Genomic DNA, 56,932 nt, shown 5'->3' with positions numbered 1-56,932 from the left:
CCGACCGCCGCGACGTTGACAGCTTTTTCCGCATTATCGACCCGAACGATCGAGCCCGTCTCATCGATTCCATCCGAACCATTACGGCCCCGGCCCATCAAGACGAAAGTGAGGCCTGACGTGCCCGACTCGACCGCACCAGACCAGGCAGAAGCATCCGTTGCCCTGACGCCCACCTTCTTGGTGACCGACAAGCCCGGCCCGGCCGTGCTCGTGCTCGAAGACGGCCGCCGATTCGTCGGCCGCAGCTACGGGAGCGAGGGGCAGACGCTCGGCGAGATCGTCTTCGCCACCGGTATGACCGGCTATCAGGAAACCCTGACCGACCCGTCCTATGCCGGCCAGATCGTGCTGATGACCGCCCCGCACGTGGGCAATACCGGGATGAACGACGAAGATATGGAATCCAGGCAGATCTGGGTGGCCGGCTTCATCGTGCGCGAACCCGCTCGGATCGCCTCAAATTTTCGTGCCACCCGCACCCTCGACGATGACCTCGAAGCAAACGGCGTCGTCGGCATCAGCGGCGTCGACACCCGTGCGATCACCCGCCACATCCGCTCGGCGGGCGCCATGAAGAGTGGAATCTTCTCGGGCGACCTGTTCGGCCTGTCCGACAGCGAACAGCTCGAACGCGTGCTCGGTGGCGCTGCTATGCGCGGCCGCAACCTGTCGCTCGAGGTCTCGACCGTTGAACCCTTCTCCATTCCCGCACAGGGAGAACGCATCGGCTCCGTCGCGGTGCTCGACCTCGGTGTGAAGACCAGCACCCTCACCTACCTCGCCGAACGGGGCTTCGAGGTGCTCGTCCTTCCTCAGTCGGTCACCGCCGAACATGTTCTGTCGCTGAAACCCTCCGCCCTGTTCTTCTCGAACGGACCCGGCGATCCGGCCGCTTCCGACGCCCACGTGGATCTGCTGCAGGAAGTACTCCGTGCGGGCATTCCCTACTTCGGTATCTGCTTCGGCAACCAGCTGCTCGGCCGTGCCCTCGGTTTTCGCACCTACAAGCTGCCGTTCGGGCATCGTGGTATCAACCAGCCGGTTCTCGACAAGACCACCGGGCGGGTCGAGATCACCTCGCAAAACCACGGCTTCGCCGTTGATATGCCGATTGAGGGCGTGCATGACTCTCGCACCGGATTCGGTCGGGTCGAGGTGAGCCACTACAGCCTCAACGACCAAGTGGTCGAGGGCATCCGCTGCCTCGATATCAACGCTTTCTCGGTGCAGTACCACCCGGAGGCCGCCTCCGGCCCACACGACGCCAACCACCTTTTCGATCGATTCAGAGACGTTGTTCTGGCTGCGCAGTCAGCCGTTGCAGGAGAAACCAAATAATGCCCAAGCGCGACGATATCAACAGTGTTCTTGTCATCGGCAGCGGCCCGATCGTTATCGGCCAGGCCTGCGAGTTTGACTACTCCGGCACCCAGGCCTGCCGTGTGCTGCGCGAAGAGGGCGTGCGCGTCATCCTCGTCAATTCCAACCCGGCCACCATCATGACCGACCCCGACTTTGCCGACGCGACCTACATCGAACCGATCACGGCCGAAATTCTTGAGACGATCATCGCCAAGGAACGACCGGATGCGATTCTGCCCACCCTGGGCGGGCAGACTGCGCTCAATGCGGCGATCCAGCTGCACGAACGCGGAATCCTCGAAAAGTACGACGTTGAGCTGATCGGGGCGAGCTTCGACGCCATCAACAAGGGCGAAGATCGCATGATCTTCAAGCAGCTTGTGCTCGACGCCGGCGCCGACGTAGCCCGCTCCTTCATCGCCAAGACGGTCGAGGAGGCCGTCGGTTACGCCGAAGACCTCGGCTACCCGCTCGTCGTACGCCCCTCCTTCACCATGGGGGGCCTCGGCTCTGGCTTCGCCTACACCGAGGTGGAACTGCGCCGCATCGTCACCGACGGCCTGCACCACAGCCCGACCACCGAGGTTCTGCTCGAAGAATCCATCCTCGGCTGGAAGGAATACGAGCTCGAAATGATGCGCGACACGGCCGACAACACGGTCGTCGTCTGCTCCATCGAAAACGTCGACCCGGTCGGTGTGCACACCGGCGACTCGATCACCGTCGCCCCCGCGCTGACCCTGACCGACCGCGAGTTCCAGCACCTGCGCGACATCTCAATCGACATCATCCGCGCCGTCGGCGTCGACACCGGCGGCTGCAATATTCAGTTCGCCATCAACCCGGCCGACGGCCGGGTCATCGTCATCGAGATGAACCCGCGCGTCTCGCGCTCGTCCGCCCTGGCCAGCAAGGCGACCGGCTTTCCGATCGCCAAGATCGCCGCGAAGCTGAGCCTCGGCTACCGTCTCGACGAGATTCCCAACGACATCACCGGCGTCACCCCGGCGAGCTTTGAACCGACCCTCGACTACGTCGTGGTCAAGGTGCCGCGCTTCGCGTTTGAGAAGTTCCCGGCTGCCGACCAGCGACTGACCACGACCATGAAGTCGGTCGGTGAGGCGATGGCTATCGGCCGCAGCTTCGCATCCGCTTTGCAGAAGGCCCTTCGCTCGTTGGAGAAGCGCGGATCGAGCTTTCACTGGGGCGAAGAAACCCGTTCTGTTGACGAACTGCTCGCCGCCGCCGAGATTCCCACCGACGGCCGCATCGTCACCGTGCAGCAGGCCCTGCGCCGCGGCGCGACGATCGACCAGGTCTTCACCGCGACCAAGATCGACCCGTGGTTCATCGACCAGATCGTGCTGATCAACGAGATCGCCGAGCAGGTCCGGGCTGCCGACCGCCTCGACCGTGACGTGATGATTCTCGCCAAAGACCACGGCTTCTCCGACGCTCAGATCGGGCAGTTGCGCGGTTTCGGCGAAGCGGATGTCCGCACCGTGCGTCACATTCTCGGCGTGCGTCCGGTCTTCAAGACCGTTGACACCTGCGCGGGGGAGTTCCCGGCCCTCACGCCGTACCACTACTCCAGCTACGACGACGAGACCGAGGTTGTCGCCAGCGACCGCCGCAAGGTCGTCATTCTCGGCTCCGGGCCGAACCGCATCGGCCAGGGCGTCGAATTCGACTACTCCTGCGTACACGCCTCCTTCGCGCTGTCCGAGGCCGGCTACGAGACCATCATGATCAACTGCAACCCGGAGACGGTCTCCACCGATTACGACACGAGCGACCGGCTCTACTTCGAACCGCTCACGCTCGAAGACGTGCTCGAGGTCATCCACGCCGAAAGCCAGAGCGGCGAACTCGTCGGTGTGGTCGTGCAGCTCGGCGGCCAGACCGCCCTGAGCCTGGCCCGCGGCCTTGAAGCGGCCGGTATCCCCATTCTCGGCACCACCCCCGACGCGATCGACCTCGCCGAGGAACGCGGACTGTTCTCGAAGATTCTCGACGACGCCGGCCTGCTCGCGCCGCGCAACGGCACCGCGATCGACTTCGGCGGCGCCGTCGTGGTGGCCGAAGAAATCGGCTACCCGGTACTGGTACGTCCGAGCTACGTCCTCGGCGGCCGCGGCATGGAGATCGTCTACGATTCCCCCTCACTCGCGGACTACTTCACCCGCATGGCCGGGCAGGGAATCATCGGCGCCGGGCATCCGCTTCTGGTCGACCGCTTTCTGGACGACGCCATCGAAATCGACGTCGACGCCATCTATGACGGCCACGAGCTGTACATCGGCGGCGTCATGGAGCACATCGAAGAGGCCGGCATCCACTCCGGGGACTCGAGCTGCACCCTGCCGCCGGTCACCCTCGGTCGCGCCGAAATCGACCGGGTACGCGAAGCCACCCTCGGCATCGCCCGCGGTATCGGCGTGAAGGGCCTGCTCAACGTGCAGTTCGCCATCGGCGCTGGCGTGCTCTACGTCCTCGAAGCCAACCCGCGCGCCTCCCGCACAGTGCCGTTCGTGGCCAAGGCCCTCGGCATCACGCTCGCCAAGGCCGCAGCGCTCATTATGGTCGGCTCGACCATCGCCGAACTCAAGGCCGCGGGCAAGCTACCGCTCATCGACGGCTCCCGGGTGCCGATCGAATCGCCGGTTGCCGTGAAGGAAGCCGTGCTGCCGTTCAACCGGTTCCGCACCCCGGAGGGCCTCGTCGTCGACTCTATCCTCGGCCCGGAGATGCGTTCCACCGGCGAGGTCATGGGCATCGACCGCGACTTCCCGCGGGCCTTCGCCAAGAGCCAGCTCGCGGCGTACGGGGGAATCCCGCTCTCCGGCACCGTCTTCGTGTCGGTCTCCGACCGGGACAAGCGCTCGATCATTCTGCCGATGCTGCGCCTGCAGCAGCTCGGCTACTCCATTACCGCAACCATCGGCACCGCCGAGGTGCTGCAGCGAAACGGGATCCGCGCGCGCGTGGTGACCAAGTTCAGCGAGAAGGCGGGGGAGGACGACGTCTCAATCGTCGAACTCATTCGCCGCGAAGAGATCCAGATCGTCATCAACACCCCCGGTGGCAGCACCGCCCGGGCCGACGGGTACGAGATTCGCGCCGCCGCCGTGGCCGGAGACCTTCCCCTGTTCACCACAATCGCCGAGCTCAGCGCTGCGGTCGCTTCGATCGATTCGATTCGCGACGGGTTCGAGGTGACCTCGCTTCAGGAATACGCCACGGCCCGCACGGCCTTACTGTGAACGGCGGCACTGCTGTGAACGGCGGCCCTGCGACCGTGCTGTCCTTCGGCGAACGCCTCGAGCGGGTGTTCGCCGAGAGCGGCCAGCTGTGCGTCGGCATCGACCCGCACTCCTGGCTGCTTGACGATTGGAACCTGCCCGACACGGCTGCTGGAGCGGAGTCCTTCGGTCGCACGGTCGTCGCCGCTGCCGCCGGCCGAGTCGGCATTGTCAAACCGCAGGTCGCTTTTTACGAACGATTCGGCTCGGCCGGCTTCGTCGCCCTCGAACGCGTGCTGGCCGATGCCCGGCAGGCCTGCCTGCTCGTGATCGGCGACGCCAAGCGCGGCGACCTCGGCACGAGCGCCCTGGCCTACGCGCAAGCCTGGCTGTCGTCCGGATCTCCGCTCGAAGTGGATGCCCTCACCCTCGCCGCGTACATGGGCGTCGGTTCGCTCGACTCGCCACTCACCCTCGCGGCTGAGAACGGCAAGGGAGTCTTCCTGCTCGCCGCGACCTCCAACCCGGAAGCTGCCGACATTCAGCGGGCCATCGTCGCCGACGGGCCCTATGCCGGTTCAAGCGTCGCCCGCGCCATTCTGGACGACGTTGCGGATCGCAACGCACGGGCAGCATCCGCTCGCCTGACGACCGGTCTGGGGTCGGTCGGCGTAGTGCTGGGCGCCACCCTCGACCTGTCATCATTCGGCATTGATCTGCAGGCCGCACCGACCGAATTTCGCACACCGGTGCTCGCGCCCGGCTTCGGACACCAGGGTGGGCATATTATGGATCTGACCTCTATATATGGTGGATACGCCGGAGGGGTTATCGTGAGTGAATCGCGCAGTGTGCTCTCGGCCGGACCCCACCGGATCGAAGAAGCCATTGAGCGCCGAGTAGCCGAAGTAGGTGCCGTCCGTGGCTGAAAACCGTCCCACCCCGCCCGAGGTTGATCGGGTCGCCGCGTCGCGCGCCGCCGTCGCTGCCCGTCGCGCCCGTGCCAAGGTCAAGGCCGAAGTCGCCGCCGGTCAACGCACCGCGCTCGAAGTTCTCGCCACGGCCATCGCCGACCCGATCGGGGTCGAGGGCCGTTTGAGAGTGACCGAGCTGCTCGTGAGTATCCCGGCGATCGGCGTCACCAAGATGCAGCGCATCATCCACCGCCTCGAAATCTCACCGTCCAAGCGCCTCGGCGGCCTCGGCCGGCACCAGCGCGATCGCCTCCGGGATTTTTTGTCCGAACGACCGACCCTGCGCAAGAACATCGCCGACTCCAAACTCATCGTTCTCGCCGGACCCACCGCGGTCGGCAAGGGAACCGTCGCCGGGTACATTCGGGAGAACTATCCCGACGTGCTGCTCTCCGTCTCGGCGACGACCCGCGCGCCGCGCCCGGGTGAGACCGAGGGCCTCAGCTACTACTTTGTCTCCGACGAGGAATTCGACCGCATGGTGGAGGCCGGCGAACTGCTCGAGTGGGCCAAGGTACACAATGCCTACCGCTACGGAACCCCGCGCGGCCCGGTCGACGCGGCTATCGCCGCTGGCAACAGCGTGCTGCTCGAAATCGACCTGCAGGGTGCTCGCGCCGTGCGCCGAGCCATGCCCGAAGCCCGCCTGGTGTTTTTGCTGCCGCCGAGCTGGGATGAACTGGTGCGTCGGCTGATCGGCCGCGGCACCGAAGATTCGGCCGAGCAAGCCCGTCGGCTGGAGACCGCAAAGCTCGAATTGGCCGCCCAGGGAGAGTTCGATTATCGCGTGATCAACCACGATGTCGCCGAGGCCGCTCGCGAGGTCGTAGACTTGATGGAGATCCGCGCTGCAACGAGCCTGTCGTAGCGCCCGTTTCTGCTGAATTCATACGTGTATTACGACACGTATCCGCAAGCTCGCACAGGCCCCAGGCCGTGCTCTATTAGGAGTTGACACCAATGGCGAACAAGCCCACTGGCATCATTGACCCGCCCATCGACGACCTGCTCTCCAAGGTCGACTCGAAGTATGCCCTCGTGATTTTTGCGTCCAAGCGTGCGCGTCAGATCAACGACTACTACGCTGACCTGCACGAAGGCAGCCTGTTCGACAATGTCGGACCGCTCGTCGACTCGACCGTCGAAGACAAGCCGCTTTCCGTGGCCCTGCGCGAGATCAACGACGACAAGCTCGTTTCCCGCCCGATCGTCGAGGCCTAGCACACAGTTTTTTAAAGCGCGCAGGATGAAGACACCTCGCACGATCGTCGTCGGTATCACCGGCGGCATCGCAGCGTACAAGGCCGTTAACATTGTGCGCGCTTTTGTGTTGAACGGCGACTCCGTGCACGTCGTCGCCACCGCGGCCGCCCTGCGGTTTGTCGGTAAGCCGACGCTCGAGGCGATCTCCCGCAATCCGGTGCACACCGACCTCTATGAGGGGGTCGCCGAGGTACGCCACGTGGCCATCGGCCAGGGCGCCGACCTCATCGTGGTCGCCCCAGCCACGGCCAACAGCATCGCCAAGCTCGCCGCCGGCCTCGCCGACGACCTGCTCGGCAATACCATCCTGGCCAGCACCGCGCCGCTCGTGATCGCACCAGCGATGCACACCGAAATGTGGAACAATCCGGCGACCATGGCGAACGTGGCCGTGCTGCGCTCGCGCGGCATCACCATCGTGGGTCCTGGTGTCGGCCGTCTGACCGGAACCGACTCCGGCGCCGGCCGGATGGAGGAACCGGAGACCATCGTTGCGGTGGCCCTGGCCATTCTTGATCGGGAGCCGCCTGCGGGGGAGGCCGCGGCATCCGCTCGGCAGGATCTCGCTGGACGACACGTGCTGATCAGCGCCGGCGGTACCCGGGAACCGCTCGACCCGGTGCGGTACCTCGGCAACCGGTCCAGTGGCAAGCAGGGCGTTGCGCTCGCCCAGGCTGCGCTCGCCCGTGGGGCTCGGGTTACTCTGGTCGCGGCCAACCTCGAGGTGCCGTTTCCGACTGGCGTGTCGTGCGTGCTGGTGGGCAGCGCCCAGGAGATGCTGAAGGCCATGACGTCGGCCGCTGCATCGGCCGACGTGATCATCATGGCTGCCGCCGTCGCCGACTACCGGCCGAAGAGCGTACAGCGCGGCAAGATCAAGAAAGACGAGGTCGGCGACACCCTCACGCTCGAGCTGGTCAAAAACCCGGACATTCTGGCCGGACTGTCCGCTTCCCGCAGGCCGGGTCAGCAGATCATCGGCTTCGCTGCCGAAACCGAAGCGGATGCCGACCGGCTGATCGCGCTCGGCCGCGAGAAAATGGCCCGCAAGGGCTGCGACTTTCTAGTGGTGAACCGGGTCGGCCTGGACGCCGGTTTCGGCACGGAACGTAACACCGTCACGGTGCTCGATCACGGCGGAGTTATAGTGAAGGAGGCCTCCGGAAGCAAAATGTCGGTGGCCAATTGCATACTTGACCTGATCGGTTAGCCGCGGCTTCGACAGACCGGCATCACATTCAACTTCTACGTTCTTTATACGTAGTTCATCAACATCTACAGAGACGGGCCAGATGAGCGATCTTCGCCTCTTCACCTCGGAATCAGTCACCGAGGGTCACCCCGACAAGATCTGCGACCAGATCTCCGACAGCATTCTCGATGCCCTGCTCACCGACGACCCGCACAGCCGGGTCGCCGTCGAGACCCTCGTCACCACGGGCCTCGTGCACGTGGCCGGTGAGGTCACCACCGAGGCGTACGTCGAGATCCCGTTGATCGTGCGCAAGTGCATCACCGACATTGGCTATGACTCGTCGGACGTCTGGTTCGACGGCCGCTCCTGCGGTGTCGAAATCTCCATCGGCGGCCAGTCGCCCGATATCGCCCAGGGCGTTGACAATGCCTTCGAGACGCGCGAGCAGTCCAGCCTCGACGACTTCGATCGGCAAGGCGCGGGCGACCAGGGCATCATGTTCGGTTACGCCACGCGCGAGACGCCCGAACTCATGCCGATCCCGATCTGGATCGCCCACCGGCTGGCCGAACGCCTGGCCCTCGTGCGCAAAAACGGCGAGCTCGACTACCTGCGCCCCGACGGAAAGACCCAGGTCACCATCGGCTACGACGGCATCATTCCGCGTACGGTCGAGACCGTCGTGGTCTCGACCCAGCACGCGCCGTCCGTGACCACGGAGCGGTTGCGCGCCGAGGTTGAAGAGCTCGTGATTCGCCCGGTACTCGCGGGCATCGACCTTGACTCGTCATCGCTGTCGACCCTGATCAACCCCACCGGCCGCTTCGAAATCGGCGGCCCGCAGGGCGACGCCGGCCTCACCGGTCGCAAGATCATTATCGACACCTACGGCGGATCGAGCCGACACGGTGGCGGAGCGTTCAGCGGCAAGGACCCGTCCAAGGTCGACCGCTCAGCCGCCTATGCCATGCGCTGGGTCGCCAAGAACGCCGTTGCGGCCGGCCTGGCCGAGCGCCTCGAGGTGCAGGTCGCCTACGCGATCGGCAAGGCCTCCCCGGTCGGACTCTACGTCGAAACCTTCGGCACCGGCGTGCTGCCCGACAAGGAGATCACCGCGGCGATTCGTGCGGTGTTCGACCTGCGCCCGGCCGCCATCATCCACTCCCTTGACCTGCTGCGTCCCATATACGCGCAGACGGCCACATACGGCCACTTCGGCAGGGAGCTTCCCGACTTCACCTGGGAGCGCCTCGACAAGGTCGACGACCTGCGCAGCGCCGCCGGCCTCTGAACTCTGGCCTCATCATGACGCACACCGGCCTGGTCGCACGGGTGCTGATCGATTCCCCGCTGCCGCAGCTTGACCACCTGTTCGACTACGGCGTACCCGCCGAACTGGTCGGGCAGGTGGCTGTCGGGGTGCGGGTCAAGGTGCCGTTTCGCTCCGGTGGGCGGGTCGTCGACGCCTATGTGATCGAGCTGTTTGATCCCCGCGCTGAGTCCGCTTCGCCAACGGATGCCGCCTACCGCGGCGCGCTCAGCCCGCTTGACTCGGTCGTTTCCACGGCGGTCGTACTCACTCCGGCCGTCTGGAAGCTGGCGCGCCGACTAGCGGATCGGGCGGCGGGGAACGCGAGTGACATCATCCGTCTCGCCGTGCCGCCGCGCCAGGTGCGCGTTGAAAAGGCCTGGCTGGCGGCGCGGGCTGCTGCTGCCGTTGTTGTACCCGTAGCACGGGAGCCTGGTTTCTCGGCCGCTCCGGAGCCTGCCGTCCCGGACGCACCGGTTATGCCAGCCGCGCCTTCCGAGACCGCCGTCCCGATACGGCCACCCGCTTCGGCACCGAACCATCCGCTGGTCGAGTCTGTCGAGACTGCCATTCCGACACCATCGCCCGTCTCGATTACCCTGGCGACTCCCGCGTTCGTCGGCTACCCGACCGGCCGCCTCGACAGCGTCATTATGGAGCACCACCGGGTTGCCGTCGCCGCGATCCCCGAACTCACGCAGCTCGACGACGGCACGACAATCGGCCGCTGGGCGCAGACCCTCGCCGAACTCGCCGTCGCCACCCTCGGTGCCGGGCAGAGCGCCATCCTCTGTGTTCCCGACTTTCGCGACCAGGACCAGGTGCAGGCCGCCGTGGCTCAGCTCGCGCCGACCCTGCCGCTGAGCCGGGTCGACGCCCGCCAGCCGAACCCCGACCGCTACCGCGCCTTCCTCGCCTGCCTGCAACCGGAACCGCGCATCATCCTCGGCAACCGCTCGGCCGTCTACGCCCCGGCGCAGGACCTGGGCCTCATTGCCGTCTGGGACGACGGCGACCCGCTCTACACCGAGCCGCTCAGCCCCTACGTGAACACCCGCGACGCGGCCCTGGTGCGTCAACAGAACACCGAATGCGCCCTGGTCTTTTTCGGCCATTCGCGCAGCGTCGAAACCCAGCGGCTGGTCGAGCTGGGCTACCTCGCCGACGTGAATCCGGCCGTCGGCCGGCACCCGCGCATTATCCCCACCGACTTTCAATCCGAGCCCGACCAGCAGACCCGCGCAGCCCGCATCCCCTCGGCGGCGTGGCAAGCCGCCCGCGAGGCGCTGGGCCACGGCCCCGTGCTCGTGCAGGTCGCGAGCCCCGGCTATGCGCCCATGCTCGCCTGCCAAAGCTGCAAGAAGTCCTCCCGGTGCACGCATTGCCAGGGCCCGCTCGGGCTTAAATCGGCCTCGGCCGTGCCGTCCTGCCGCTGGTGCGGCGCACTCGCGGCCGGTTGGACCTGCGCGCACTGCGAGGGCACCAAACTGCGTGTGGTGACGCTCGGCACCGGACGCACCGCCGAAGAGCTCGGCCGAGCTTTCCCGGGGGCCCGGGTGATCGTCGCCGACGGCGACCACACCATTCAGACACTCGGGGCCGAGCCGGCCCTGGTCATCGCGACTCGCGGCGCCGAACCGGTTCCAACCGGAGGCTATCGCGCCATTCTCATTCTCGATGGCGAACGCATGCTCGCCCGGGAATCCCTGCGCGTCGGCGAGGACTGCCTGCGCTGGTGGGCCAACGCCGCCGCCCTCGCCGCCCCTGGCGCTCCCGTAATCCTCGCCGGAGTCGGCGGGGCGCTCGCCCGCGCGCTCAACGCCTGGCACCCGGATATCTTCGCTGCGAGTGAGCTCGCCGACCGCCGCCAGCTGCGGTTTCCGCCGGCAGTGCGCGTCGCCTCCGTCACCGGAACCGCCGCCGATGTCGACGCCGCCCTCGCCGATCTCAGTGCGGTGGCCGGCCTCGATGTGCTCGGCCCAGTCGACACCGAGGCGCCACTGGTTCGTGCGGTAGTTCGATTCGGCTATGCCCGCGGCGATGAGGTGGCCCATGCGCTCAAGGCCGCGGTCGTGCGTAACGCCGCCAAGCGCCGCAAGCCGAAGTCCGGTTCGTTCCAACCGGCACCTACACTTAAAGTTCGATTCGATGACCCGGAGCTGCTCTAAATGAAAATCGTCTTTGCCGGCACGCCCGAGGTCGCCGTACCCAGCCTCACGGCCCTGGCCGGTACCGATCACGAGATTGTGACCGTCATCACCCGAGCGGATGCCCCGCTCGGCCGCAAGCGCACCCTCACCCCGTCGCCGGTCGCGCTGGCTGCCGCGGAGCGGGGGTACCCGGTGCTCAAGACCAACCGGCTCGACGCCGAGGCGACCGAGACTATCCGTGCCCTGCAGCCCGACCTCGGCGTTATCGTCGCCTACGGCGGAATCGTGCACGAACCACTGCTCTCGGTGCCGCGCCTCGGCTGGATCAACCTGCACTTCTCCCTCCTACCGCGGTGGCGCGGGGCATCTCCGGTTCAGCGCGCCGTGATCGCCGGCGACGAGCTGACCGGTGCTGCCGTGTTCCAGCTGGTGCCCGAGCTCGATGCGGGCGATGTGTTCGGAAGCTTTTCCCGGCCCCTCGGCGTACATTCCACATCGGGAATACTTCTCGACGAGCTCAGCCACAGTGGCGCCGAACTGCTGCTGCGGGTCGTGGGCGAGCTCGCGGCCGGTTCTGCCGTGGCCGTGCCGCAGACCGGCGAAGTCACCCTCGCCCCGAAACTGACCAGGGACGATGCACGCATCGATTTCGACCAGCCGGTGGCATCCGTTTATAGCCGTATTCGCGGCGTGACCCCCGAACCCGGCGCGTTCACCACGGTGAACGGTGTCGTTCTCAAACTTCTCGAGGTCGCTCCGAGCGTCGACGAGCCGAACCTGCCTGCCGGAACTATTCTGCAGCGTGAAAAAACAGTGCTCGTGGGCACGCAGACCGAACCGCTGGTTTTGCTGCGCGTGCAACCGGCCGGAAAGACAGCAATGACAGCGAATGACTGGTGGCGCGGAGTGGCAGCAGAATCGGTGATCGCATTATGAGCGACGATCGCACGGGAAGAAGAGGCAATGCCGGCACGGCCCGTTCTGGCGCAGCGGGTGCCGGCGCACCGCGTTCTGGCACGGCCCGTTCTGGGGCAGCGCGTTCTGGCGGGTCGGCTGGCGACAGCGCCGCCGACTCTGCGTACTCTGGCGGTGTGCCGCGTGCCCGCCAGGCCCCGGCCGATTTCGTGCAGCCGGCCCGCCGCATCGCCTACGAGGTGATCGCCGCCGTCCGCGAGTCCGACGCCTACGCGAACCTGTTGCTGCCGACCCGTATTCAGCGTGCCGCTCTCAATACAGCGGATGCCGCCCTCGCGACCGAGCTCACCTACGGCACCCTGCGCATGCAGGGCTTCTACGACCGCGTGATCGCCCTCGCCGCGAACCGTCCCGTCAGCGCGATCGATCCCGCAATTCTCGACGTGCTGCGCCTCGGCGCCCACCAGCTTCTCGCCACGCGGATCGCCACCCACGCCGCGGTCAACGAGTCGGTCTCGCTCGCCAAGCAGGTCGGCTCACGCTCCGCGACGGGATTCACCAATGGGGTGCTGCGCACCATCTCCCGCTCGAGCGCTGAGGAATGGCGCGATCTGGTGCTGGAGGGCTCGGTCAACGCCGATGACCGGCTCGCCGCCGAATTCTCCCACCCGGCCTGGATCGTGCGCGCTTTTCGCAAGGCTCTGCAGGCTGAGGGCCATGAAAGCGAGCTCTCGGACCTGCTTGCCGCCGACAATATGGCGGCCAAGGTCAATATGGTGGCGCTGCCCGGTCTCGCGACCGACGCAGATCGCGAACGCCTCGGCCTCGCCGACGAGTTCTCGCCGGTCGGTTTCGTGCTGGATTCCGGCGACCCGTACCATCTGGTGACCGCGACGGAAGGTCGCGTTCGGGTGCAGGACGAGGGCTCGCAGATCGCCGCCCTGGCGCTCAGCCGGGCGCGGCCCATCATTCCGGGGGAGCGCTGGCTCGACCTCTGCGCCGGCCCCGGCGGCAAGGCCGCCCTGCTCGCCTCCGAAGCACGCGCCGGGGGAGCTGTGCTCGTAGCGAACGAGCTCGTACCGGCCCGGGCAACCCTCGTGCGCACCGCCCTGACGGCTCTGCCCGAAACGGTTCCGGTGTGGGAAGTGGATGGCACCACCATCGGCCAGACACACCCGGACACCTTCGACCGCATTCTGCTCGACGCGCCGTGCACGGGCCTCGGCGCTCTGCGCCGCCGGCCAGAGGCGCGCTGGCGCAAGCAGCCCAAGGACGTTGCCGACCTCGCCGGTTTGCAGTCCGGACTCATCGACGCAGCCCTGCTCGCGCTCAAACCCGGCGGCATCCTGGCCTATGTGACGTGCTCGCCGCACACCGCCGAGACCCGCGCGATCGTCGCCCTAGCGGTGCGCAAGGCCGGCGGAACCGTGACGGCGCTCGACACGGCTGCCGTCGTGCAGTCGTTCAGCGCCGCCAACCTCGATCTGCCCGCCGATACCGGCAGCGTTCAGCTGTGGCCGCACCGCCACGGCACCGACGCCATGTTCATCACGCTGCTGCAGCGCGCCCTCTAGTCTCGCGTCGGTGCTGTCGGTGCTGTCGGCGCGCACCGATACAATTTACCTATGGCTGGACTGATTCGACAAAGTGACATCGAAGAGGTCAAGGCCCGTACCAATATCGCGGACATCATCGGTGACTATGTCACCCTGAAGTCCGCCGGTGTCGGCTCAATGAAGGGCCTCTGCCCCTTCCATGACGAACGCAGCCCCAGCTTTCACGTGCGTCCGCAGGTTGGCTTCTACCACTGCTTCGGCTGCGGCGAGAGCGGCGACGTCTATTCCTTTCTGCAGAAGATGGACCACGTCAGCTTCAGTGAGGCCGTTGAGCGGCTTGCCGGTCGGGTCGGCCTCGACCTGCACTACGAAGACGGTTCCGGAGCGGCCCCGGACCACGGCAATCGTGCCCGCCTGCTCGCGGCCAACCAGGCGGCATCCGATTTCTTCATCGACCAGCTCGGCAGCGCGGGCGCTGAGGTCGGCCGGGCGTTTCTGGGGCAGCGCGGTTTTGACGCTGCCGCTGCGACCCGGTTCGGCGTCGGGTTTGCGCCAAAGAGCTGGGACGAACTGACCAACCACCTCCGCGCGAAAGGCTTCACCACCGAGGAACTCACCTTGTCCGGTCTGGTCTCGAGCGGCGATCGCGGCATCTACGACCGTTTTCGTGGGCGCCTGGTTTGGCCGATTCGCGACATCACCGGGCAGACCATTGGCTTCGGAGCGCGCAAGCTGCTCGACGACGACAAGGGCCCGAAATACCTCAACACCCCCGAGTCCCCGGTCTACCACAAGGCTCAGGTGCTCTACGGTCTCGACCTCGCCAAGCGCGACATTTCGCGCAGTCACCAGGTCGTCGTGGTCGAAGGCTACACCGACGTGATGGCGTGCCATCTGGCCGGCATCACCACTGCCGTCGCTACCTGCGGCACCTCGTTCGGCGTCGACCACATTAAGGTGTTACGCCGCGTGCTCGGCGATGACTCCGGTGTCGGCGAAGTCGTCTTCACCTTCGACCCCGACGCTGCCGGTCAGAAGGCCGCCATGCGCGCCTTCAGCGAGGAGCAGCGGTTCTCCGCTCAGACCTACGTCGCGGTCGGCCCGGAGGGTCTCGACCCCTGCGACCTGCGCCTGCAGCGCGGCGATGATGCGGTCAGGAGAATGGTCGACGCGAAGAAGCCGATGTTCGAGTTCATGATTCGGCAGATCCTCTCCCAGTACAACCTCGACACGGTCGAGGGTCGCACGGCCGCCCTGCGTGCCGCAGCCCCCGTCGTCGGCGATATTCGCGACCCGGTGCTGCGCCCCGGCTACACCCGCGAACTCTCACGCATGCTCGGCGTCGATATGGGCGAGGTTGCCAGGGCCGTCACCAACGCCCAGTCCGGAGCGCGCTCTTCGGCGAGCGGCGGGCCGAACGCTCCCCGGCATGCCGGCGCGGTCGAAGTGCTGCCGGAGCGCCCATTCTCGCTGGTCGAATTGCCCGGCGACCCGGTCACCCGACTCGAGCGCGACGGCCTCATGGCCATGCTGCAGCGCCCAACGCTGATCGGCCGGGACATCCTCGACAGCGCGGTGCAGACATCCTTTGCGAATAGCTCTCTCGCGGTGGTGCGCGACGCGATCGCCTCGAACTTGCCGCACTTCGAGGCGCCCGACTGGCTCGATCGCGTCGTCGCGGAGGTTCCGGACACCCTGAAGAACCTTGTTCAGGAGCTCGCCATGGCCAATCTGCCCGAGCGCACCGAGAAAGACGTCACCCGCTACGTGCGCGAGATCACCATCGTGCTCATTGACAAAGACCTGCTGCGCCTCAAGGCCGAATTGCTCGGCCGACTGCAACGAGCGGATGCCAGCGAGACCGAGATGTACCGCACGCTCCAGCGCGAACTCGTGCGCGTCGAGGCCGAGCGACGCGCCCTCCGCGACGAGTGACCCACGCGCAACTTCTGAGTCAGCGCATGTGCAACGACTTTGTTGCAGATACGTAAAGAAGCTGCGGCTGATCGTGGCTATTCGCGCATTCTGTGCTAATTCTTGGCTAACAGCAATGAACAGCTGCGCCCATTCTCGGGTTCTCCTGGTCATGAGACTTCTACAGGAAGAGGACGACGGATATGACATCCGCATTCACTAACGGCAAGCGCGCTCTCGCTGCCACAGCAGGCTTCGCGGTCGCGGCGCTGGTACTGGCTGGCTGCTCAGCGGGCGGCAGCACGACTACCGACAACGCAGGCGGTCCGATCACAATCGGCACCACAGACAAGGTCACCACGCTCGACCCGGCCGGCTCGTATGACTCCGGTTCCTTCTCGGTGCAGACCCAGGTCTTCCCGTTCCTGATGAACAGTGCCTACGGCACAGCGGATGTCGAGCCCGACATCGCCGTCAGCGCCGAGTTCACCTCACCGACGGAATACACCGTCACCCTCAAGCCCGACCTCGAATGGGCCAACGGCAACGCGCTCACCGCGTCCGACGTCAAGTTCAGCTTCGATCGTCAGCTGGCCATCGCCGACGAAAAGGGCCCGTCCACCCTCCTGGGCAACCTCGAGAGCACTGAGGCCGTAGACGACACCACGGTCGTCTTCACCCTGAAGGCCGGAAACGACCAAATCTTCCCGCAGATCCTGTCCAGCCCCGCCGGCGTCATCGTGGATGAGGACTCCTTCTCCGCGACGGAGGTGACTTCCGACGACGACATTGTCGCAGCCGAGGCCTTTGCCGGCCAGTATGTGCTGACGAGCTACGACTTCAACAACCTGCTCTCGTATACGGCCTACGAGGGCTACCAGGGCCTGCTCGGCGCCGCCAAGACCGACGTCATCAACGTCAAGTACTACACCGACGCGTCCAACCTCAAGCTCGACATTCAGGAAGGCAACATCGACGTCGCATGGCGCAGCCTGTCGGCGACCGACATTGACGACCTCCGCGGCAACGACGCTGTCAGCGTCGTTGACGGGCCCGGCGGCGAGATCCGCTACATCACCTTCAACTTCAATACGCAGCCCTTCGGCACGACGACCGCTGACGCCGACCCGGCCAAGGCACTAGCAGTTCGCGCGGCCGTTGCCGATATCGTTGACCGCGAAGAACTCGCCGACCAGGTCTACAAGGGCTCCTACACCCCGCTGTATTCCTACGTTCCCGCTGGCATGACCGGTGCCACCGAGTCGCTCAAGGGTCTCTACGGCGACGGTGCGGGCGGACCGGACATTGAGAAGGCCGCGGCAGACCTCGCCGCAGCCGGCGTGACCACCCCGGTCGCACTCAACCTGCAGTACAACGCGGACCACTACGGCCCCGGCTCGAGCGACGAGTATGCACTGATCAAGGACCAGCTGGATGCTTCCGGCCTGTTCACGGTCAGCCTGCAGTCCACCGAGTGGGTTCAGTACTCCAAAGACCGAGTAGCTGACGTCTACCCCGCTTACCAGCTTGGCTGGTTCCCGGACTACTCCGACGCTGACAATTACCTGACGCCGTTCTTCGCCCAGAACAACTTTCTCCAGAACCACTACGACGACGCCGAGGTCGATGCCATGATCAAGGAACAGGCCGTCACGAATGACCCCGAGGCGCGCACCGCGCTCATCGAGGAAATCCAGGACAAGGTCGCGGCTGCACTCTCCACCGTTCCGCTGCTCCAGGGAGCACAGGTCGCTATCACTGGGCCGAGCATCACCGGGACCGAAGACACGCTCGACGCGTCGTTCAAGTTCCGTTATGGCGCGCTTGCCAAAGGTTAGAACGTAGTAAGACTAGAGTTTTCTCTAGTTTGATCACCGGGGGTATCCAGTGCTGATAGCGCTGGATACCCCCGATTCTTGTGCAATTGTGAGGTAGTAATGACCACTGTGGCAATGAAGCCGCCCATGCCGGCGGCCGGGCGTTCCAAGAAGAACACCAGCCCGGGCGGTGGCATAGGCCGTTACCTCCTCGTACGATTCCTCCTCATCTTCCCCACCATTTTTATTCTGGTGTCGATGGTGTTCTGGCTGATGCGCACGACGGGAGACCCGATCACCGCCGCGCTCGGCGGAAAGCTCGGTCCCGACCAGCTCGCCGTCCTCATTAAAGAGGCCGGCTATGACCGACCCATCCTCATCCAATATTTCGAGTACCTCGGTCAGGTCTTCACCGGCAACTTCGGCACGACGATCAGCACCAACCGTCCGGTGTCCGAGGTACTGCTCACCTACGGATCCGCGACGGCCGAGCTCGTGTTCTACGCGCTCATCGTGGCGTTCATCGTCGGTATTCCCCTCGGCATGGTTGCAGCGTACTGGCGGGACAAGGCACCCGATGCCTTCCTGCGCGTGGCCGCCATTCTCTTCTATGCCACCCCGGTGTTTTTCGCCGGACTCCTGTTGAAACTTGTCTTCGCTGTCTGGCTCAAGGTCCTGCCGGTCGCCGGTCGTGCCACCGTCAGCTCGGAACTGGAGATGGGGTTCCTGCCCGACAAGACCGGGATCTACTTCATCGACGCGTTGAAAACGGGCAATCCCGCCGTCTTCGGCGATGTGCTGCTGCACGCTGTGCTTCCCGCGGTGGCACTCGGACTGCTCACCGCGGGCGTCTTTCTCCGCCTGGTGCGCACCAACGTCATCGGTACCCTGGGCACCGACTATGTGGATGCTGCCCGCTCGCGTGGTGTCAATGAGTTTCGGCTGGTCAGCAAGCACGCTTACCGCCCCGCGCTCATCCCGATCATCACCGTCATCGGCTTGCAGGTGGCCCTGCTGCTCGGCGGCGCTGTACTGACCGAGACCACCTTTGAGTGGAAGGGGCTGGGCTTCATGCTCATTGAATTCATCAAGGCACGTGACTTCGTGGCCGTGCAGGGCATTGTGGCGCTCCTCGCTGTGATCGTGGCCCTGTCCAACTTCATCGTGGACATCATTGCCGCGCTCATTGACCCGAGAGTGCGGTACTAGCCATGACTATTGACACCACTCACGCCCCCAAGGCTCCGCTGTGGACTCGGCTGCCCGTCGTGCATCAACTCCGCCAAAGCGTCGGCCTGCAACGGGGAATGCTCGTGGTCGGCCTCGTCCTCACCGGCATCTTCATTCTCACCGCGATCTTCGCACCGCTGCTCGCACCGTACGGCTACAGCCAGCTGCGCGATGACAGTGGCCCCTTCGGCGCCCAGCAGGAGCCCGGCGGCGACCACCTGCTTGGCACCACCGTCGGCGGCTACGACGTGCTGTCGCGGGTCATCTGGGGCTCGCAGACCGCGATCACCGTCATGGTCATTGCCGTCGTGCTGTCGATCTTCGCCGGTGTGGCCCTGGGCCTCGTCTCCGGTTACTTCGGCGGCTGGCTCGACCGCGTACTCGTCGTCGTCTGCGACGCCGTCTACGCCTTCCCGGCGCTGCTGCTCGCCATTGTCATGGGGATCGTCATCTCCGGCGGTCGCTCCGGCCTGTGGGGTGGAATCTTCGCTGCCGCGATCTCCATCACCGTGGTCTTCATCCCGCAGTACTTCCGGGTGATTCGTGCGGAGACTGTGCGCATCAAGGCCGAGGCCTACGTGGAATCGGCCCGGGTGCTCGGCGCGAGCAACGGCCGCATTATGTTCCGTCACGTTCTGCGCAACGCCACCCGCACCCTGCCGCTGATCTTCACGCTCAACGCTTCGGAAGCCCTGCTGACCCTGGCCGGCCTCGGGTTCATCGGCTTCGGCATCGAACCCTCCTCCGCCGCCGAGTGGGGCTACGACCTGAACAAGTCACTCTCCGACGTCACCAGTGGCATCTGGTGGACCAGCCTATTCCCCGGACTGGCCATCGTTCTCGTCGTGCTCGGCATCACCCTGGTCGGCGAGAGCCTCAACGACCTCGCCGACCCGCGCCTGCGCAGTCGCCGTGCCCCCGGAAAGACGGCCGGCATCGTCGCAGCGACCAGCGTCATTCCCGGTGGAACCCTGGCTGCCGGTCCTGGCGGTATCGACGGGCTCGAAGCCGGCCTGCCGGCGCACGACCAACACGTGAACGACGACCCATTCGAGGCCAAATAATGAGCGCGCAGTCCCTTCCCGACGTCGTACGCATCGACAACCTCAATGTGACCTTCGCCACCGACGGTGGCGCGGTCAAGGCCGTCGACGGCGTGAGCCTGCGCGTCGCTCCCGGAGAAGTGCTCGCCATCGTGGGGGAGAGCGGCAGCGGCAAAACCGTCACCGCGAAGACCATCCTCGGCCTGCTGCCCGAGACGGCTACCGCCCACGGTGCCGTCATCCTGATCAGCAAGGACGGTTCCAACTCCAACGACGTGCTCTCCGTCAGCAAGCAGAAACTGCGTCAACTGCGGGGAACGGATGTTTCCATGGTCTTTCAGGAGCCGTCAACGGCCCTGAACCCCGTGTTCACCGTCGGTTGGCAGATTGCCGAAGGCATCCGCGCCCACGGTGAATTCAGCCGCAAGGAAGCCCGCGCCAAGGCGATTGAGATTCTCGGCCGGGTCGGCATCCCCGACCCGGAGAGCCGCGTCGACTACTACCCGCACCAGTTCTCCGGCGGCCAGAAGCAGCGGGTCGTCATCGCCATGGCCCTCGTGCTCGACCCCGGGCTCATCGTCGCCGACGAGCCGACCACGGCGTTGGATGTGACCGTGCAGGCCGAAATCCTCGACCTTCTTCGCCGCTGCCGCGACGAATTCGGCACCGCCATCGTGTTGATCACCCACAATATGGGTGTCGTCGCCGATCTCGCCGACCGCGTCGTCGTGATGTACGAGGGCAAAGTCGTCGAAGAAGCTCCAGCCCAGGAGCTGTTCTCCAACCCCAAACACGAGTACACCAAGCGACTGCTCGGTTCTGTGCCCCGCGTTGGCCACGGCACGGTACGGGCAACCGCACGGTTGCAGGCTCGGGAGTCCGATTGGGTGAATCAGACCCCGGTCGTCGTGGCGAGCAATCTGAAGATCCAGTACCCGGGCCGGCTCGGCAAACCCGGTTTCACCGCCGTCGACGGGGTGAGCTTCAGCATCCGCCCAGGCGAGGTGCTCGGCCTGGTCGGCGAGAGCGGATCCGGCAAGACCACCATCGGCCGGGCCATGGGCGGTCTCACCAAGGTGACCGGCGGCTCGCTGACGGTACTCGGCCATGAGATGAATGGTTTCAGGGAACGCGCCTTCAAGAAGGTGCGCAGCGACATCGGATTTGTCTTTCAGGACCCGGCTTCGAGCTTCAACCCCTTACTCACCATTGCCGAATGCGTCGCTGAGCCGCTCGTCGTGCACGGGCGGGCAGCGAACACCCGGGCTGCCCGCAAGCGGGTAGACGAACTGCTCGAAGCCGTGCAGCTGCCCAAAGCTTTCGGCGACCGGTACCCGCACGAGCTCAGCGGTGGCCAGCGGCAACGGGCCAGCCTGGCTCGTGGGCTCGCGCTCGAGCCGAGCCTGCTTATCGCCGATGAGCCGACCAGCGCTCTCGACGTGTCCGTGCAGGCGAAGGTGCTCGAACTCTTCGCCGAGATCCAGGCGGAATTCGGGTTCGCGGCCTTGTTCATCAGTCACGACCTTGCCGTCGTCGACATTCTCGCTGACCGCATTGCGGTGTTGTACAAGGGAAAATTGGTCGAGGAAGGCACCGGCGCCGAGGTGCTCGGAGCTCCGAAAGATCCGTACACGCAGCGGCTGCTCGCCTCGCTTCCGGTGCCCGACCCGGCCACGCAGGCCTTGCGCCGGGACGAGCTTCGCCTTCTGCGTGCGGCAAGATAGACCGTATGAAGCAAGGCGCGGCATCCGTTCCCCCGATCAATTCCAGTGATCTGACCATCGAATACCCGCCGCACGGGGCGAGCCCGGCGTTTGTCGCGGTGCACGGCTTCACCCTGCGCATCGCTCCGGGCGAGGTCGTGGGGTTGCTCGGCGAGAGTGGTTCCGGCAAGAGCACTCTGGCCCGGGTGCTCTCCGGTGACGCGTTTGTCAGCGAGAGCGCCGGCATTCGTCCCCAGATCACCGGGGGCGAGGCGACCGTGCTCGGCTTCGGCCTCCGCCGTATCAGCAAACGCAAGCTGGCGCGGCTCACCTTCGGCGTCGGCCTGCTCGCCCAGGACGCGGCCGATACCCTGCCGTCGACCATGACGGTCGCCGAGATTGTCGCTGAACCGGTGCTCGAACGCGATCGACGCTACAACCGTCGTGCCCTCGGGGTGCGGGTCGCCACCATGATCGATGCGGTGCGGTTGCCACTGGTCGTTCTCGGCCAGTACCCCTATGAGCTCTCCAGCGGCCAGCGTCAGCGCGTGGCGCTGGCTCGCGCCCTCGTGTTCGGACCGTCGCTCTTGATCGCTGACGAGCCTACAGCGGGCGTTGACGTTACGGTTCGGGGCGCCATTATCGACCTGATCAGCGAGCTGCAGCTGGAGCGATCTTTCTCGGCGCTCGTGATCAGCCACGACCTGGCCGTGCTGCGGCAGGTCGCCAACCGTATCGGTGTCATGCATCAGGGTGTGTTGGTCGGCCTCGGCACCATCGAGGAGGTTTTTCGAGACCCGTGGCACCCGTATGTCAAGGGACTTGCCGCCGCCCTGCAGCCAGCCGAAGTCGAACCGAACGTTCACACCGACGTCGACGAGGCCAGCGCGCCCGATGCCGCCGATAGCAGCGATGAAACTGATACCGCAGTCGGCTTTTGAGACCAATCCCGGCCCGTCCCTCCTGATTTCGGGTCGGAGCAGTCGTGACCCGCGCCGACACGCCCGACCGTACTTTGGTGCGTGAGACTGCGCAACTGTTGCGTCGGCCCGACTTTCCGGGGCTGAACGGGTTCTGAACCCTTCGAATGGCGCCAGCGGAGGCGAACAGAACCCGTTGTGGTTTGGGCCCCGCCAGAAAACTTGGTAAAGTAGCAGCGCTGCTCAAGCATTCCTCGATAGCTCAATTGGCAGAGCAGCGCACTGTTAATGCGCAGGTTCTTGGTTCGAGTCCAAGTCGGGGAGCGAAAGGCCACTCAGGGCTCCACCCCGGGTGGCCTTTTTTGTCGGTATATTCCGGCCGACAAAAAAAGGTCTTCCTCAATTTTCAACGTGCGCCAGGGCTTCGGCACAAGAGACGGCGGTCAGCAGTGGAGTTCGCGCAACTTCTGGTACCGGCGCTCGGAGCACTGTGTGGTGCGTTGTTGGTGCTCTGGGTGATCGGCCTGCTGCGCTCTCGCCGGATCATCTTTGACCGCAACGCCGCCGAGCGCGTGCGCATCGAGCTGGAACTGTCTCTCGCCGAGCAACAGGGGCGCCTGGCTATCATCCGTGAGCTGCAGGACGGCGCCGTGCTCACCATTGCCCGCCTGATCACCCGGGCTGAAGGCGCACGGTACACCGCCGAAAGTGATCCTTCCACTGCCGTACGTGCCGCCACCGCGCTCGTCGACGACGGCCGAGTGGCCCTCGCGGACATGCGCCGGGTGCTGACGATCGTGCGCGAAGGCGAAACCGTCGGCGCCCTGCAGCCCGGCCCGCAGTCCACCCGCGACCTGTTTCGGGTCATGCGCGACGCCGGACTGGTAGTCAGTTTCAGCGAATCCGGCGAGCGCTTCGCCCTCAAGGCGGGCGCCGAACTGGCCATTTTCCGCATTCTGCAGAGCGCCCTGTCGAACGCGCTCAAGCATGGTGGGATCGGCACCGAGGCCCGTGTGTCGTTCACCTGGACGCAGAACGGCCTGCAGCTGCTCGTCGATGATGACGGCATTCGGGCCGCCGCCCGTCGTGACGGCAAGGAGGCCGGCGAACAGGCGGCGCGCACCCCGTATTCGATCGAAGACGACCTCAAGGCCCTCAGCGAGAGCATTGCCGGCCCCGGCATCACCCAGATGCGTGAGCGTGCCCAGCTGTTCGGCGGCGTGTTCAATGCCGGAACCGTGCCCGGCCTGGGGTTCTCCGTCTCGGCCGTGTTCCCATCGCTGCGCTTTCACAACGGCGTGCACGGCGTCGACCTGTCCCGGTAGACCAGCGGCATGAGCGAAATTCTCGCCGAAAAGGTGGATGAACAGCGTCAGCAACGACTGGCGACCCGCGAAGGCATCGCCGTGGGGCTCGCGACCGCCGCCTACGGAGTGTCCTTCGGTGCTCTGTCGGTCGCCGCCGGACTCGACATCTGGCAGACCTGCTTCATCAGCATCGTGATGTTCTCCGGCGGTTCGCAGTTCGCCCTGGTCGGTGTGCTCGCCGCCGGCGGTGTCGCGGCCGGCCCGGCGGCGATCGCGAGCGCGGCCCTCCTCGGCGTGCGAAACGGCATCTACGGCATGCGCACCGCACCCATTGTCGGCACCGGGCTCTGGAAACGGTTCGCCGCCGCCTGGATCACCATCGACGAATCGACGGCGGTCGCCCTGGCCCAGCCCACCCCGCGTAGTCGGCGGGTCGGCTTCTGGGTCACCGGTCTCGCCGTCTTCATCGGCTGGAACATCACGACCCTGCTCGGCGCCCTGCTCGGTGACGCCCTCGGAGACACTCGGGCTTACGGCCTCGATGCGGCTGCCGCAGCGGCCTTCGTCGGCCTGCTCTGGCCACGATTGAAGCGGATGCAGGCGGTCGCGGTGGCCGTCGCCGCTGCGGTCGTCGCCGCGACGCTCACCCCCGTGCTCATGCCGGGCCTGCCCGTGCTGGTTGCAGCGCTCGTCGCGGTCGTGGTCGGCCTGTTCAACTGGCTGGGCACACCCGGCGTGCCGGGCGCGGCATCCACTCGCCGACCGAGCGATGGATCGGGGCTGGACTCATGACACTCTGGCAGATCATCATTGCCGCCTCGATCGCCGTGCTGGCGCTCAAACTCGCCGGATACCTGGTGCCTCCGGCTCTGTTGCACAAGCCAACGCCGGCCCGCATCGCCGATCTGCTGACCGTGGCCTTGCTGGCCGCGTTGATCGCGGTGCAGACGCTCGGCAACGGTCAGGCGCTGGTGCTGGATGCTCGCATTCCAGCGGTCATCGTCGCGGCTGGCCTGTTTGCGATCAAGACGCCGTTCATCGTGGTGGTGCTCGTGGCAGCCTTGGTCGCGGCCGGGCTGCGCGCGCTGACCTAGCCTTCGAGGTTGTCGACGCCGGGGATCCAGCTCAGGCCCGGAACGCCCCAGCTCTTCTTGCGTACGACCTTGGCGGCCATCTTGGCGTAGACGTGCTCCAGACGGTCAACGTAGAGCGTGCCGTCGAGGTGATCGAACTCGTGCTGGAAGATGCGGGCGAGCCAGCCATCCGCTCGAATTTCAAAGGGCTGTTGCTCAGCGTCGACAGCTCGCAGAATGGCCGATTCGGCTCGTTTAAGCGGAAAACGTTCACCGGGAAAGGACAGACAGCCCTCGTCCTCGTCGGCATCCTCATCGTCGACCGGCTCGGCGGAGACCGGGGTGATCCAGAGCTCCGGGTTGATCGCGACGCCTCGCCAGGTCACTTCGTCGTCGTCCTGATAGCTGTAGGTGAAGATTCGCAGCCCGACACCCACCTGCGTGGCGGCCAATCCCACCCCCGGCGCAGCATCCATCGTCTCGAACATGTCTCGCACCAGGTCGCGCAGATTATCGTCGAAATCGACGACGGGAGCTGCGGGGGAGTGGAGAACGGGGTCACCTGAAATTACTATCGCGCGTACGGGCATTTCTCCAGAATATCGGCAAGCTTGTGGGTAGGGTCATGAAGTGACCTCTGACCTAACCGATCTGGCGAGTGAAATCGCCATTGATCCCAGGCAGGCCATCGGAATTCCGCTGGCCCTGGTCGGCGCGGTCTTCCTATCGCTGGGTGCTCAGTTTCAGCATCGCGGCGTCACCAAGGTCGAAGCGCGCACTGAAGCGGTCACCGGTGGACTCAACGTTCGGCAGCTGACCTTACTGCTCGCGCGACCTTCCTGGGTGTTCGGATCGCTCATGCTCGGCCTGGCGATCGTGTTTCAGCTCACGAGCCTCGCCTTTGCGCCCATTATCGTCGTGCAGCCGCTCGGCGCGGTTGCCCTCGTGATCACGGCAATTCTGAATGCTCGGGTCAGCCGGGTCAGCCTCAACCGAGCAAGTATCATCGCGATCTCGATGTGCGTGGGGGGTGTCGGGCTGTTTGTGACCGTAGCTGCGTTCACCGCCATCGACAAACCGGTCACCGACGGCAATTTGACCACGATTCTTATCGTGCTCACGGTCGTCCTCTTGCTCTTCGCGCTGGCGTTCGGCTTTCTCCGTCACCGTTCGCAGGCAGTGTTCTATATTCTCGGCGCCGGGGTGCTGTACGGATTTGTCGCGACTCTCGCCAAAGTCGTCATCAACCGCACCCAGAACGGAAATTTCGAGTGGCTGACCCTGACCTGCGTGCTTGGGTTGCTGCTCGCCGCTGCGCTCGGAGCCTATTTCGTGCAGAACGCGTATGCCTCCGGGCCACCGGATCTCGTCATTGCGGGGCTGACCGTCGTCGATCCTCTGGTTGCGGTGGGAATCGGCATCATTGTGCTCGGCGAGGCCAGCCAGGCACCGCCGGCAGCGGCCGTCGCTTTCGTCGTGGCGGGCGCCATCGCCATTTGGGGTGTCTTCTTGCTCGCACGATATCATCCCCAGTTGGATCGCTGAAACGTGAAGAATTTTGGTGTTCCACGGTGCGGGCGCGTCTCGCGATGCTCGGTTTAGAATAGGGTCGTGTACGCCGCGTCAACGACCGAGCGCGCCCGAGACTTTCTGCCGGACGATGTTCCCGGCCCACCAACGTAGGGACCACTCCACTTGTCAGATGTGACCGACTTGCAGAGCAGCCCGACTCCGGGCGTTACGCCACAGCGTGGCTCGAATGCCTCGGCGAAAAAACCGCCGATTCGGGTGCTCATCGCTGCGGACACGTTTGCTCCCGACGTGAACGGGGCTGCGCGTTTCGCCGAGCGGCTCGCCGCCGGCCTGGTGGAACGGGGCCACGAGGTGCAGATCATGGCGCCCGCTGCATCACGCAAGCACGGCAGCCGGACCGAGATGCACGAGGGTCAGCCCATGGTGGTGCACCGCCTGCACAGCTGGCGCTGGTATCCGCACGACTGGCTGCGGTTTGCGCTGCCGTGGCTGGTTCGCGGCCAGAGCCGTCGCATTCTCGATTCCTACCGCCCAGACGTCGTGCATTTTCAGTCGCACATCAACGTCGGGCGTGGCGTGTCGATCGAGGCGGCGAAGCGGGACATCCGTTTGGTTGGTACGAACCATTTCATGCCCGAGAACATGGTGAAATTTTCCCTGGTTCCGTTGGGTTTTCAGGATCGCGTGATCAAGGCAGCCTGGCGAGCGGCCCGGCGCACGTTCGGACGTGCCGCAGCGGTGACTACGCCCACCCGGCGGGCCGCCCAGTTCCTGGAAAAATACACCGGGCTGACCGGTATCCACGCCATTTCCTGCGGCATTGACGCTGATAACTACTCGCCAAATTTTGAACCACGCACGGAGAACCGCATTCTGTTTGTGGGGCGGGTCACCGGCGAGAAGCAGATCGACGTGCTACTCGAAGCGGTGGCGAAGTTGAATCCCGACCTCGATGTGCAGGTCGAAATCGTGGGCGGGGGAGACCAGAGACGCAACCTGGAGCACCTGGCTGACACCCTCGGCATCCGCTCACGGGTCACGTTTACCGGGTACGTGACGGATGCGGAGCTGCGCGCGGCGTACTCGCGGGCGACGGTTTTCGCGATGCCGTCGATTGCTGAGCTGCAGAGCATCGCCACCATGGAGGCTATGGCCTCCGGATTGCCGATCGTCGCGGCTGACGCCATGGCGCTCCCTCACCTCGTGCATGACCAGACGAACGGGTACCTGTTCAAGCCGAGCGATGCGCAAGATCTTGCCGACAAACTCACTCTCGTGCTCACGGCGACGCCGGAGCTCCTAGAGGCGCTCAAACGCGAGTCGCTCAAGCTCATTGCCGCGCACGACATCAAGCGCACGTTAAGCACATTCGAATGCCTGTATCGTGGGGAGCCGGTGGGCGATTTGGTCACCAACGGGGCCTCGGCGCATCTGCCGGAGTAGTCACGTAGTTCTGGCGGGACGTTTTGGTCGCGCTTTTTGGGGCGGTAGCTCAGCTGGTTAGAGCAGCGGACTCATAATCCGTCGGTCCCGGGTTCAAGTCCCGGCCGCCCTACTGTAAATTCGATCTGATCAGGGTTTCTTGTCTGTACCGAAAGGGCAAGACTTGACTCACCCATTGTTTATCCATTGTTTATTCCAAAATTTCCGTCCTTCGGGGGTCCCCGCAGAGAAGGTGCACGACCCGATTCGAGTCATCTGGGATGACCTCGTTCACCTTTGTGTCATGGATACTGAAAAACTCTTCGGGCTGGGTCTTGAGCCTGTATTGACGACAAGTGAGCTCGCCGAGTACCTCGGCCTGCAGCCGCAGGCCATCTATGACATGCGAACGGATGGTCGAGGCCCCTCCGGCATCCGAGTGGGCCGGGAGATCCGCTACCGCATCTCAGATATTCGCCAGTGGCTCGACGGTTTGCATGAGCCCGAAGCAGCCTTGGATCGCCAAGGGGCTGAGCGCTGATGTCGGGGCGACCTCGCCTGCCCATCAGTACGTTCGGCTCGATCACGACGGTCAAACTCGGCCCCAAACGGTTCCGCGCCACGACCGTGTTCCGAGATTGGGACGGACAGTCCAGACAAGTCGGCGCGACACGGGAGAGCCGAAACGCGGCGCAGGCGGGCCTCAAGACCGAACTCGCCGCGCGCATGCGCGTCGGTGGCGTCGGAGAGTCCCTGACGGCCAGCTCGCCATTTCCGTTGCTCGCAGCGGCATGGATGGAGGAAGTGATGCTCGATGTCGACCGCGTCCAGGGCACGAAGGACACGTATCAACGCGCCTTGCGCGTGCTCGTTTTGCCCTACTTCGCGAACTTCACGATTCGCGAGGTGACCGTCGGTCGTATCGAACTCTTCCTCAGGGAACAGCGTGCGCAGTCCTATACGCGGGCAAAGCACTCTCGAACGATTCTCGGCATGATCCTGGCGTTCGCAACGCGGCGGGAGATCATTCCGCGGAATCCCATGAAGGAGACCTCGCGCATGAAGAGCCCTCCGCACACACCGAAGGCGCTCACGACCGACCAGATTGCCGCCATCCGGCTCGCTGCCCGAGAATGGCGCACGGAAGAGGGCCAGATGGGGCCGCGGTCGGATGGCCAGGTGCGCGACATCATCGAGGTGATGCTCGGCACCGCCACGAGAATCGGTGAAGTGCTCGCCATTAGGCAGTGCGACGTCGACCTGGAAGCCGACCCGCCGCGGGTGCACATCAGCGGCACGCTCGTCGTGCACAACAAAGCCGGCGTGCACCGTCAGGAGCATCCCAAGACTCACGAGTCGAACCGGGTCATCGGAATGCCGCCTTTTGCGGCCGAGGTTGTCCGCCAGCGTCTGGCCCTGCTCGATCCGGAGGATGCGGAGCACCTGATCTTCTACTCGCGGGTGGGCACCCCACTCGCGCCATACAACGTCAGGCGCACGTTCCGCGAGATTCTCCGAAATGCCGGGCTCGAGGGCCTGAACATCACGCCGCACTCCTTTCGACGAACGGGCGCGACGCTGCTCGCGAATGAGCTTGGAATGCAGGCGGCGGCCGACATGCTCGGGCACACGTCCACGTCGACGACGAAGGCGCACTATGCGGAGCCGGACCGCACGGTGAAGTCGGGGCCGGCGGAGGTGATGCAGCGGTTGGCGCCGCCCACGAGCAGCTGAAAGCCCGGCTGGTGCTCGGCCCAATTACGGCGAAATCTCAACCGGATGAGTCTCGTTGAGGCGGACAGTTCCATCGATTCTTCGTGGACCTTCATTCGGGAAGGTCCGACCCACGTCGAAACGACAGTCTTGGGTGCAGGTGCTTGGAACCTCAAAGCGGCGGCGGAAGCGATACAGGGATTCCCTCCAGACCGAAATCGGGGGCGATCAGATCGCCACAGAATCGACTTCGGTCGGTAGCCACACGCGCATGGACGACGGGCCACGGTTCGCCCATGCGTAATACGGCAGGAGCTGCACGGTCTGGATCTCCGGCGACATTTCTGGTGTGTCCATTCCGTACGGCCATGCGAGGTCCGGTGCCACCATGCCGCGCACGTCGACGGTCACGATACCGTCGACGTCGTTCAGCTCCCCGGTGACTCGCAGGTTGTCGACGCTGCCGGCGAAGGGTACGTCCGTCGATTCAAGACAGAAAACAACCGGCCCCCGCTCGACGGCCCGCTGGCCGCGGAGCGCGTCAATCCTTGGATCCGGTGTGGTCCAACGAGCTGCCAAGGGGAGGACAAGTGTGATCTCATCGCCGATGGAGAACAGTCGGCGGGTCAGGACCGTCCCCGGGGCCACGTCTCGGGACTCGCCACCGAACCGGAGCTGCGCTCCGGTTGTCGCCCAGGCGGGCACACGAAGGGAAAGGTCCCACTCGGCGTCGAGGGTCTCGGTCACGACCAGCCGAATCTCGCCATCGCTGGGGTAGTTCGTCTCAATACGAACCGCAACCGTACCGTTATCGAGGGTAGCGGCCACTTCCCCGGCCGCGTACTGGTGGAGCTGAAGTCCGTTTGAGGTCGACGTGGCGAAGTAGGATCCCAGCGTTGCCAAGGTACGGGCGACATTGGTGGGGCAGCAGGACACGTCGAACCACGGCGCGCGCAAGCTGGAGGACGCCCGCGGACTCGGTTCTTCAGTGGACGGCGTTGAACCCGGCACGCGCTGGTGGAGGGTGTTCGTGTAGTAGAACGCGCGCCCATCGGCCGCAGGAGACGTCGCGACCACGTTATAGAGGGTACGCTCGATCATGTCGGCGTAGCGTTCTTCACCGGTCGCCAGGAGTAGACGGTAGTTGAGCATGATTGAACCGATACCGGCGCAGGTTTCGGAGTAGGCACGATCGCTCGGCAGCTCGAAGTCTGAACCGAACGATTCGCCCTCGTGGTGGGCGCCCATCCCCCCGGTTATGTAGGTTCGCCGGGCGACGGTGCGCGCCAGCTGCGCTGACACCGAGTCGATCAGCTCGGCATCGTCGTCCTCCACGCCCAAATCGACGGCACCAGCGGCAAGATAGACCGCTCGTACGGCGTGCCCACGCAACACTTCGGCGTCACGTACGGGAGTCTCGTCCTGGTAGTAGCTCGGGCCGAGCTCGATGTCGCCGAGCAGGCCATGCCCACGACGGTTGATGAATAGCCGGGCCTGGTCGATGTAGCGGGTCTCTCCCGTGTATCGACCGAACTCGACCAGTGCCATCTCGACCTCGGGGTGCCCGCAGATCGATTCGATGCCACCGACGCCGAAGACCTCGCAGAGGTGGTCGGCGGCGCGGCGGGCGATGGTGACGAGTGCGTCGTTGCCCGCGGTGCGCCCGCGCGCCACGGCGGCCTGCAGGAGGTGGCCGTAGCAGTACAGCTCGTGGCCCCATTGGAGGTCGGAGTAGCGCGGGCCCTGGCCAGGCCGGCCGAAGCGGGTATTGAGATAGCCATCCGTCTCCTGGGCAGCTCCGACGCGTGCCACGAGGGCGTGCAGACGGGCGTCAAGATGCTTGTCCTGGGTGCGGCCGACCTCCCAGGCCATCGCCTCGAGAAGCTTGTACACGTCGGAGTCCGAAAACTCGCGACCACGCCGATCCGTTGGCAAACGTCCCGCCACGGCGGCGTCGAAGTTACCGATCCAGCCGACTTTCTCCATCCAAGCTTCGCAGTGTCCGATTATGGCCGAGGCGTTCAGGTCTTGCATGTCTGCCCAGAATCCGCTCTCTATCCGCACCTCTGACAGTGCGAGAGGGCGGAGCGCACCGCGTGACGGGGCGACGGGGAAGGCGGTTGCTAGTTTGTGAGTGAGCACGGGCATGGTGGTCTCCTGTGAGAATTGTCGGCGAAAGATTGGCTATTTGACCGCGCCGAGCGTGAGTCCCTCACGCAGCAGCCGGTAGGTGAAAACGAAGAGGATGAGAATGGGGACCGACGTGATGACGGCAAGTGCCATCAGTCCGGGCCAGTTGATACCGAACGCAGAGACTTGTTGGGCCAGCAGCGCACTCAGCGGGTAATTCCCGGGTGAGAGGAAGAAGTTGACCGCGTAGAGAAATTCGCCCCAGGACATCAGGAAGACGAGAGTGCCGGTCGTGGCGACGCCGTTGCGGGCGATCGGAAGCATGACCGACCAGAAGGTGCGCAGTGTGCTCGCGCCGTCGATCGATGCGGCTTCTTCGAGCGCTTCAGGCACCGAGCGGAAGAACGGGCGCAGCAGCAGGGTGGCGAACGGCACCAGAAGAGCAGTGTCAGCGACGATCACGCCGAGGTTCTGGTCGAGCAGTCCCCACGCCCCGAAAATCTGGTAGAGCGGGATGACGTTGGCTGTCTGTGGAACCATCTGCAACACGATCAGGAGGCCGAGGCCGATAGTCGTGATGCGGGAGTCGACCCGAGCCAGGCCATAGCCGGCCGGAATCGCCACGAGCAGCGTGAGCACGGTTGTTCCTGCGGCGATCGTCAGCGACTGCTGCATGGCTGTGAAGAGACCGTGGTTGGCGAGCACGGCCGTGTAGGCCTCAAGCGTAGGTGTGAATAGGATCGACGACTGGGAGGAGATGACGTCACTCGGGTCCTTCAACGACGTCAATACGATGAACAAGATTGGGATGGCGTAGACGAGCAGGAGCGCCACGCGCAACGGGCCGGCGATGGGTTCGAATCGACGACGCGGTCGCCGTGGGCGTGGGGTAGCCGGGGGCACGGCTGCCGAATTCCTCGTGGGGATCAACATGCTCATGAGTTGGCCTCCTCGGCGCGAACGCTGCGTGCGTAGATCACGGCGAGCACTAGCACGAGCAGCACCGAGATGACTGCGGTCGCGGCACCCATGCCGAAATCGAACCGCACAAACGCCTGCAGGTAGCTCAGGAATGGAAGCGTGTTCGTTGCGACGCCCGGTCCGCCGTAGGTCATGACGAAGATGAAGTCGAAAGACCGAAACGCATACACGATCGTGAGCACGGCCAGCACGAGCGTGGTCGGCCGTACGGCGGGGATGATCATGTACCAGATCTCCTGCCACCGGCTTGCTCCGTCGATCCGGGCCGCTTCGAAGGTTTCACCGGGAATGCCGAGAATTCCGGCACGGAAGACGAGCGCGTTGAACGGCACCACGGCCCAGGAGTTGACGATCGCCACGGACAGGAGCGCGAATCTGTCGTCGTAGAGGAACGGCACGGCGTCTTGCGAGAGCCCCACCCCGGTGATGATGGAGTTGATCAGGCCGGCGTCGCCGAGCAGGAACTTCCAGACGCTGCCGTTCACGACGGGCGGAAGTGCCCAGATGAAGACCATCAGGCCGAGCACGAAGGCAGAGAGGAGGTTGCTCGTGCTGAGCAAGATCGCGGCGGTTAGCCCTCCGACCAGCCCGATTATAGTCACGATCAGAACGAACACGATGGTGTTGCCCAGAGCCGGGAAGAGGGAGCCCTGGGCGGCACTGCCAACGAAGTTGTCCGCGCCGACGAATTCCCACGGTTGGTTGAGCGTTCGCGCGGTCACGTCGCTGACACTCATGCGTGCCAGCTGCGCCAAGGGAAAGAACGAGAAGACGAGGAGGAAGATCCCTGCCGGCAGAGCGAAGACAAGCCTCTTGCGTTTGGCCGCGTTCCGGCGTGCGCCCGACCGGGGCGCCCGACCGGGCAGCGCTGGAGTACGCCGCGCCGGCCCTGAGACCGTCAGATTTGTTGACATGGACTTCCCGCCTCGCCCTCGTTGTGTATCGGGTCTACTTCGTGAGCAACTGCTCGAGGTCAGTGACGAGCTTCGTTGCGGCTTCCGCCGGTGTCATCTGGCCACCGATGACGGCGCTCCAGATCTGTCCCACGACGAGCTGCTGGTCTGCGATAGATGCCGCTGGCACGGCCGGTGACGGATAGTTCGCCCCGTTTTCCTCGAGCGACTGGGCAAACGCCGCGAGGATCGGATCCTCGGTCACCTCGGGGGCGGATGCGGCGTCCAGGCGGCTCGGAATGCTGCCGACCCCGCTCAGCGCGATGGCCTGTCCTTTCTCGCTGAAATATGTCTGCTCTAGGTAGTCCCAGGCAAGCTCCGGGTTCGCGCTGAACGCCCCGATGCTCTGGCCCTCGCCACCGAGGTAAACCTTTCCGCTGTCGCCGACGGGAAGTGGCACGACGCCATAATTGAAGTCGGCGTCGCTTCGAGCGGTTCCGAGCTGCCAGTTCCCGTTCTGGGCGAAGGCCACGTTTCCCGCCGCCCACGTTTGGAACGGAACCGTCTGGTCCCAGGTCACGGCCTCGCGCGTGAGAGCACCCGACCCCGTCCAGGACTGGATCATCGTGAACGCGTCCTCGAGCGGTGCGACCTCGGGCTTGTCGTAGTTGAATCCGAAGCTCGTCAGCCACGGGTACGCCTGCCACTCTCCCTGCGACTGGGGCAGGCCAGACAACGTGATGCCGCTCTTGCCTGCGGCGGTCACGGCGGCCAGAGCAGCGTCGAGTTCATCCATCGTCGTGGGCGGCTCAACGCCAACCTCATCGAGGATGTCTTGGTTGTACCAAAGGCCGAGCAGATTAACGTACCCCTGGATGGCATAGACATCGTCCTCGAGAGAATGCACGACGGCCTCGGGGAACTGGTCCTTGTCAGTGAATGCGCCCCACTGTTCAGTGATCGGGGCGAGAGCGCCGCCCAGAGCCAGCGTCGAGGCGTCTGCGCCGTTGAACACGACCACATCGGGTCCGGTCTTCGAACCCACCGCGGTGATGAGTTTCGAATTCATCTGGTCGTACGGAACGAAAACATTTTCAACGGTTACGCCGTCATTGTTCTCCTCAAAGAGATCCTTGTAGTCGGTCATGACCTTGACCTGGTTCTCATCGCTGAAGTAGTGCCACACCGTGATGGTGTCGCTGTCGCCGGCGGATCCACCCGATGATGTCGGGGTGCACCCGGTGAGGGCGAGCGCTGCCGAAACGGCAATTGCACCGCCCGCCAAAGAGAATGCGCGGATGCGGAGTCGGCTGTTGCGTGCGGATTTCACTACCATGTGAGTTCCTTGTCTGGAATCGTCGTTGATGGGTGCGTCGCGATGCGAAGAACATTCGCGAAATTTACCGAAAACCTTTTCGGCGAATGTATCAGCCACCAATGGTGGCCGTCAACCGTGTACTGTCGACTCAACCGGAAAACTTTTGGTTCCGTCTTTTCGCGGGGTGCTTGCCCGCGGTCCGGACTGTTCTGCCGAGCATCCGCAGTTGTCGAAACGCGAGGGGGTGCCGATATGGTGACCACAGGCAGGCCGCAACCCCGCTCCACCCTGCGCGATGTCGCCAGGCTGGCTGGTGTCTCCGTCGCCACCGCCTCGAAAGCCCTGAACGGTCGCGACCAAGTGCATCCTGACACCCGTGCCCGCGTGCTCGTCGCTGCGGAGCGGATCTCGTTCACTCCCAACGCGCTCGCTCGCGGGTTGCTGGCCGGGCAGACCGGCACCGTCGGGCTAATAACCGGCGACCTGGACGGCCGCTTCTCCCTGCCGATTCTGATGGGCGCCGAGGATGCGTTCGGCAAAGGGAAAATGTCGGTTTTCCTGTGCGATGCGCGCGGCGATGCCATTCGGGAGAAGTATCACCTAGACGCACTGCTCAGCCGCCGCGTTGACGGTCTGATCGTGGTGGGCTCGAGTACGGATCCACGGCCATCACTTGGTCGGAATCTACCGGTGCCTGTCGTATATGTCTACGCCCCTTCAGTTGACGCGAATGATCTCTCCCTCGTGCCCGATAACGTGCAGGGAGGCGCAGATTCCGCAGAGTTCCTGGTTTCTCGACGCCGGCGTCATATCGCCCACATCACCGGTGAAATCGGTTATGCGGCATCACAGGATCGCGTGCGCGGCATCGAAAAGGCCATGTCGAGCCATGGAATGTCACTGGTTGGTGGCGCCCAGTTCGGCTCTTGGACTGAACAATGGGGACGCAACGCAGCAGCCCAGTTGATCGAACAGCATCCCGAGGTTGACGGAATCCTGTGCGGGAATGACCAGATCGCCCGCGGCGCACTGGAAACCGTGCGGGAGGCGGGTTGGGCCGTGCCCGGCCGGGTCGCGGTGATGGGTTACGACAATTGGGAAGTCTTTACGACCGGGTCTCGACCCCAGCTAACGAGTGTCGATATGAACCTCGAGGCGCTGGGGGCATTGGCTGCGCACCGACTTTTTGATGCTATCAACGGCGACGCTCGGTCCGGTGTCGAGTCGCTGCCATGTCGAATCGTTCCACGCGAGACCACCTAGCGTATTCATGTTCCGTTTCCCCGGTGCCATTCAGTGACGCGGCGGCTGGGTCCGCCCTGCGGTCGTAGTTATTCGCAATAGCGTGAGAGTGAATGCCAATCATTTTCAGCGCGACCTCACCGTGCTACTGAGGTCGCCCCTTCTCGACGCGTCGCTGGCCACTGCGCAGTATGGTGAGGCGAGGGGGAAAGAGACATGGACGAGGACGGGATGGCCGAGCGACGCGTTCACGTCCTCCGACCGCACGCGCCGCCGGGTGCTGTCCGGTATTTTTCGATGATCACTGCGCTAATTGCGGAGACCCACTTGCGCACAATCTCCCGAAACTCTTCTGCAGCAGCTGGTGTCGAGAAATCGCCGAGATAGCCCGCTATGCCAGAGCGACCACTCGGGATGGTCGTTTTGGAGCCGATCCCACAGTCGGGTCAGGGCCCGAACCTGCAACCCACGATTTGAAGCTGTGATGGATCAGGTAACGTCAGGGCATGCGGAGCAATTCAGCCTCTGCCTCGCGCCGCCGGGCGACGTCATCCACGACGAACTGCACAAAGTCCTCGTCACGGTCACCGATGGCAACGTCCTCGACCGCGTCGGTGGGTGGTTCTCCTGGCCACGCAGTCTGCCGCGTCGGTCGGTCGCGCTCCAACCGCGTACCCGAAACGGCGACCCAGTCGCGAAGCCGCTGGCGGGCATCCGCAAAATCGCGATGCCAGCCGAGCGGAGCCGAGCCGTGCTGGTCGGGGTCGTAGGCGCCGAGCCAGTGGAGATGCAGCGCGGAGAGTTCCCAGACAAGTTCGGGGTGTCGATGCCAGAACGGCGGCACAACGGATGCCGGCAAACCGTAAGTGCGCCGCAGCCAGTTCACCCAGCGGTTGAGTTCGATCCATTCGGCCTCGGCGTCGTCGGCGCTGAGCAGGTTCCAGTTGATCGGATGCGGCGGCTCAGCAGTGAGCGGCCCGTCGAGATCGTCCAACGGGCTCGCCCCGAAGCCGTCATCGTGATCTTCTGAAGCCCACTCGACGAGTGACTCTGACATCGCCTGTTCACCGCCTGGATTCGGTGTGTGCCGCTTCCGCCTCGTGCTCGACCTCGATGTCGGCACCGGCACGATGGGTACGGACGACCTGATAGTTGGTGCGTGCGAGATCGTGGCCGATCTTCTTGGCGACAAATTCTTCGCGTTGGATGGTTTCGCCGTCGCGTTCAATCTGGAAGGTGCGTACATACCCTTCTGAGACAAAGCTGTCGCCCTTGGCGAATCGGGCAAGCGCCCGTTCAGCTGTGGCGCGGTAGGCGACGAGGTCGTGGAATGTCGGTTCGAGTGCGGTGAACCTGCCGCTGTCCTCGCGCAGGAAGTGTGGCTGGCCGACACGCGCATAGAAGCGCGTGTCGCCGTTCTCGGTGACCGATTGTTGCGGGTCGGAAGCGATGAAACCGGACAGCGAGTGCTGCGTGTGAAGTGCCATGGGACTTGACCTCCTGCGATGTGGGCGGACCATCGGGGTCCGCGCTCACTAGGAGGTGCACCATGGGCACCATGGCGATCGCGCCGGTCCTCGGGGGGATCCCGGTCGGCGAGGCGGCTCTGGCACCTGAAGATTGACATGGGCAGGGTCTGGTCTCAAGTGAGCCTGGCCAATACGCTTGGGCGCCATGGCCCTTCGACTGGTTCAGGTGAATTTCAAGGCACGGGATGATTCAGCGCTCGGCCAGTTTTGGGCGGATGCGCTCGGCTGGGGCGTGTCCAGCGAAGGTCCCGGTGTGACCAACGTTGAGCCGCCGGGCATGGTCCTGCCGGATCCGGCCGCCGTCTGCGTCGACGTCGTCACAGTCCCCGACCCCGAAACGGTCAAGTACCGCGCACACCTCGACCTCGCTACCCGGTCCTTGGTCCATCAAGCGGAACTGGTCGCGCGATTGAAGACGCTGGGCGCGACATCCGCTGATATTGGTCAGGGCGACGTGCCGTGGACGGTTCTGACCGACCCGGAGGGAAACGCGTTCTGCGTGCTCGAGCCTCGGGCGATCTACGCCGACACGGGGCCGATCGCCGCAGTGGTGGTCAGCTGCGCGGATCCACGGGCGATGGCTCGGTTTTGGAACGCGGCGATGGACTGGACCCTGCACGGGGTGACCGACGATTTTGCGCGGCTGCGGTCGGCCGCGGGGGTCGGTCCGTATCTGGAGTTCGTTCGCGTTCCCGTCGGCACGGTGTGGACCCGCGCCCACCTCGACTTGCGTCCGAACCTTCGTGATGACCAGGCGGGTGAGGTGGTCCGGTTGAGATCTCTGGGTGCGATGGATGCTGACATTGGGCAGGGCGACGTGCCTTGGGTGGTGCTCACCGACCCCGAGGGCAACGAGTTCTGCGTCCTCATTCCACGTTGATGCATCTGCCGGGGGCGGCGATCAAAGCGGATGTCTGAAGTTCGGCACCGAGATCCGTCGCACGGTCTGGTCGGGAACGTGATCTGGAGCGTCGAGTTCGACTTCAGTCCGGCTCGTTGACCGGCTCCGGAGCAGGCGTGTTCCGAATTGGCGCCCGCATCAACCCTTCGATTTCCTCGCGGTTCGTGCGCAGCTCCTTGGCGTCGGCGCGGGCGGTCCACATCTGCAGGCTCGCGATGATCGGCGGCGCCGCGCGGAGCATGATCAGGCCGGTGCCGAAGGGCAGGGTGCGGATCGTGTCGGGCGGCATGATCGGCACGCGTCGGATGGATCGCTGCGAGGAGCGAGAACCGCGATCGCCGACGGTCGTCGAGTCGGTCGCCTCGTCGCGGTCGCCGATCAGGGTGGAGAGGTCGTGCAGATCCCGAGAGTTGGAGCCGCCTCCGAGCACGATCTTGACGATCGATGCGTCCCATATGGTGCCGGCGGCGTTGTCGCTCCACTTCGTGCGCGCTTGCGCGAGGGATTGCAGGACCGGCATGGTGGTGATGCCGGTGCCACCGCCTTCGGCCATAAGGGTGGGCAGCGAGGGGAGTGGCGCAAGGTTGCCGATCTCGTCGAGCGCGAGTAACAGTGGTGGGTCGAGTCGGGCTCCCGCGCTTCGGGCAGCGATGCGGCGGGCGGTCTCGACGAGGTCTTCGACGAAAGCCGAGACAAGAGCGGCCGAGTTATTCGAGCCGGCACCGGTGGCGAGTAGGTAGAGGGTTCCATTGCTGCGCAGAAACGCTTCGGGGTCGAACTCCTCGCCCTCTGGCGGGGAGACGGAATTCAATACGCGCGGGTCAGCCAATGCACCCAGAGACAGCGAGACTCCCTGCCAGATCGAGTCGCGTGTGCGTGGGTCGGCCTCGAGCGTGGCACGGAGCGCGTCGCCCCAGCCGGTGGCTGCGGCCGGGGAAGCCAGCAAGATGGAGACGGCGTCGTGCGCGGCGGCCGGGTCGAGGGTCCAGCGAAAGAGGTCAGCTGGTGAGCAGTGATCGAGCGCAGCCGCGTGCAGCATCGACTGCAGGGCCGTGCGGGTTTTGGCTTCCCAAAATCCGCCGCCGTCAACTCCGCCCGCGGCCAGTCCGGTTCCAGCGGCGAGCCCCGCCGCGCGGATCATCGCCGTGAGCGGATCCTCACACCCACGAATCGGTGACCACCGCAGACCCACCGGCACTCCTGCCGCCAGCTGCTGCGGGTCGAACACCGCCACTGGCCCCAGCCGTTGCCGGGATCGCAGCGTCGTGGTGAGATTGTCGGGTCGCGTCGAGGTAGTCACGACCGGGCCGGGCGCATCGAGAATGGCATTGATCACAATGTGCGCACCCTTGCCCGAACGTGGCGGCCCGATCACCAGAATCGAGTCCTCGACGCTCGCCCACACCGCAGTACCGCGCGATCGCCCGATCCGATACCCAACATCGCGCGGTCCGGCCTTCGCGAGAGATGGGCGAAGATGCTCAGCGCGCTTCATGATGGCCGAATGCGATGTGGCACGTGCGACCTCGGCGCGGGTCGCGATCCCGGCAATGCGGTACGGGTCGACCTTCGTAGTGACGCCCCGAAATATGCGCCACAGCCCAAACGCCAAGGCGGATGCCAGCCCCACCAGCAAGATCGTCGTCACCCAATATGCGACCGGGTTCAGATTTGGTGCCCGCAGCGCTGCTGCCGGGTTGCCTGGGTCCAGAAGCACGGCGAGCCCGGTCTCCGGTCCGCCGGTGGGCTGCGCGGTCCCAGTTGCCCAGGCCGCGGCAGCACCCGAGCTACGAAGTAGCAGGGCCAACACTGCGGCGCCGATCAGGAGTCCAATACCGAGGTTGGTGAGCTCGTCGCCGAGTTCGGTCTGCGGTCGTTGGGTGGTCATTTGCTTCGATCTCCAGGTCCGGGCAGGTGCTGTAGAACCGACTTATGGGGCAGTGAGCAGGATTTAGCTAACCAGAGAAGCCTGCAGTCGCTTTGCGGAATTGGGACAGCTGGGGAGGTCCTCCACGCTTCTCTTTCCATCGACGCACCTCCTCAGCCAGAAAGAAGGTGCGTAGCTACTGACGCACGGGTGTCAGTGCTGTCGTGTCGAACCCCCACGAGTTCGTCCGGATGCAGCTGACGTTGCACGACAATGATGCGGTCCTTTACTCGCGACGACGCGTGCCCGGAGCTGACCGCGAGAGAGTTTCACAGGATCCGTGCTCGTCAGTCTCCTACCGGCATGCGCTGCGCGTCTCACCGTTTGTCAGGTGGCTGTCGCCACGATTCGCGTTCGTCGCAAATGATATTAAGTTATCTTTCGATCTGTCGTGATATCCGGTGAGATGAGTCACTTTGTTTACGACGACGTAACCTTGTGTCTTCTTATGTGACACCTGTGCATCTGGTCCGGTTCACCAAACTTTCTTAGCGTGATGTATATCAAGTATTGGAGGCGGGGGAATCGAATATGTCAACAGAAATCATCATGCGCCGACGACGCAAACAGCGACGAAAAGAGCGAATTTGGTTACCGGCGCTCTACTTAGCGCCGACTCTTCTACTCATGTGGGCATTTGACATATACCCTATTTTTCTTTCAGCGTGGATGAGCCTTTGGCGCTGGGGGATAAAAGCAGAAGAATTCATTGGCCTGGATAATTACAAAAGAGTTCTCGAGGACATTGGCAGTGGCCCCGGCGGTGCCCCTGGCGAGGTGGGAAACAGTCTTCTCGTTACGGCTTTTTATGTGATCGGTACCGTGCCGGTAACGATAGTTATCGCCTTCGTGATTGCCAATATGCTGAATTCAAAGATACGCTTCTCAGGCATTCTGCGAACCGCATACTTTGTTCCGTATGTCACATCGACTGTTGCGGCAGGCCTAGCCTTCGTTTGGCTCCTCAACCCTCAAATAGGTGTGCTGAACTCTGCTCTCGAGTCCGTTGGCCTACCACCACAACAGTGGTTGCTGGATCCAGAACCCGCCGCTCCCAAAGTGCTTGCGGCACTTGGTATTGGCTGGGCAGAAAACGTGCCGGGAGTCCTGGAAGGACCGAGCGTTGCTTTGGTCTGCGTCATTGCCTTCAGCGTGTGGAATTCGTTGGGTTTTGCTGTCGTCATCATCCTTGCTGGGCTGATCACGATAGATCCCCAAGTGAAAGAAGCTGCCCGGATGGACGGCGTGAACTCCTGGCAAATGGCGACCCGCATCACTATGCCGTTGGTATCGCCCACTCTTTTTCTTCTCTTGATCGTTTCAACGATCAGCGCCTTTCAGAGTTTCAACGAGGTTTACGTCTTGACCAGCGGTGGCGGCTATGGGGCCGGGGCCGGCTCACCGCTGGATTCTACTCTGACGCTACCTGTGCTCATTTTCCGTCACCTATACGAACGTCCCAGCTCGGTGGGATTTGCGGCGGCATTGTCCATGCTGCTGTTTGTTTTAGTGCTGGGTGTTGTACTGCTGCAGTTTCGACTCGCTGAGCGGCGTGTGCACTATGAGTAGATCTCTCCGAACTCTTTCGCCAACATCCCATTACATTAAAGAGGCGGAATATCACTGTGGCACTTCAGACGACTGAGAGAGCGCCGAGTCAGGCAACTCGACCGCACCTAGACGCCGGTATTCCAACGAAGTCAAGACGAAAACTTGCGGCTAAGCGCTGGTACCGAGTAACGAGCCGAGTGATCTTGTACACCGCCCTGATCGCCGGAGCGATGGTAATGCTCTTCCCGTTCTTTTGGATGGTTTCCAGTTCCCTCAAAACTTTCCAAGAGGTGAATCTATCGCCGCCCACCATGCTTCCGACAGATCCACAATGGGCGAATTACGCTGAAGCGTGGGGATCGCCGCCTTCAGGATTCGGACGCTATTTCTTCAATAGTCTCGTAGTCGCCGTCGTTGGAACTGCCATACAGCTATTTACGGGAATTATGGCGGCTTACGCTTTTGCCCGGTTGAAGTTCCGGTTCAATAACCTGCTTTTTATGCTCGTCTTAGCGACCATGATGATTCCGTTTGAAACAAGAATTGTACCCAATTATGTTCTGATTCGACAGATCCCCTTGGTGGGCGGAAATGGCATCTTTGGGGAGGGTGGCTCCGGATTATATGACACATATGCCGGAATGATCTTGCCAGGTGTAGCCAGTGCGTTTGCCGTGTTTCTACTTCGCCAAGCGTTCATGGCCGTTCCTCGCGACTATTGGGATGCCCTGCGCATGGACGGCGCATCTCACTGGACATTCCTCTGGCGAGTCCTCATTCCCATGACCATGCCGGCGGTACTGACCGTGGTGTTGTTCGGATTTATTGGGCGATGGAACGAGCTCTTATGGCCATTGATTGCTACGCAGAGTGAATCCATTCGGCCCGTGCAACTTGGGCTGATGCTCTTTTCCGGTGATGAGGGTTCGCTCTACCACCTGCTCATGGCCGCCACGACATTGGTCGCGGTCCCCGGAATTATATTCTTCCTGTTCGTTCAACGTCGCTTCATCGAAGGCCTCACAGCCTTCGGCGTAAAAGGCTGACCAGTTCAACTAGATTTCGTAACGTTTCCAGACTGACAACAACCCATTCCACTAACTTTACCGGAGGTACAAATCATATGAATATGATAAAGAAAACAGCTCTAACTTCCTTCTTCCTCGCGGGAACTCTGCTGCTTACTTCCTGTGGCCTCGGAGCTGCTGCCAGCTCCGGAGAGGCGGCCGTCAGCGCAGCAAATATTGATGACATCGACTTGCCCACGGGAGTGGAGATCGATTTCTGGCACATCCAGGCGACCATCTACGGGGAAGCGATAACTGAGATGGTTCAGGAATTCAACGCCACAAACGAGTGGGGGATTGTGGTGAACGAGTCCTTCAAGGGGTCCTATCAGGAGCTGAATCAGGCCGTAAGGGCTTCTCTCGCCGGTGGCGGCGCCCCCGATGTCTCGATGGCCTATGAAAACGATGTGCTTGAGTACGTGGCAAACGATGTGATTGTGCCGCTCGACGCGTATCTGGACAGCGACCAATTCGGTGTCTCGGAAGACGACCTTGCCGACCTCGTCGACGGTGTCCTAGCCAGGCAACAAGTGGATGCCTACAAGGGGCTCACCCTGTCATGGCCCCACGGAAACTCGAGCATGGGTCTGTACTATAACGCTGACCTGTTCGAGACAGCCGGTATTGACGGGCCACCCACAAGCTGGGATGAATTCCTCGACCAGGCGCGTCAACTGAAGGACACGACCGGATTGGCGTACTCCGCTATGGGGCCCGCAAAGAACGGTGTCTACTACAACATGCTGCGTTCCAAGGGCATCACTCCCTTCGACGCCGTCGCCGCAACGACCGAATTCACTTCACCGGAGTCCATTGAGTCACTGGAATTGTTGGCTGCACTCTTTAAGGACGAGCTCGTTTACACGGCAGCAGACACCGAGCAGGAATTTACTAACGAGCGCACTGCCACCGAGATCGGAACCACGGCGCGGACCTCGACGAAAATCGATCAGATCGGTGACAAGTTCGAATGGTCTGTGGCACTGACTCCCCAAGAAACCGAAGAGCCCATTACCCAGTTGTTTGGTGGAAACCACGTCATTCTGGCATCCGGGGAGCCCGACCAAGAACTTGCCGCTTGGCTATTCATGCGCTGGTTTGCCGATACTGATGCTCAATCCATCTACGCTGCTCGAACCGGTTATTCGCCCGCAGTCAAGAGCGCTTTAGACACTGCATTGTTGAGCGCGAACTACGAGGAGAATCCCCAGAAAGCGGATGCTTTCAAGAATGTTTTTGTCAACGCGCAGATCATGCCTCCGACTGCTGCTGGCAATGCAATCGACGATATGGTCACGGGAGTTCTTGAAGAGGTCGTCCTCGGTTGGGTGACTCCGCAGGAAGCGGCCGAACGGATGGACGCTGAAGCGGCCAGCCTTCTCCAGGCATCACCTCAGAACTGAGCAGTGACGATGCTAACAACCTCGACGCAGACAAATCCCACGAGGAGTGGCTTCAACTGGCCGGCCCCGCTGGAGAACCTGAGTGACATAAAAGTTGTGCTCTTCGACCTAGACGGCACACTCCACGATGACCCTCGAATCACCGACTTTTACGCGAGAGTTTTGGAGGAGGAAATGGTTGATGGCACAGGCCGTGGCCTCCAAAACGAGGTTGCCGATGTCATCCAGGGGCGCCACCCCGCCGCGCAAATCGGTAGTTTTGTGGAACCGTCCCGCGGTATCGCGATCAGCGCCCCCCACTGGGTTGCGGAGAAGGCACTGGATTGGAATGGCAATCCGGTTTCTTTGCTGGATGACAGCCTTCTCGGTCCGATTCAACATGATGGAGCCCTCCGGTACCTAGGCGATCAGTGGCAAATCATTGGAGCCTTGGCTGCGCGGCGCGGCGCCAATGCCCACATTCTTCGTGATGCATTCGTGCGTGCTCGCCGTTTCGGCAATGATCCAAGCACTACCCTCATCCGTTCCGAGTACTTGGATGAGGTCCTCCACCGCTTGAGCCAGGGGCGCCGGTTTCTGCTGGCTACCAACACCACCGAAGAGTTAGCCCGGCCGCTGGTTGATCGACTTAGACTGCAGCCGCCTTTCGAGATAATCCGTTTCGATGCGCGCAAGCCTGCCGGCTGCTCGGAGCTGATCTCCCACGCTCGAGAGCAGTGGAACATTGCGCCTTCGGAAATTTTGGTAATTGGCGACAATCTGTGGAATGACTTGCTTCCCCCGGCCGAACAAGGCTGCCGAACAGTGCATATAGACCCGTTAGGAACAGACCGCGCCGCTCGCTGGTCCAGCGCCCGATTTGATAATTTTGCGGCCTTCGCGGCCGCGCTGAAGGAGCTTCCCGATGAATGCTGAACTGGAACCAACCATCACATTCTTCAACGGAACCAGCACGATCGGGGGGGTCCAGGTCTCGGTTCGCTCCGGGAATTCGGAGGTCTTCTTCGATTTTGGCGTGACGCCGAATCCGTCGGGGGCTCTGTTTTCCCGGTCCTCGCCCGCGCCCGTCGAGGGGAGCCTCGCCGCGCATCTGCGCGCAGGAATGGCCCCGCACGTTGAGGGGCTCTACGATCCGACACAGCTCACACCGACCGGCGGAAGCGTTGCTTCTACCATAGAGCCGATGGCCGGAACTGGTCGCATGTTGAGCCAGACATCCGTCTTTGACCACGCTGAGAATACGGCAATATTCGTCAGCCACATTCACAACGACCATTGTGAACTCCTCCCATTTGTTAGTCCCGATGTGCCAGTCCTTATGAGTGCCGACAGCGCCGCTCTGTATGCCGGACTGACGGAAGTAGGGGCGCTGCGCGCCACTCCGGCTGCGGTCCGAGGCTTGGTTGAGGGCGAACACGTCGCCATCGGTGGGATGGACCTCGAGCTCGTGCACGTTGATCACGACATACCCGGGGCGGCGGGTTTCATCCTTCAGGCGGGGAACCGGCGGATTGCTTGGACTGGGGACTGGCGTGGTCACGGCCACGCACCTGAACGCATGGCAGCTTTTGCCGAGCGGGCGGCTGGAGTCGACCTGCTGATCACGGAAGGCACAACGCTTCGTCCTGACTCAAGCCCGTCTAAGCCGCTTTCGGAGGTCGAAATCGCCGAGAGAGTTGACCGGATCCTAGGTGCGACCGCTGGCCTAGCTTTCGTCACTCCCTACCCGCGCAATCTTCGCCGCTTAGCAGGCCTGCGTGATGCCGCCACCGCAAACGGCCGGACCCTGGTGCTGCGGCACGAGACCCTGGCCGGATGGCGTGCCGCCGTGAGACATGGCTTATCCGTGCCGCAACTGGACGACATAGGTGCGCCTATCGCAGTGTTAACGACCGGGGATTCGGACACGAACCTCCTGGCTGGCCACGCGCAGGTCGCGATTGACGATATACGGGCCAATCGAGGGGATTTCCTAGTCGAACTGCAGGTTCCGGACCGTTGGGTGGCGTTGGCCGTCGGGGCTGGTCCTGACGACGTGCTGATCCACAGCAACGGACAACCGTTGGGTGCCTGGGACCCAGAATGGACATCCCTCACTGCATGGGTTGAGACGCTCGGGCTTGACTTTGTCTGGCTCGACTCCGGCGGACATGCCACTCCCGACGACCTCGCCTGGCTGGTTGAAACCGTACGTCCGGGGGCAGTTGCGGCCGTGCATAGCGCGCACCCGCAGCTCTTTCCGCGCACCTCAGCGAAGCTCATACTTCCTGTGCGCGGGCAGTCCTTCACGCTCTCTCAGCCGATCTCGCCTGCGCTCGGAACGCGCAGCGCAGACTCCGAAAGGACCATGATTCCATGCGTTTTGTAGTAATGACACATAATATTTGGGCGGACAACCGCTGGCCGGACCGTGAACCAGCACTGCGCTCGTTGCTTGTCACGCGTCGCCCCGACATCTACGCCGTCCAAGAGCTCCGTCCCGTTACGCGTGACGTCATCGACAGCGTGCTCACCGGTCACCGCCGTGTGGAAGACGACGAACACGGATGGAGCCACGAAAGCTCGATATGGTGGAACGCTGAGCTATTCACAGAGATTGAACACGGCTCCTTGGACATCGGAATCGGTGTGGATGAAACCCACCGGCACCGGAAACTTTTCTGGGTACGGCTGGCCACGGAAGACGGCACAACCATCGTCGTGAGCACCGCCCACTTCGCATTTCCGGGGACAGAGCGTGAGCTCACCGAACATGTCAACCCACGGATTGCCCAATCGGAAGCAGCCGGAGTCGCCCTGGCCACATTGGGGGAACCAAATGAACCCGTGCTGTTCATGGGTGACCTCAACGAATCGTGGCACGTTCTCCGTATATTGCACGCGGCCGGCCTACATGACTCTTACTCCGCCCTCGGAGTCGTTCCTGGGCCCACCTGGCCGACGGTTCCTACATGGCCAGCTGCCACCGCGCCATGGGTCATCGATTTTCAGTTTCATCGGGGCAGCGTTCGAGCCCTAACGACCGAGGTCGTTGACTTTTTCCACGGAGATATTGCACCGTCCGACCACAAACCTGTGGTCACCACGTATGGATTCGACATCAAGTAACTGCACGAGACGACTGGGTGCCATTACCCGTACGAAGCGCCTCACGCTCCCTTGCTGCTCGCTCGCGTAGTACTAGGCGCGAGCGAGCAGCAAGGGCGCGCGACCCTGCGGGACGGCCGGAAATTCAGCAATAATTGAGACTGGGGTTGATGCGGTTTCAAGACAAATTCAACGTGCGTTCGGGTTCCCACCGGTCATCCGCGCCGTCGTGTCGAACGCCGCGAGCTCATCAGGATGCAGCTGATGCTGGACCACAAAACTGCGATCCTTTACGCGCCACAGCCCCTGACCTGTCCCGAGGGCGGGCAGCAGTTTCTGCTCGGTGCGGCTGAGTCCGAGTGCGCTCGCCGTGGATCCGAGCTGGTCCGGTTCCTGCCGGTAGACGATGCGGGTTTCTGCGTTGGCCAGCAGCGATGACGCGAGGGCGCGCATGGCGGATCCGGAGTCGCCGACGTTGTCGAGGTCGCTGAGCTTGTGGAAGATGAGCATGTTGGCGATGCCGAAGTGGCGGGCGAGCCGCCATTGGGCATCCATTCGGCGCAGCAGCGCCGGATACGCCATGAGCCGCCAGGCCTCGTCGTAGATGACCCACCGCTGGCCGCCGGCCGGGTCGGCGAGGGCGGATTCCATCCACGCCGACGAGCACGTCATCAGCACCGAGATGAGCGTGGAGTTTTCGGCCACCCGCGAGAGGTCGAGCGAGACCATCGGTAGGGACGGGTCGAAGCGCACGGTGGAGGGTCCGTCGAAGAGTCCGGCGAGGTCGCCGGCCACCAGCCGGCGCAGCGCATGGCCGACGAGGCGGCCGTCGGCGGCGAGGCGTCCCTCGTCGTCCTCGGGGTTGGGGGAGAGGATGCGATCGACCACCATGGGCAGGATCGGCACCTCCGCGCTGCGTACGGCATCGGCCAGGGCAAGGTCGATGGCCGTGTGCTCGAGCGGGCTGAGCGGTCGGTCGAGGACGGTTTCAGCGAGGGCGCCGATCAGGTCCCGGCGGCGGGCGGCCAGCTGCGCCGACCATTCGGCATCCGAAACGGATGCTGCCCGGTGGCCCTCGTCGAGCGGGTTGAGCCGGTTGCGCAGGCCGTGGCCGAGGATGATCGCCTTGCCGCCGACAGCTTCGGCGACGGCGGTGTGCTCACCTTTCGGATCGCCCGGCACGTAGACACGCCGGCCGAACGGGAGTGAGCGGGTGTAGAGCGACTTTGCCAGCGAGGACTTGCCGGAGCCGACGATGCCGGCCAGCACGATGTTCGGAGCAGTGATCATTCCCTGCTGGTAGAGCACCCACGGGTCGTAGACGAAGGAGCCACCCGAGTAGAGATCCTGCCCGACAAAGACGCCGGCCGAGCCGAGTCCGGCCTCGGCGAGAAACGGGTAGTGGCCCGACAGCGTCGCCGTCGTGTCCTGGTGTTTGGCCAGTTTCAATCGTCCGGGCGTGCGCAGCTGGGCGGGGCCGGCCTCTCCGGCTTTGGGCAGGTAGTCGCCCGATCGCGCTTCACTTTGCTCGGCCTGCCAGCGCGTGCGGGCGGCGACAGTCTTGGCCTTCTGCGCATCCGCTTCGATCTTCGCTGCCGCTCGTCGGCGGGCGCGACGGTCGCGGCGCAACTCGCCGCGCGGCTCGACCAGCGCGGCCGTGTGCATCCGCTCGGTCACATCGGTGTCTTTCACAGCGTGACCGTGCGCTCGGCCAGGCGCGTCGACCGCGGGGCGGCCCAGATGTCGTCTTGACGGGAAGCGTTTCGGGCCGGCTTCAATTCAGGTTCAAGCGGATACCAGCGCAACAGTGAAACGTACCGGTAGGTCCTGCTGTAGGTCAGCGCATATGGCGAGCCGTCATGCTCGATGATGTGGTCGGTCCGGCCGGCCGGGATGCGGTCGTAGACGTACCCGTTCTCGAGGGCGGCGTCGGTCGTGGCATCGCCGAGATCCCGTGGCTGCAGGTAGTCGAAGGCAGCGGATGCTCCGCTTCGGTCGATCAGGCCGAGCACTGCGTCGGCCTCAGTTCCTTGTAGGAAGGCGACACTGATCCATCGAGATGTGCGGTCCCTGGTTTCGTACCCGGCCATGCTTCGCTCCAATCACGTATTTGCTTCGCATTGAAGGTGCGCGGGGCGCTGCGCGGCCTGACGCCGCGGTGACAGAATTGGTTGAACGACGTCGGTCGGTCGAACGATAGGAACGCGGTTGGCCGAAAGTACAGGGAGAAAAATCATGGCGACAATCGAGCTGCTTCATGTCGCCGACTGCCCGAACTCGGAAAAAGCCCTTGTCCGCCTGCGGCTAGCGGTCGAGAACACAATGCCCTCGAGCACACCGATCAAATCCACCCTGATCGATTCCGCCGCGACGGCCGCACGGCTGCCCTTTGCCGGATCGCCGACCATCCTCGTCGACGGAGTCGATCTCTTCCCCACGGATGGCCGCACCAGCGATCTCGCCTGCCGGATCTATCCCACCCCGCACGGTCTGGCCGGATCTCCGACCCAGCAACAAATCGAAGCAGCGCTCGCGCCTCATGGATAGTGCCTTTTAGCTCACCTGCTCGTCTTGCGGTCGCATCTATTCGCGCCGCAGGTTGCACGTCCTCAGCGACAACGTCTACATCTGCCGCCGATGCGGACTGTGGGTCGTACTCCGGCTCCGGGCCGATCCAATTGGGCGCGATCCGAAGTAGAAGATGGCGCCGCGTAAGCACGGGACCTACCCTTCCCTACGGGTGGTGATTGGTCAGCACCTACTGTAATGTCAGTGTATGCTGACTATTGCTTCGCGGGTGGACGTGATGAACCGGTTGGGCCGAGCGATGGCCGATCCCACCAGGTCTCGAATCCTGCTCTCTCTTCTCGATGGACCGGGCTATCCGGGTGCGCTGGCACGCGCGCTGGAGCTGTCGCGGTCGAACGTGTCCAACCATCTGTCTTGCCTGCGAGGCTGCGGAATCGTGGCCGCCGTTCCGGAAGGACGCTCGACTCGCTATGAGATCGCGGATCCTCACGTGACGAAGGCGCTGGTCGCCCTGATGGATGTGGTGCTCGCTATAGATGACGGAGTCGGCTGCGTCGATGAGGCCTGCGACGTGCCGCTCTGTTGCGGGACCGACGCATGAGCCTTCCTGCTGACGACCGAGTGGTTGAGATCCAGCCTGACCGGACGCAGGTTCTCCGTCGCCGGATTCGGTGGATCGTTGCGGCCACTATTGCCTACAACGTCATCGAAGCGATCATTGCGATCGCGGCGGGGAGTGTGGCGTCCTCAGCGGCCCTCATCGGTTTTGGCCTCGACTCTATCGTGGAGGTCCTCTCCGCGGCCGCGGTGGCGTGGCAGTTCGCAGCCCCCGATCCAGAGAAGCGGGAAGAGACCGCGCTGCGAGTCATCGCGTGGGCGTTCTTCGCTCTCGCAGCGTACGTGACCGTCGATGCTGGGCTGTCCCTGTTCGGTGTTCGGGAAGCGGAACACAGCACGGTCGGCATTGTGCTGGCCGCGGTCAGTCTTCTGGTGATGCCTTTTCTGAGCTTCGCCGAACGTCGCGCCGGCCGGGAGCTGGGCTCAGCCTCGGCGGTCGCTGACTCGAAACAAACCCTGATCTGCTCCTACCTCTCCGCAGCCCTGCTAGTCGGGCTCCTGCTGAATACCCTCTTCGGTTGGGCATGGGCAGACTCGGTTGCAGCCCTCGTGATCGTGGTCTTCGCTATAAGGGAAGGCCTCGAGGCGTGGCGCGGCGACGCCTGCAAAGTGCCCGTGGCTGCTCTGACCGGGGAACGGGACGTCAAGCACGAAGACTGCTGCTGAAACGCCTCACACGCTCCGACACAACGGCAGCGCCGCCGCCGTAAATGCCTGCGCCTGTTGCCCTACAAGCCGGCGAGTCTCGCAGGATGCCTGAATCGCGGCCTGCTCGATCGACGCCACGGCCGCATCGAGTTCGTCGACCGTCGGCGCGGTCACGCAAACGAGTCCGGTGGTGCGCAGCACGCCGTGGCCAGCCGTGAGGTCGGCCTCCTGGTGCAGGAGGTCGTCGTATTCGGCGGTGGCGGAGGCATCCTCTATCTGGCCGATGCGGGTGCGTTGGTGGGCGTCGCTAATCAGCTCGGTTTTCTTCTTGCGCAGGTCGCGCGCCGCCTGATCGGCGCGCACAGGCAGGTAGTGCAGCGACACCGTGCGCAGGATGCCGTTGGTGAAGACCAGCGGTGAGAGAAAGCCGGGGAACACCTGCGACCTCGGCCATTCACTGATCCACAACACCGCGTGAAAGGCACTGTCCGTGCGGAGGCGATCCCAGCTCTCGGCGACTGCGACCGGTCCGGCCGTGGCCAGCGACCGCCCAACCAGCGGATGCCGCTCCAGGTCGACGCCGACGGCGGGGTCATACGCGGTTCGCAGTATGACTGCGAGCTCGTCGGCGGTGAGCCAGCCGCCGACGGTGAGATCCGCCGCGCGTAACGCCCCGGTCAGGGCCGTCATTTCCTGCCGGAGCACCGTCGCCGCACCGCGCATGCCACCGCCCTGCGTGCGCACCTGTCGGGACGCTGCAGTGAGGTCGAGGGAGAGAGCGATCGTCGTGGCATGGCGTTCACCGGCTGGCCCGGCCCGCTCGATGAGATCACGGTAGGTCGTTGCGGCCCAACTGTCGTCGTTGATGCCATGCCGCTCCCACCACTCTGTCAGGCCGGTGCCCGAATCGGGCAGCGTGCGTTCCGTCACCTGCAGCCGCGCGATTCGCCCCGACCGGCAGGCCCCGGCCAGTACCCGGCCCCAACCCACCACGCGCCGATGCTGCTCGTCCGGGTCGAGCAGCGCAAATGCTGGGTGCGACACTGTCACGACAGCGGTCAGGGTTTGCGCGTGCGGGTCGTGGATCATGACGGCGCCCGTCTCGGGATCGTTCCACTCGCGCAGCGCGGCCGCGTCGCCCGGCAGCGACAACGTTCCCACCGGGCGCGGGCGGATGATGCGGCGCCGATAGGTCAGCTGCTCATGGCCCGATCGCCATGCCCATCGGGTGACGACCGGCATCCACTCGACGATCTTTCGTCCGCCGACCGGGATGCCCGCGATCACCGCTGAGGTACCCCAGATCGGGCTGGTCCACGCGACGCCCGTGGCACCGAAAGTGTAGAGCGCGGTAACGATGGTGAGCGTGCCGATCGACAGCGCCACCAGTTGCGGCACCGACAGACCCAGCAGCACGCCTCGCTTGGTCAGTCGCGAGAACTGCACCGGAGGGAGTCGGTAGGCCGCGTGGTTCGTGTCGGTGTCCATGGCTACGCATCCTTAATTTTTCGTCCGGCTGGCAGCTCTTGCGGTGAAGCGGATGCCGGTGGTCGCGTCTGCTTGGATGCTGGCGTGCTCGGAGCGACGGCGTCGCCGGCGGTCTGGGTGTGGGCATCCGCTGACTGGGCGACCGCGCCGCCGACTTTCGGGCCGGCCTTGGCTGCGGCGACGACTACTGCAGCGCCAGCGGCGACTCCCGCGGTAGCCACTCCCGCTCCAGCACCTGTTGCCGCGGCCGAGCCTGCACGCGTTCCGGCACCCGCGCCGGTGGTTCCAGTGCTGGTAGATGCGCCCATGCCTGAGGAACCCGAGCCTCCGCCTGACGGCGTGGGACCTCCGCCCGACGAACTGGGACCCGAGCCTCCGCTGCTGTTGGGTGCCGTCGGTGCGGAGCCACTGGGCGCGGACTTGGCGCCGTCGCCGCTCGGGCCCAGGATCTTCTTCGCGGTGTCCATCATCGGTGCGCTCGGCACCGGCACGGGCCGGTTCAGCGCCGACTTCGCCTCCTGCTCGCTCGACATGGCGTGGTACATGTCGAGTCCGACGAAGTTGAGGAATTTGTAGGTGATGTAGGGCGCGAAGGCGGCGATGAACATCAGCACGATGCCGGCGATGGGGTCGCTGACGGAGGCTAGATCCGCATCGATCGGGGCGGAGACCTGCGCGACCGCGACCAGGAAGATCACGACGAGCACGAGCTTGGAGAGTATGAGCGCGACCACAAAGGCGACCCATTTGGAGAACCAGCCTTTGGCGGCGTCCCAGGTGGCGCCGGCGAGGGCGATCGGTCCGAACACGATTGCCACCAGGAGCAGGGCTTTGCGGATGAGGAGGGAGAACCAGACGATGGCCGCGCCGCTGATGGCGAGGCCGGCGAGGAAGATCGTGAGGATGGCGCCGACGCCGGGGGCGCCGGGGCTGATCGCGGTAAGGCCCACGGCGAGGAGCGCGATGCGGTCGCCCATGCCTTCCATCGTGTTGCCGCTGGCCTGCACGACGCCGATGGACAGCTGGTCGGTGATTTCGAGGAGTAGGCCGGTGATGGTGATGATGACGAAGGATCCGAGGACCGATTTGGCGACGCCGATCGCGGCGCGGGAGAGCGCTGTGGGGTCGCGGTGTACGAGGCCGGTGATCAGTTGTAGGCAGAAGAAGATCAGGGTGACGAAGACGGCGAGGCCGAACAGCACGTTGTAGACGTCGATGTAGGTCGGGTCGGTGAGGTCGACGAGGGTGGTCGTGTCGAAGGCGGCCCAGACGGATTCGAAGAGCCAGGCGGCGGTGGAGCCCATCGCGGCGGCGAGCCAGTCGAAGGGGGCGGCGACGACTGAGGATGCGACGTCGCCGACGCCGGTGCAGACCTCCGCTACGACCGGCACATCGCACACGCTCATCGGTAGCCTCGCGTCGCAATCGCAGGGTCAGACGGACTGGCCCACGTTCCAGAAGAAGTTGACGAGGGTGACGGCGGCGCCGCAGATGATCGCTGCGCCGCAGGCCACCATGACGCCGGTCTTGCCGCGAGAGGCGAGGTGCGGGTTGGACGAGTTGGCGCCGAATCCCCAGACGATCGCCGCGACGATGAGGGCGAGCACGCTGAGCACGAGGCCGATGGTCATGACCGCGCCGACGATGACGCGCAGCTGCTCGATGCCGGGAAGTCCCGTCCCGTTCGGATTGATGTCGATCATCGGTGGCTCCCTCGGTCGTTTTGTTCGTACGACATGGAGGAGCGCATGGCCATCCCGGGGCTCCAAGGCTTGAGCTGCCGGCAAGGACTGAGCATTTACGGCTCCGCCCGGGTCATGTTCTCAGGCCTTTGTAGAACTTGCGGGCCCCCGATTGAAGATGAACCTCACTAAGTTGCGCAACGGTCCCCTACCGCTGTCCGGCGCTGCCAGCGATGACCAAGTGGGCGCACTATTGCAGAGGAATTGCGTCACTGGCGATTACGCGCCGTTGAGGTGATGAGCCAGCGGCATTGCTGCGTCCGTCTCCCGCTCAGGCTTTCAGGACACTATCGGGGATGTCCAGTTGGTCAGCGATAACCTTCGCGCCGACGAAAATCAAACCTGCCGCAAGGGCAGCCCCGGTTCCCAACAGAACTTTACCCAGCACGCTATCCAGAAACCTCTTGTTCTCAGAATCCTTCTGGGACTGCTGCCGTCCCGTTTCTTGAATTTGCTCGATGAGAAACTTCTTCTCGTCCCAGCTCAGATCGTTTTTTTGCAACTCTCCTTTGAGGATTTCACGGATCTCCTGGAATGCCCGGTGAACATGATCCTGGCTCTGCGTGTTGGCGGAGAGCGTGGACGCATGCGCCTTTTCCATCGAATCTACGACGTCCATTGCGAACTCCTTGAACACCGGGAACTGTTCGATGATCTTGAGAGCCACTTCAGTGTCCATGTCCGGCATCATGGCAGCGAACCTGATGACCTTGTCCCTCGAGAGGTTCCTCCAGGAGTCGATTCCGAGCTCTTGTTTGATCTCGTCTTCGTTCTTGTACGCCATAGCGTGGGTCCCCTCCGTCGTAGTGTCAATGTAACCCAGATCCTATCTGGGGCATTAGACGAACCAGCATCCGGAGTTGCCAGAAATTGACTTGGCGTGGCGCCCTGGCTAGGTGTGGCTCTCCAGGGCCAAGGGGTGATGGGCCGGACACGATATGTGGCCTCCCACGCCAAGAGACAAGTAGCCGCTCACAGCGTCGAGCCAACGTCGAGCAAAAAGTTCACCCAAGCAACCCCGGCGCCGGCGAGGGTTACCACCCCACAGGCGACCCACAGCCCAAGCCGCGCCCGTGTCGCCGTCTGGAAGTTGCCGTGCGCCGAGGCGAGCGCCCACGTCACCCCGTTGACGATCATCATGAGCACCGCGATGATGAGCACGAACGTCAGCAACGCCCCGATGATGCTTTTCAGCTCTGCAGCGCCACCGACGGCACCGAAGTCGGGAAAGACGTCCATTTCATGCCACCGGACATCCGCTTGTAGCTGAGGTTAGGTCGGCGGCTCCATGCGCCGCGAGCCAATCCACCGCGTTGACAGCCGGTTGGCCCAGCCCACCCGGGTGGATCTCAAGGTGCAGGTGCGGCCCAGTCGACTTGCCCGCAGAACCGACGTCGCCGATGTGCTGGCCGGCCACCACGCTTTCGCCCGTCGCGACATGCAAGCCTTGGTCGTACATGTGCGCGTAGAACGAGGTGACCCGATCACCGCCGACCGTGTGCTCGATGGTGATCAGCCCGCCGTAGGTTCCGCGTTGTCCGGCGAAACTCACAACACCATCGGAGACCGCGAGGATCGGCGTTCCCAACGGCGCCGCAAGGTCACTGCCCGCATGAAAACGTCGTTCGCCCGTGTACGGATCGATACGCCACCCGAAGCTGTCGGTGTTCGTGTACGAGCCAGCAGGCAGTGGAAACGCGACCCGCGATGACTCGATAACGCCCGAAGAACGGGTCAGCGCGATCAGGATCGCCTCCGCAACCGGCTGAAAGTTCGCGTACCGATCCGGATAGGCACTGACCTCAACGGCCTGCGCTGCCGCGCCCGGGTCGAGCACCTGCCAGCCAGCGACATCGAGCAACCCGCGTGGCGACCCGGCGTTCGGTCCCGACACACCACCGAAGAATGCCTGCGCTTGGTAGGTCGGGTCCATGAGCTCAGCGACCGTTCCCCAGCCCGACGAAGGACGCATCTGAAACAGCCCCAGCGAGTCATGATCAGAACCGACCCCGTCGTGAGGGTACGAAGCAGACTCCGGATACGCGCTGGTGTTAGCCAACTGACGCAACATCGACTCCGTGAGCGCGGCCATCAAGGCCACGATCACTCCCGCCCGACCAACGTCGGCCGTCTGCCCGCCCACAGTGATGATCGTTCCCGCATGGGTCAGCTGTCGCCGATCCAAAATGACCGATCGGCCGTCCAAAGTCTGCGTGGTGAGCGAGTCAGGTATC

At 63.9% G+C, this 56,932-nt stretch carries 51 protein-coding genes and 2 tRNA genes (2 of these 53 only partly in view); 37 read left to right on the top strand and 16 right to left on the bottom strand.

All coding sequences use genetic code 11. The features are described 5' to 3' along the window. The 21 genes from E3T46_RS01345 to E3T46_RS01245 all read left to right on the top strand — a co-directional run. A protein-coding gene (locus tag E3T46_RS01345; RefSeq protein WP_134577173.1) for a hypothetical protein crosses the window boundary here: on the top strand, positions 1 to 119 show its final stretch. Its footprint begins 415 nt before the window's first position; the window shows 119 of its 534 coding nt (coding positions 416-534); its start codon lies beyond the left edge, outside the window; the stop codon is at positions 117 to 119. Positions 120 to 183: 64 nt separating this feature from the next. After that, complete coding sequence (gene carA, locus E3T46_RS01340; protein ID WP_174844312.1) at positions 184 to 1,341, top strand: glutamine-hydrolyzing carbamoyl-phosphate synthase small subunit; 1,158 nt, start codon at positions 184 to 186, stop codon at positions 1,339 to 1,341. Continuing rightward, entirely contained in the window at positions 1,341 to 4,628 is a 3,288-nt protein-coding gene (carB, locus tag E3T46_RS01335; protein WP_134577172.1) for a carbamoyl-phosphate synthase large subunit, read from the top strand. The genes carA and carB overlap by 1 nt, the downstream gene beginning before the upstream one ends. A 14-nt stretch (positions 4,629 to 4,642) precedes the next feature. Then, the gene (gene pyrF / locus E3T46_RS01330) at positions 4,643 to 5,536 is read left to right on the top strand and encodes an orotidine-5'-phosphate decarboxylase (protein ID WP_241980394.1); all 894 of its coding nucleotides are present in this window, start codon (positions 4,643 to 4,645) and stop codon (positions 5,534 to 5,536) included. Next, a complete protein-coding gene (gene gmk / locus E3T46_RS01325; RefSeq protein ID WP_134577171.1) occupies positions 5,529 to 6,449 on the top strand; it encodes a guanylate kinase in 921 nt (306 codons plus the stop codon). The genes pyrF and gmk overlap by 8 nt, the downstream gene beginning before the upstream one ends. Before the next feature lie 92 nt (positions 6,450 to 6,541). Continuing rightward, positions 6,542 to 6,802, top strand: a complete 261-nt coding sequence (gene rpoZ / locus E3T46_RS01320; protein WP_092107764.1) for a DNA-directed RNA polymerase subunit omega — start codon at positions 6,542 to 6,544, stop codon at positions 6,800 to 6,802. Positions 6,803 to 6,827: 25 nt separating this feature from the next. After that, the gene (coaBC, locus tag E3T46_RS01315) at positions 6,828 to 8,054 is read left to right on the top strand and encodes a bifunctional phosphopantothenoylcysteine decarboxylase/phosphopantothenate--cysteine ligase CoaBC (RefSeq protein ID WP_134577170.1); all 1,227 of its coding nucleotides are present in this window, start codon (positions 6,828 to 6,830) and stop codon (positions 8,052 to 8,054) included. 82 nt (positions 8,055 to 8,136) lie between these two features. Beyond that, a complete protein-coding gene (gene metK / locus E3T46_RS01310) occupies positions 8,137 to 9,330 on the top strand; it encodes a methionine adenosyltransferase (RefSeq protein WP_134443346.1) in 1,194 nt (397 codons plus the stop codon). A gap of 14 nt (positions 9,331 to 9,344) precedes the next feature. Continuing rightward, positions 9,345 to 11,516, top strand: coding sequence for a primosomal protein N' (locus E3T46_RS01305; RefSeq protein WP_166790146.1), 2,172 nt, complete (start codon positions 9,345 to 9,347; stop codon positions 11,514 to 11,516). Further along, complete coding sequence (fmt, locus tag E3T46_RS01300) at positions 11,517 to 12,434, top strand: methionyl-tRNA formyltransferase (RefSeq protein WP_134577169.1); 918 nt, start codon at positions 11,517 to 11,519, stop codon at positions 12,432 to 12,434. Then, positions 12,431 to 13,987: a transcription antitermination factor NusB gene (locus tag E3T46_RS01295; protein WP_134577168.1), complete on the top strand. Its 1,557-nt coding sequence runs from the start codon at positions 12,431 to 12,433 to the stop codon at positions 13,985 to 13,987. The genes fmt and E3T46_RS01295 overlap by 4 nt, the downstream gene beginning before the upstream one ends. A 51-nt stretch (positions 13,988 to 14,038) precedes the next feature. Next, positions 14,039 to 15,904, top strand: a complete 1,866-nt coding sequence (dnaG, locus tag E3T46_RS01290; protein ID WP_134577167.1) for a DNA primase — start codon at positions 14,039 to 14,041, stop codon at positions 15,902 to 15,904. A 182-nt stretch (positions 15,905 to 16,086) separates the two neighbouring features. Then, a complete protein-coding gene (locus E3T46_RS01285) occupies positions 16,087 to 17,721 on the top strand; it encodes an ABC transporter substrate-binding protein (RefSeq protein ID WP_134443342.1) in 1,635 nt (544 codons plus the stop codon). A 126-nt stretch (positions 17,722 to 17,847) separates the two neighbouring features. After that, a complete protein-coding gene (locus E3T46_RS01280; RefSeq protein ID WP_233195444.1) occupies positions 17,848 to 18,909 on the top strand; it encodes an ABC transporter permease in 1,062 nt (353 codons plus the stop codon). Between the two features lie 2 nt (positions 18,910 to 18,911). Further along, the gene (locus tag E3T46_RS01275; RefSeq protein WP_134577166.1) at positions 18,912 to 19,994 is read left to right on the top strand and encodes an ABC transporter permease; all 1,083 of its coding nucleotides are present in this window, start codon (positions 18,912 to 18,914) and stop codon (positions 19,992 to 19,994) included. After that, a complete protein-coding gene (locus tag E3T46_RS01270) occupies positions 19,994 to 21,697 on the top strand; it encodes an ABC transporter ATP-binding protein (RefSeq protein WP_134577165.1) in 1,704 nt (567 codons plus the stop codon). The genes E3T46_RS01275 and E3T46_RS01270 overlap by 1 nt, the downstream gene beginning before the upstream one ends. A 5-nt stretch (positions 21,698 to 21,702) precedes the next feature. Further along, positions 21,703 to 22,617, top strand: a complete 915-nt coding sequence (locus E3T46_RS01265; RefSeq protein WP_134577164.1) for an ABC transporter ATP-binding protein — start codon at positions 21,703 to 21,705, stop codon at positions 22,615 to 22,617. 230 nt (positions 22,618 to 22,847) lie between these two features. Further along, positions 22,848 to 22,920, top strand: a tRNA-Asn gene (locus tag E3T46_RS01260). Between the two features lie 125 nt (positions 22,921 to 23,045). Next, complete coding sequence (locus E3T46_RS01255) at positions 23,046 to 23,921, top strand: ATP-binding protein (RefSeq protein WP_134577163.1); 876 nt, start codon at positions 23,046 to 23,048, stop codon at positions 23,919 to 23,921. A gap of 9 nt (positions 23,922 to 23,930) precedes the next feature. Further along, a complete protein-coding gene (locus E3T46_RS01250; RefSeq protein WP_134577162.1) occupies positions 23,931 to 24,695 on the top strand; it encodes an AzlC family ABC transporter permease in 765 nt (254 codons plus the stop codon). After that, a complete protein-coding gene (locus E3T46_RS01245; RefSeq protein WP_104134558.1) occupies positions 24,692 to 24,997 on the top strand; it encodes an AzlD domain-containing protein in 306 nt (101 codons plus the stop codon). The genes E3T46_RS01250 and E3T46_RS01245 overlap by 4 nt, the downstream gene beginning before the upstream one ends. Here the strand turns inward: E3T46_RS01245 and def are convergent. Beyond that, the gene (gene def / locus E3T46_RS01240) at positions 24,994 to 25,566 is read right to left on the bottom strand and encodes a peptide deformylase (RefSeq protein ID WP_134443335.1); all 573 of its coding nucleotides are present in this window, start codon (positions 25,564 to 25,566) and stop codon (positions 24,994 to 24,996) included. The two genes, E3T46_RS01245 and def, sit on opposite strands and share 4 nt — an antisense overlap. 40 nt (positions 25,567 to 25,606) lie before the next feature. Between def and E3T46_RS01235 the strand changes: the two genes are divergently transcribed. From E3T46_RS01235 to E3T46_RS01215, 5 genes are all read left to right on the top strand, one after another. After that, positions 25,607 to 26,521, top strand: a complete 915-nt coding sequence (locus E3T46_RS01235) for a DMT family transporter (RefSeq protein WP_134577161.1) — start codon at positions 25,607 to 25,609, stop codon at positions 26,519 to 26,521. A gap of 249 nt (positions 26,522 to 26,770) precedes the next feature. After that, complete coding sequence (locus E3T46_RS01230; protein WP_134577211.1) at positions 26,771 to 27,952, top strand: glycosyltransferase; 1,182 nt, start codon at positions 26,771 to 26,773, stop codon at positions 27,950 to 27,952. Between the two features lie 38 nt (positions 27,953 to 27,990). Further along, positions 27,991 to 28,064 (top strand) — tRNA-Ile (locus E3T46_RS01225). Between the two features lie 171 nt (positions 28,065 to 28,235). After that, on the top strand, positions 28,236 to 28,472 hold the full coding sequence (locus tag E3T46_RS01220) for a helix-turn-helix domain-containing protein (protein ID WP_134577160.1): 237 nt from the start codon (positions 28,236 to 28,238) through the stop codon (positions 28,470 to 28,472). Next, entirely contained in the window at positions 28,472 to 29,665 is a 1,194-nt protein-coding gene (locus E3T46_RS01215; RefSeq protein WP_134577159.1) for a site-specific integrase, read from the top strand. The genes E3T46_RS01220 and E3T46_RS01215 overlap by 1 nt, the downstream gene beginning before the upstream one ends. A 207-nt stretch (positions 29,666 to 29,872) precedes the next feature. On the opposite strand, the gene E3T46_RS01210 is transcribed toward E3T46_RS01215, so the two are convergent. From E3T46_RS01210 to E3T46_RS01195, 4 genes are read right to left on the bottom strand one after another with little or no spacing between them, the layout of a single operon-like run. Next, positions 29,873 to 31,792: a beta-L-arabinofuranosidase domain-containing protein gene (locus tag E3T46_RS01210; protein WP_134577158.1), complete on the bottom strand. Its 1,920-nt coding sequence runs from the start codon at positions 31,790 to 31,792 to the stop codon at positions 29,873 to 29,875. 36 nt (positions 31,793 to 31,828) lie between these two features. After that, positions 31,829 to 32,713, bottom strand: a complete 885-nt coding sequence (locus E3T46_RS01205) for a carbohydrate ABC transporter permease (protein ID WP_134577157.1) — start codon at positions 32,711 to 32,713, stop codon at positions 31,829 to 31,831. Beyond that, complete coding sequence (locus E3T46_RS01200) at positions 32,710 to 33,669, bottom strand: sugar ABC transporter permease (RefSeq protein ID WP_134577156.1); 960 nt, start codon at positions 33,667 to 33,669, stop codon at positions 32,710 to 32,712. Before E3T46_RS01200 ends, E3T46_RS01205 begins: the two co-directional genes overlap by 4 nt. Before the next feature lie 34 nt (positions 33,670 to 33,703). After that, positions 33,704 to 34,984, bottom strand: coding sequence for a sugar ABC transporter substrate-binding protein (locus E3T46_RS01195; protein ID WP_134577155.1), 1,281 nt, complete (start codon positions 34,982 to 34,984; stop codon positions 33,704 to 33,706). Positions 34,985 to 35,218: 234 nt separating this feature from the next. Here E3T46_RS01195 and E3T46_RS01190 point away from each other — a divergent pair, with 234 nt between their 5' ends. Next, positions 35,219 to 36,229, top strand: a complete 1,011-nt coding sequence (locus E3T46_RS01190) for a LacI family DNA-binding transcriptional regulator (protein ID WP_134577154.1) — start codon at positions 35,219 to 35,221, stop codon at positions 36,227 to 36,229. A gap of 478 nt (positions 36,230 to 36,707) precedes the next feature. Here the strand turns inward: E3T46_RS01190 and E3T46_RS01185 are convergent, their stop codons facing one another. Next, a complete protein-coding gene (locus E3T46_RS01185; protein WP_134577153.1) occupies positions 36,708 to 37,265 on the bottom strand; it encodes a hypothetical protein in 558 nt (185 codons plus the stop codon). Between the two features lie 7 nt (positions 37,266 to 37,272). Next, entirely contained in the window at positions 37,273 to 37,695 is a 423-nt protein-coding gene (locus tag E3T46_RS01180; RefSeq protein WP_134577152.1) for a single-stranded DNA-binding protein, read from the bottom strand. 187 nt (positions 37,696 to 37,882) lie between these two features. Here E3T46_RS01180 and E3T46_RS01175 point away from each other — a divergent pair, with 187 nt between their 5' ends. Further along, complete coding sequence (locus tag E3T46_RS01175; protein ID WP_134577151.1) at positions 37,883 to 38,617, top strand: VOC family protein; 735 nt, start codon at positions 37,883 to 37,885, stop codon at positions 38,615 to 38,617. A gap of 103 nt (positions 38,618 to 38,720) precedes the next feature. Here the strand turns inward: E3T46_RS01175 and E3T46_RS01170 are convergent, their stop codons facing one another. Beyond that, positions 38,721 to 40,526, bottom strand: coding sequence for a TraM recognition domain-containing protein (locus E3T46_RS01170; RefSeq protein WP_134577150.1), 1,806 nt, complete (start codon positions 40,524 to 40,526; stop codon positions 38,721 to 38,723). A gap of 570 nt (positions 40,527 to 41,096) precedes the next feature. On the opposite strand from E3T46_RS01170, the gene E3T46_RS01165 reads away from it, so the two are divergent. The 6 genes from E3T46_RS01165 to E3T46_RS01140 all read left to right on the top strand — a co-directional run bounded on the left by E3T46_RS01165 (position 41,097) and on the right by E3T46_RS01140 (position 47,694). Continuing rightward, positions 41,097 to 42,134: a sugar ABC transporter permease gene (locus E3T46_RS01165; protein ID WP_134577149.1), complete on the top strand. Its 1,038-nt coding sequence runs from the start codon at positions 41,097 to 41,099 to the stop codon at positions 42,132 to 42,134. A 179-nt stretch (positions 42,135 to 42,313) separates the two neighbouring features. Continuing rightward, the gene (locus E3T46_RS01160) at positions 42,314 to 43,162 is read left to right on the top strand and encodes a carbohydrate ABC transporter permease (RefSeq protein WP_134577148.1); all 849 of its coding nucleotides are present in this window, start codon (positions 42,314 to 42,316) and stop codon (positions 43,160 to 43,162) included. A gap of 83 nt (positions 43,163 to 43,245) precedes the next feature. Further along, positions 43,246 to 44,586: an ABC transporter substrate-binding protein gene (locus E3T46_RS01155; protein WP_166790145.1), complete on the top strand. Its 1,341-nt coding sequence runs from the start codon at positions 43,246 to 43,248 to the stop codon at positions 44,584 to 44,586. A 9-nt stretch (positions 44,587 to 44,595) separates the two neighbouring features. Next, the gene (locus E3T46_RS01150) at positions 44,596 to 45,501 is read left to right on the top strand and encodes an HAD family hydrolase (protein WP_241980396.1); all 906 of its coding nucleotides are present in this window, start codon (positions 44,596 to 44,598) and stop codon (positions 45,499 to 45,501) included. Then, positions 45,491 to 46,954, top strand: a complete 1,464-nt coding sequence (locus tag E3T46_RS01145; protein ID WP_134577145.1) for an MBL fold metallo-hydrolase — start codon at positions 45,491 to 45,493, stop codon at positions 46,952 to 46,954. Before E3T46_RS01150 ends, E3T46_RS01145 begins: the two co-directional genes overlap by 11 nt. A gap of 2 nt (positions 46,955 to 46,956) precedes the next feature. Continuing rightward, a complete protein-coding gene (locus E3T46_RS01140) occupies positions 46,957 to 47,694 on the top strand; it encodes an endonuclease/exonuclease/phosphatase family protein (RefSeq protein ID WP_166790144.1) in 738 nt (245 codons plus the stop codon). A gap of 168 nt (positions 47,695 to 47,862) precedes the next feature. Here E3T46_RS01140 and E3T46_RS01135 read toward each other — a convergent pair whose 3' ends face one another. Both E3T46_RS01135 and E3T46_RS01130 read right to left on the bottom strand, forming a co-directional pair. Then, positions 47,863 to 49,338: an ATP-binding protein gene (locus E3T46_RS01135; protein ID WP_134577210.1), complete on the bottom strand. Its 1,476-nt coding sequence runs from the start codon at positions 49,336 to 49,338 to the stop codon at positions 47,863 to 47,865. Between the two features lie 23 nt (positions 49,339 to 49,361). Beyond that, a complete protein-coding gene (locus tag E3T46_RS01130; protein ID WP_134577143.1) occupies positions 49,362 to 49,763 on the bottom strand; it encodes a hypothetical protein in 402 nt (133 codons plus the stop codon). Positions 49,764 to 49,908: 145 nt separating this feature from the next. Here E3T46_RS01130 and E3T46_RS01125 point away from each other — a divergent pair, with 145 nt between their 5' ends. The 3 genes from E3T46_RS01125 to E3T46_RS01115 all read left to right on the top strand — a co-directional run bounded on the left by E3T46_RS01125 (position 49,909) and on the right by E3T46_RS01115 (position 51,486). After that, positions 49,909 to 50,220 (top strand): thioredoxin family protein, encoded by a 312-nt coding sequence (locus E3T46_RS01125; protein ID WP_134577142.1) that lies wholly within the window; start codon positions 49,909 to 49,911, stop codon positions 50,218 to 50,220. A gap of 229 nt (positions 50,221 to 50,449) precedes the next feature. Next, positions 50,450 to 50,803, top strand: coding sequence for a metalloregulator ArsR/SmtB family transcription factor (locus E3T46_RS01120; RefSeq protein WP_134577141.1), 354 nt, complete (start codon positions 50,450 to 50,452; stop codon positions 50,801 to 50,803). Further along, on the top strand, positions 50,800 to 51,486 hold the full coding sequence (locus tag E3T46_RS01115; protein ID WP_134577140.1) for a cation transporter: 687 nt from the start codon (positions 50,800 to 50,802) through the stop codon (positions 51,484 to 51,486). Before E3T46_RS01120 ends, E3T46_RS01115 begins: the two co-directional genes overlap by 4 nt. Before the next feature lie 6 nt (positions 51,487 to 51,492). Here the strand turns inward: E3T46_RS01115 and E3T46_RS01110 are convergent, their stop codons facing one another. The 6 genes from E3T46_RS01110 to E3T46_RS01085 all read right to left on the bottom strand — a co-directional run. Then, positions 51,493 to 52,956, bottom strand: a complete 1,464-nt coding sequence (locus E3T46_RS01110) for an SCO6880 family protein (RefSeq protein ID WP_134577139.1) — start codon at positions 52,954 to 52,956, stop codon at positions 51,493 to 51,495. A gap of 2 nt (positions 52,957 to 52,958) precedes the next feature. Then, positions 52,959 to 54,362, bottom strand: coding sequence for a conjugal transfer protein TrbL (locus tag E3T46_RS01105; RefSeq protein ID WP_134577138.1), 1,404 nt, complete (start codon positions 54,360 to 54,362; stop codon positions 52,959 to 52,961). A 27-nt stretch (positions 54,363 to 54,389) separates the two neighbouring features. Next, a complete protein-coding gene (locus E3T46_RS01100) occupies positions 54,390 to 54,659 on the bottom strand; it encodes a DUF6112 family protein (protein ID WP_104090819.1) in 270 nt (89 codons plus the stop codon). Between the two features lie 310 nt (positions 54,660 to 54,969). Next, positions 54,970 to 55,482 (bottom strand): hypothetical protein, encoded by a 513-nt coding sequence (locus tag E3T46_RS01095; protein WP_134577137.1) that lies wholly within the window; start codon positions 55,480 to 55,482, stop codon positions 54,970 to 54,972. Positions 55,483 to 55,670: 188 nt separating this feature from the next. Continuing rightward, positions 55,671 to 55,937: a DUF6112 family protein gene (locus E3T46_RS01090; protein ID WP_134577136.1), complete on the bottom strand. Its 267-nt coding sequence runs from the start codon at positions 55,935 to 55,937 to the stop codon at positions 55,671 to 55,673. A 1-nt stretch (position 55,938) separates the two neighbouring features. Further along, positions 55,939 to 56,932: the 3' portion of a M23 family metallopeptidase gene (locus tag E3T46_RS01085; protein ID WP_134577135.1), read on the bottom strand. Its footprint extends 122 nt past the window's final position; only the last 994 of its 1,116 coding nucleotides appear in the window; the start codon falls outside the window, past its right edge; its stop codon occupies positions 55,939 to 55,941.

The sequence above is a fragment of the Cryobacterium sp. Hh11 genome (assembly GCF_004404045.1).
In the GTDB taxonomy this organism is placed as follows: Bacteria; Actinomycetota; Actinomycetes; order Actinomycetales; family Microbacteriaceae; genus Cryobacterium; species Cryobacterium levicorallinum.
The sequence above is the reverse complement of the archived record's forward strand: the minus strand, read 5'-3'. Positions and strand labels throughout refer to the sequence as shown.

What these genes read in the sequence shown, in the direction of transcription:
- carB (WP_134577172.1), top strand. Translation starts at nt 1,341, where the DNA reads ATGCCCAAGCGCGACGATATCAACAGTGTTCTTGTCATCGGCAGCGGC.
- rpoZ (WP_092107764.1), top strand. Translation starts at nt 6,542, where the DNA reads ATGGCGAACAAGCCCACTGGCATCATTGACCCGCCCATCGACGACCTG.
- coaBC (WP_134577170.1), top strand. Translation starts at nt 6,828, where the DNA reads ATGAAGACACCTCGCACGATCGTCGTCGGTATCACCGGCGGCATCGCA.
- metK (WP_134443346.1), top strand. Translation starts at nt 8,137, where the DNA reads ATGAGCGATCTTCGCCTCTTCACCTCGGAATCAGTCACCGAGGGTCAC.
- E3T46_RS01305 (WP_166790146.1), top strand. Translation starts at nt 9,345, where the DNA reads ATGACGCACACCGGCCTGGTCGCACGGGTGCTGATCGATTCCCCGCTG.
- fmt (WP_134577169.1), top strand. Translation starts at nt 11,517, where the DNA reads ATGAAAATCGTCTTTGCCGGCACGCCCGAGGTCGCCGTACCCAGCCTC.
- E3T46_RS01295 (WP_134577168.1), top strand. Translation starts at nt 12,431, where the DNA reads ATGAGCGACGATCGCACGGGAAGAAGAGGCAATGCCGGCACGGCCCGT.
- dnaG (WP_134577167.1), top strand. Translation starts at nt 14,039, where the DNA reads ATGGCTGGACTGATTCGACAAAGTGACATCGAAGAGGTCAAGGCCCGT.
- E3T46_RS01285 (WP_134443342.1), top strand. Translation starts at nt 16,087, where the DNA reads ATGACATCCGCATTCACTAACGGCAAGCGCGCTCTCGCTGCCACAGCA.
- E3T46_RS01280 (WP_233195444.1), top strand. Translation starts at nt 17,848, where the DNA reads ATGCCGGCGGCCGGGCGTTCCAAGAAGAACACCAGCCCGGGCGGTGGC.
- E3T46_RS01275 (WP_134577166.1), top strand. Translation starts at nt 18,912, where the DNA reads ATGACTATTGACACCACTCACGCCCCCAAGGCTCCGCTGTGGACTCGG.
- E3T46_RS01270 (WP_134577165.1), top strand. Translation starts at nt 19,994, where the DNA reads ATGAGCGCGCAGTCCCTTCCCGACGTCGTACGCATCGACAACCTCAAT.
- E3T46_RS01265 (WP_134577164.1), top strand. Translation starts at nt 21,703, where the DNA reads ATGAAGCAAGGCGCGGCATCCGTTCCCCCGATCAATTCCAGTGATCTG.
- E3T46_RS01250 (WP_134577162.1), top strand. Translation starts at nt 23,931, where the DNA reads ATGAGCGAAATTCTCGCCGAAAAGGTGGATGAACAGCGTCAGCAACGA.
- E3T46_RS01245 (WP_104134558.1), top strand. Translation starts at nt 24,692, where the DNA reads ATGACACTCTGGCAGATCATCATTGCCGCCTCGATCGCCGTGCTGGCG.
- def (WP_134443335.1), bottom strand. Translation starts at nt 25,566, where the DNA reads ATGCCCGTACGCGCGATAGTAATTTCAGGTGACCCCGTTCTCCACTCC.
- E3T46_RS01220 (WP_134577160.1), top strand. Translation starts at nt 28,236, where the DNA reads ATGGATACTGAAAAACTCTTCGGGCTGGGTCTTGAGCCTGTATTGACG.
- E3T46_RS01215 (WP_134577159.1), top strand. Translation starts at nt 28,472, where the DNA reads ATGTCGGGGCGACCTCGCCTGCCCATCAGTACGTTCGGCTCGATCACG.
- E3T46_RS01210 (WP_134577158.1), bottom strand. Translation starts at nt 31,792, where the DNA reads ATGCCCGTGCTCACTCACAAACTAGCAACCGCCTTCCCCGTCGCCCCG.
- E3T46_RS01205 (WP_134577157.1), bottom strand. Translation starts at nt 32,713, where the DNA reads ATGAGCATGTTGATCCCCACGAGGAATTCGGCAGCCGTGCCCCCGGCT.
- E3T46_RS01200 (WP_134577156.1), bottom strand. Translation starts at nt 33,669, where the DNA reads ATGTCAACAAATCTGACGGTCTCAGGGCCGGCGCGGCGTACTCCAGCG.
- E3T46_RS01195 (WP_134577155.1), bottom strand. Translation starts at nt 34,984, where the DNA reads ATGGTAGTGAAATCCGCACGCAACAGCCGACTCCGCATCCGCGCATTC.
- E3T46_RS01190 (WP_134577154.1), top strand. Translation starts at nt 35,219, where the DNA reads ATGGTGACCACAGGCAGGCCGCAACCCCGCTCCACCCTGCGCGATGTC.
- E3T46_RS01185 (WP_134577153.1), bottom strand. Translation starts at nt 37,265, where the DNA reads ATGTCAGAGTCACTCGTCGAGTGGGCTTCAGAAGATCACGATGACGGC.
- E3T46_RS01180 (WP_134577152.1), bottom strand. Translation starts at nt 37,695, where the DNA reads ATGGCACTTCACACGCAGCACTCGCTGTCCGGTTTCATCGCTTCCGAC.
- E3T46_RS01175 (WP_134577151.1), top strand. Translation starts at nt 37,883, where the DNA reads ATGGCCCTTCGACTGGTTCAGGTGAATTTCAAGGCACGGGATGATTCA.
- E3T46_RS01170 (WP_134577150.1), bottom strand. Translation starts at nt 40,526, where the DNA reads ATGACCACCCAACGACCGCAGACCGAACTCGGCGACGAGCTCACCAAC.
- E3T46_RS01165 (WP_134577149.1), top strand. Translation starts at nt 41,097, where the DNA reads ATGTCAACAGAAATCATCATGCGCCGACGACGCAAACAGCGACGAAAA.
- E3T46_RS01155 (WP_166790145.1), top strand. Translation starts at nt 43,246, where the DNA reads ATGATAAAGAAAACAGCTCTAACTTCCTTCTTCCTCGCGGGAACTCTG.
- E3T46_RS01150 (WP_241980396.1), top strand. Translation starts at nt 44,596, where the DNA reads ATGCTAACAACCTCGACGCAGACAAATCCCACGAGGAGTGGCTTCAAC.
- E3T46_RS01145 (WP_134577145.1), top strand. Translation starts at nt 45,491, where the DNA reads ATGAATGCTGAACTGGAACCAACCATCACATTCTTCAACGGAACCAGC.
- E3T46_RS01140 (WP_166790144.1), top strand. Translation starts at nt 46,957, where the DNA reads ATGACACATAATATTTGGGCGGACAACCGCTGGCCGGACCGTGAACCA.
- E3T46_RS01135 (WP_134577210.1), bottom strand. Translation starts at nt 49,338, where the DNA reads ATGCACACGGCCGCGCTGGTCGAGCCGCGCGGCGAGTTGCGCCGCGAC.
- E3T46_RS01130 (WP_134577143.1), bottom strand. Translation starts at nt 49,763, where the DNA reads ATGGCCGGGTACGAAACCAGGGACCGCACATCTCGATGGATCAGTGTC.
- E3T46_RS01125 (WP_134577142.1), top strand. Translation starts at nt 49,909, where the DNA reads ATGGCGACAATCGAGCTGCTTCATGTCGCCGACTGCCCGAACTCGGAA.
- E3T46_RS01120 (WP_134577141.1), top strand. Translation starts at nt 50,450, where the DNA reads ATGCTGACTATTGCTTCGCGGGTGGACGTGATGAACCGGTTGGGCCGA.
- E3T46_RS01115 (WP_134577140.1), top strand. Translation starts at nt 50,800, where the DNA reads ATGAGCCTTCCTGCTGACGACCGAGTGGTTGAGATCCAGCCTGACCGG.
- E3T46_RS01110 (WP_134577139.1), bottom strand. Translation starts at nt 52,956, where the DNA reads ATGGACACCGACACGAACCACGCGGCCTACCGACTCCCTCCGGTGCAG.
- E3T46_RS01105 (WP_134577138.1), bottom strand. Translation starts at nt 54,362, where the DNA reads ATGAGCGTGTGCGATGTGCCGGTCGTAGCGGAGGTCTGCACCGGCGTC.
- E3T46_RS01100 (WP_104090819.1), bottom strand. Translation starts at nt 54,659, where the DNA reads ATGATCGACATCAATCCGAACGGGACGGGACTTCCCGGCATCGAGCAG.
- E3T46_RS01095 (WP_134577137.1), bottom strand. Translation starts at nt 55,482, where the DNA reads ATGGCGTACAAGAACGAAGACGAGATCAAACAAGAGCTCGGAATCGAC.
- E3T46_RS01090 (WP_134577136.1), bottom strand. Translation starts at nt 55,937, where the DNA reads ATGGACGTCTTTCCCGACTTCGGTGCCGTCGGTGGCGCTGCAGAGCTG.